51 protein-coding genes are annotated in these 57152 nt (G+C 63.2%); 17 read left to right on the top strand and 34 right to left on the bottom strand.

The window, feature by feature from the left end:
• Window positions 1–166: 166 nt before the first annotated feature.
• The 10 genes from AC26AR_RS04940 to AC26AR_RS04895 form a co-directional block, all read right to left on the bottom strand.
• Complete coding sequence (locus AC26AR_RS04940; RefSeq protein WP_077372333.1) at window positions 167–1555, bottom strand: NAD(P)(+) transhydrogenase (Re/Si-specific) subunit beta; 1389 nt, start codon at window positions 1553–1555, stop codon at window positions 167–169.
• The gene (locus AC26AR_RS04935) at window positions 1555–1887 is read right to left on the bottom strand and encodes an NAD(P) transhydrogenase subunit alpha part 2 (RefSeq protein ID WP_077372330.1); all 333 of its coding nucleotides are present in this window, start codon (window positions 1885–1887) and stop codon (window positions 1555–1557) included. The genes AC26AR_RS04940 and AC26AR_RS04935 overlap by 1 nt, the downstream gene beginning before the upstream one ends.
• Complete coding sequence (locus tag AC26AR_RS04930) at window positions 1884–3116, bottom strand: NAD(P) transhydrogenase subunit alpha (protein ID WP_488107655.1); 1233 nt, start codon at window positions 3114–3116, stop codon at window positions 1884–1886. The genes AC26AR_RS04935 and AC26AR_RS04930 overlap by 4 nt, the downstream gene beginning before the upstream one ends.
• 606 nt (window positions 3117–3722) lie before the next feature.
• A complete protein-coding gene (locus tag AC26AR_RS04925) occupies window positions 3723–5411 on the bottom strand; it encodes a protein adenylyltransferase SelO (RefSeq protein ID WP_488107654.1) in 1689 nt (562 codons plus the stop codon).
• On the bottom strand, window positions 5404–7497 hold the full coding sequence (locus tag AC26AR_RS04920) for an AAA family ATPase (RefSeq protein WP_488107653.1): 2094 nt from the start codon (window positions 7495–7497) through the stop codon (window positions 5404–5406). Before AC26AR_RS04920 ends, AC26AR_RS04925 begins: the two co-directional genes overlap by 8 nt.
• A 69-nt stretch (window positions 7498–7566) precedes the next feature.
• Window positions 7567–8481: a glucosaminidase domain-containing protein gene (locus AC26AR_RS04915; RefSeq protein ID WP_488107652.1), complete on the bottom strand. Its 915-nt coding sequence runs from the start codon at window positions 8479–8481 to the stop codon at window positions 7567–7569.
• A 310-nt stretch (window positions 8482–8791) separates the two neighbouring features.
• The gene (htpG, locus tag AC26AR_RS04910; RefSeq protein ID WP_488107651.1) at window positions 8792–10675 is read right to left on the bottom strand and encodes a molecular chaperone HtpG; all 1884 of its coding nucleotides are present in this window, start codon (window positions 10673–10675) and stop codon (window positions 8792–8794) included.
• 286 nt (window positions 10676–10961) lie between these two features.
• Window positions 10962–12143 (bottom strand): PaaI family thioesterase, encoded by a 1182-nt coding sequence (locus AC26AR_RS04905; RefSeq protein ID WP_488107650.1) that lies wholly within the window; start codon window positions 12141–12143, stop codon window positions 10962–10964.
• Window positions 12144–12145: 2 nt separating this feature from the next.
• Window positions 12146–12532 carry an MAPEG family protein gene (locus AC26AR_RS04900; protein ID WP_077372316.1) on the bottom strand — a complete coding sequence of 129 codons (387 nt, stop codon included), beginning with the start codon at window positions 12530–12532 and terminating at the stop codon, window positions 12146–12148.
• A 180-nt stretch (window positions 12533–12712) separates the two neighbouring features.
• On the bottom strand, window positions 12713–13051 hold the full coding sequence (locus tag AC26AR_RS04895) for a YkvA family protein (protein WP_404624693.1): 339 nt from the start codon (window positions 13049–13051) through the stop codon (window positions 12713–12715).
• 221 nt (window positions 13052–13272) lie between these two features.
• On the opposite strand from AC26AR_RS04895, the gene AC26AR_RS04890 reads away from it, so the two are divergent.
• Complete coding sequence (locus AC26AR_RS04890) at window positions 13273–15267, top strand: transglycosylase SLT domain-containing protein (protein WP_488107649.1); 1995 nt, start codon at window positions 13273–13275, stop codon at window positions 15265–15267.
• 110 nt (window positions 15268–15377) lie between these two features.
• On the opposite strand, the gene AC26AR_RS04885 is transcribed toward AC26AR_RS04890, so the two are convergent.
• The 8 genes from AC26AR_RS04885 to AC26AR_RS04850 form a co-directional block, all read right to left on the bottom strand.
• On the bottom strand, window positions 15378–16325 hold the full coding sequence (locus AC26AR_RS04885) for a hypothetical protein (RefSeq protein WP_488107648.1): 948 nt from the start codon (window positions 16323–16325) through the stop codon (window positions 15378–15380).
• 154 nt (window positions 16326–16479) lie between these two features.
• Entirely contained in the window at window positions 16480–17016 is a 537-nt protein-coding gene (locus tag AC26AR_RS04880; protein WP_077372307.1) for a hypothetical protein, read from the bottom strand.
• Between the two features lie 96 nt (window positions 17017–17112).
• Window positions 17113–17757 (bottom strand): LysE family translocator, encoded by a 645-nt coding sequence (locus AC26AR_RS04875; RefSeq protein WP_077372304.1) that lies wholly within the window; start codon window positions 17755–17757, stop codon window positions 17113–17115.
• Window positions 17758–17990: 233 nt separating this feature from the next.
• Window positions 17991–18575 (bottom strand): exopolysaccharide biosynthesis protein, encoded by a 585-nt coding sequence (locus AC26AR_RS04870; protein WP_084209094.1) that lies wholly within the window; start codon window positions 18573–18575, stop codon window positions 17991–17993.
• A 97-nt stretch (window positions 18576–18672) separates the two neighbouring features.
• On the bottom strand, window positions 18673–19389 hold the full coding sequence (locus AC26AR_RS04865; protein ID WP_240499571.1) for a ZIP family metal transporter: 717 nt from the start codon (window positions 19387–19389) through the stop codon (window positions 18673–18675).
• Window positions 19386–19811: a hypothetical protein gene (locus AC26AR_RS04860; RefSeq protein ID WP_488107647.1), complete on the bottom strand. Its 426-nt coding sequence runs from the start codon at window positions 19809–19811 to the stop codon at window positions 19386–19388. Before AC26AR_RS04860 ends, AC26AR_RS04865 begins: the two co-directional genes overlap by 4 nt.
• Before the next feature lie 109 nt (window positions 19812–19920).
• Complete coding sequence (locus AC26AR_RS04855; RefSeq protein WP_077372295.1) at window positions 19921–20325, bottom strand: NINE protein; 405 nt, start codon at window positions 20323–20325, stop codon at window positions 19921–19923.
• 169 nt (window positions 20326–20494) lie between these two features.
• Window positions 20495–21334 (bottom strand): isopenicillin N synthase family dioxygenase, encoded by an 840-nt coding sequence (locus tag AC26AR_RS04850; protein WP_077372292.1) that lies wholly within the window; start codon window positions 21332–21334, stop codon window positions 20495–20497.
• Between the two features lie 248 nt (window positions 21335–21582).
• Here AC26AR_RS04850 and AC26AR_RS04845 point away from each other — a divergent pair, with 248 nt between their 5' ends.
• Window positions 21583–21786, top strand: coding sequence for a cold-shock protein (locus AC26AR_RS04845; protein WP_043335501.1), 204 nt, complete (start codon window positions 21583–21585; stop codon window positions 21784–21786).
• Between the two features lie 228 nt (window positions 21787–22014).
• Here the strand turns inward: AC26AR_RS04845 and AC26AR_RS04840 are convergent, their stop codons facing one another.
• The 6 genes from AC26AR_RS04840 to AC26AR_RS04815 all read right to left on the bottom strand — a co-directional run bounded on the left by AC26AR_RS04840 (window position 22015) and on the right by AC26AR_RS04815 (window position 27295).
• The gene (locus AC26AR_RS04840; protein ID WP_065392582.1) at window positions 22015–22563 is read right to left on the bottom strand and encodes a hypothetical protein; all 549 of its coding nucleotides are present in this window, start codon (window positions 22561–22563) and stop codon (window positions 22015–22017) included.
• A gap of 212 nt (window positions 22564–22775) precedes the next feature.
• Entirely contained in the window at window positions 22776–23234 is a 459-nt protein-coding gene (locus tag AC26AR_RS04835; RefSeq protein ID WP_077372290.1) for a nucleoside deaminase, read from the bottom strand.
• Window positions 23235–23352: 118 nt separating this feature from the next.
• Window positions 23353–24378 carry an SPFH domain-containing protein gene (locus AC26AR_RS04830; RefSeq protein WP_077372286.1) on the bottom strand — a complete coding sequence of 342 codons (1026 nt, stop codon included), beginning with the start codon at window positions 24376–24378 and terminating at the stop codon, window positions 23353–23355.
• Window positions 24379–24481: 103 nt separating this feature from the next.
• The gene (locus AC26AR_RS04825) at window positions 24482–24919 is read right to left on the bottom strand and encodes an NfeD family protein (RefSeq protein WP_488107646.1); all 438 of its coding nucleotides are present in this window, start codon (window positions 24917–24919) and stop codon (window positions 24482–24484) included.
• Between the two features lie 142 nt (window positions 24920–25061).
• Window positions 25062–25973 (bottom strand): lipid kinase YegS, encoded by a 912-nt coding sequence (gene yegS, locus AC26AR_RS04820; protein WP_077372280.1) that lies wholly within the window; start codon window positions 25971–25973, stop codon window positions 25062–25064.
• A gap of 89 nt (window positions 25974–26062) precedes the next feature.
• Window positions 26063–27295, bottom strand: coding sequence for a multidrug effflux MFS transporter (locus AC26AR_RS04815; RefSeq protein WP_176502746.1), 1233 nt, complete (start codon window positions 27293–27295; stop codon window positions 26063–26065).
• A 132-nt stretch (window positions 27296–27427) separates the two neighbouring features.
• Between AC26AR_RS04815 and AC26AR_RS04810 the strand changes: the two genes are divergently transcribed.
• On the top strand, window positions 27428–28447 hold the full coding sequence (locus tag AC26AR_RS04810; RefSeq protein ID WP_289862989.1) for a LysR family transcriptional regulator: 1020 nt from the start codon (window positions 27428–27430) through the stop codon (window positions 28445–28447).
• Window positions 28448–28631: 184 nt separating this feature from the next.
• A complete protein-coding gene (locus AC26AR_RS04805; protein ID WP_488107645.1) occupies window positions 28632–29027 on the top strand; it encodes a glutaredoxin family protein in 396 nt (131 codons plus the stop codon).
• Between the two features lie 107 nt (window positions 29028–29134).
• Here the strand turns inward: AC26AR_RS04805 and AC26AR_RS04800 are convergent, their stop codons facing one another.
• The 3 genes from AC26AR_RS04800 to AC26AR_RS04790 form a co-directional block, all read right to left on the bottom strand.
• Entirely contained in the window at window positions 29135–30337 is a 1203-nt protein-coding gene (locus AC26AR_RS04800) for a COX15/CtaA family protein (protein WP_488107885.1), read from the bottom strand.
• Window positions 30338–30640: 303 nt separating this feature from the next.
• A complete protein-coding gene (locus tag AC26AR_RS04795) occupies window positions 30641–31237 on the bottom strand; it encodes a hypothetical protein (RefSeq protein WP_176492975.1) in 597 nt (198 codons plus the stop codon).
• Window positions 31238–31272: 35 nt separating this feature from the next.
• Window positions 31273–32100: an SURF1 family protein gene (locus tag AC26AR_RS04790; RefSeq protein WP_488107644.1), complete on the bottom strand. Its 828-nt coding sequence runs from the start codon at window positions 32098–32100 to the stop codon at window positions 31273–31275.
• On the opposite strand from AC26AR_RS04790, the gene AC26AR_RS04785 reads away from it, so the two are divergent.
• The gene (locus tag AC26AR_RS04785) at window positions 32099–32290 is read left to right on the top strand and encodes a DUF2909 domain-containing protein (RefSeq protein WP_077372262.1); all 192 of its coding nucleotides are present in this window, start codon (window positions 32099–32101) and stop codon (window positions 32288–32290) included. The two genes, AC26AR_RS04790 and AC26AR_RS04785, sit on opposite strands and share 2 nt — an antisense overlap.
• Window positions 32291–32317: 27 nt before the next feature.
• On the opposite strand, the gene AC26AR_RS04780 is transcribed toward AC26AR_RS04785, so the two are convergent.
• From AC26AR_RS04780 to coxB, 4 genes are read right to left on the bottom strand one after another with little or no spacing between them, the layout of a single operon-like run.
• Entirely contained in the window at window positions 32318–33178 is an 861-nt protein-coding gene (locus AC26AR_RS04780) for a cytochrome c oxidase subunit 3 (RefSeq protein ID WP_488107643.1), read from the bottom strand.
• Window positions 33175–33768: a cytochrome c oxidase assembly protein gene (locus tag AC26AR_RS04775; RefSeq protein WP_077372256.1), complete on the bottom strand. Its 594-nt coding sequence runs from the start codon at window positions 33766–33768 to the stop codon at window positions 33175–33177. The genes AC26AR_RS04780 and AC26AR_RS04775 overlap by 4 nt, the downstream gene beginning before the upstream one ends.
• Window positions 33769–33795: 27 nt before the next feature.
• The gene (gene ctaD, locus AC26AR_RS04770; protein ID WP_488107642.1) at window positions 33796–35460 is read right to left on the bottom strand and encodes a cytochrome c oxidase subunit I; all 1665 of its coding nucleotides are present in this window, start codon (window positions 35458–35460) and stop codon (window positions 33796–33798) included.
• Between the two features lie 30 nt (window positions 35461–35490).
• The gene (gene coxB, locus AC26AR_RS04765) at window positions 35491–36651 is read right to left on the bottom strand and encodes a cytochrome c oxidase subunit II (RefSeq protein WP_488107641.1); all 1161 of its coding nucleotides are present in this window, start codon (window positions 36649–36651) and stop codon (window positions 35491–35493) included.
• 397 nt (window positions 36652–37048) lie between these two features.
• Here coxB and AC26AR_RS04760 point away from each other — a divergent pair, with 397 nt between their 5' ends.
• The 8 genes from AC26AR_RS04760 (at window position 37049) to AC26AR_RS04725 (ending at window position 49318) form a co-directional block, all read left to right on the top strand.
• Window positions 37049–38797, top strand: coding sequence for a carbon starvation CstA family protein (locus tag AC26AR_RS04760; protein ID WP_077372250.1), 1749 nt, complete (start codon window positions 37049–37051; stop codon window positions 38795–38797).
• Window positions 38787–39107: a cory-CC-star protein gene (locus tag AC26AR_RS04755; protein WP_205700460.1), complete on the top strand. Its 321-nt coding sequence runs from the start codon at window positions 38787–38789 to the stop codon at window positions 39105–39107. Before AC26AR_RS04760 ends, AC26AR_RS04755 begins: the two co-directional genes overlap by 11 nt.
• A complete protein-coding gene (locus AC26AR_RS04750; protein ID WP_488107640.1) occupies window positions 39098–40282 on the top strand; it encodes an ArsA family ATPase in 1185 nt (394 codons plus the stop codon). Before AC26AR_RS04755 ends, AC26AR_RS04750 begins: the two co-directional genes overlap by 10 nt.
• 430 nt (window positions 40283–40712) lie before the next feature.
• Window positions 40713–42008 carry an efflux RND transporter periplasmic adaptor subunit gene (locus AC26AR_RS04745; RefSeq protein WP_176492972.1) on the top strand — a complete coding sequence of 432 codons (1296 nt, stop codon included), beginning with the start codon at window positions 40713–40715 and terminating at the stop codon, window positions 42006–42008.
• Window positions 42009–42111: 103 nt separating this feature from the next.
• Complete coding sequence (locus AC26AR_RS04740) at window positions 42112–45243, top strand: efflux RND transporter permease subunit (RefSeq protein ID WP_417331559.1); 3132 nt, start codon at window positions 42112–42114, stop codon at window positions 45241–45243.
• Between the two features lie 309 nt (window positions 45244–45552).
• Window positions 45553–46980 (top strand): paraquat-inducible protein A, encoded by a 1428-nt coding sequence (locus AC26AR_RS04735; protein ID WP_084209107.1) that lies wholly within the window; start codon window positions 45553–45555, stop codon window positions 46978–46980.
• On the top strand, window positions 46977–48611 hold the full coding sequence (gene pqiB / locus AC26AR_RS04730) for an intermembrane transport protein PqiB (protein ID WP_488107639.1): 1635 nt from the start codon (window positions 46977–46979) through the stop codon (window positions 48609–48611). Before AC26AR_RS04735 ends, pqiB begins: the two co-directional genes overlap by 4 nt.
• A gap of 125 nt (window positions 48612–48736) precedes the next feature.
• Entirely contained in the window at window positions 48737–49318 is a 582-nt protein-coding gene (locus AC26AR_RS04725; RefSeq protein ID WP_205632708.1) for a PqiC family protein, read from the top strand.
• A gap of 191 nt (window positions 49319–49509) precedes the next feature.
• Here AC26AR_RS04725 and AC26AR_RS04720 read toward each other — a convergent pair whose 3' ends face one another.
• The 3 genes from AC26AR_RS04720 to AC26AR_RS04710 form a co-directional block, all read right to left on the bottom strand.
• Window positions 49510–50049: a glycine zipper 2TM domain-containing protein gene (locus AC26AR_RS04720; protein ID WP_488107638.1), complete on the bottom strand. Its 540-nt coding sequence runs from the start codon at window positions 50047–50049 to the stop codon at window positions 49510–49512.
• A gap of 308 nt (window positions 50050–50357) precedes the next feature.
• A complete protein-coding gene (locus AC26AR_RS04715; protein WP_488107637.1) occupies window positions 50358–50966 on the bottom strand; it encodes a hypothetical protein in 609 nt (202 codons plus the stop codon).
• Window positions 50967–51063: 97 nt separating this feature from the next.
• Window positions 51064–52368: a GGDEF domain-containing protein gene (locus AC26AR_RS04710; protein ID WP_169477169.1), complete on the bottom strand. Its 1305-nt coding sequence runs from the start codon at window positions 52366–52368 to the stop codon at window positions 51064–51066.
• A 686-nt stretch (window positions 52369–53054) separates the two neighbouring features.
• Here AC26AR_RS04710 and AC26AR_RS04705 point away from each other — a divergent pair.
• The 4 genes from AC26AR_RS04705 to AC26AR_RS04690 all read left to right on the top strand — a co-directional run bounded on the left by AC26AR_RS04705 (window position 53055) and on the right by AC26AR_RS04690 (window position 56948).
• Window positions 53055–53555, top strand: a complete 501-nt coding sequence (locus AC26AR_RS04705; protein ID WP_077372220.1) for a hypothetical protein — start codon at window positions 53055–53057, stop codon at window positions 53553–53555.
• Between the two features lie 475 nt (window positions 53556–54030).
• Window positions 54031–54645 carry a CBS domain-containing protein gene (locus tag AC26AR_RS04700; RefSeq protein WP_065392490.1) on the top strand — a complete coding sequence of 205 codons (615 nt, stop codon included), beginning with the start codon at window positions 54031–54033 and terminating at the stop codon, window positions 54643–54645.
• Between the two features lie 219 nt (window positions 54646–54864).
• Window positions 54865–55485, top strand: coding sequence for a hypothetical protein (locus AC26AR_RS04695; RefSeq protein WP_488107636.1), 621 nt, complete (start codon window positions 54865–54867; stop codon window positions 55483–55485).
• A 263-nt stretch (window positions 55486–55748) separates the two neighbouring features.
• Window positions 55749–56948, top strand: coding sequence for an MFS transporter (locus AC26AR_RS04690; protein ID WP_176492966.1), 1200 nt, complete (start codon window positions 55749–55751; stop codon window positions 56946–56948).
• Window positions 56949–57152 lie beyond the last annotated feature (204 nt).

Raw genomic sequence — 57152 nt, 5'->3', positions numbered from 1 at the left:
ACAGTGGTGGCGATGACGTCATATTCAACTCTCCTTGATGAGGGATGGCGAACACGAAAACGCCGGCAACTCTCAAGGCAGGAGCCCCGGAAGTTGCCGGCGTCGTCACGAAGGCCGATGGCCATCGCGTCTTGCATCAGGCAGCGATCACCGCCCGGCAGTCAGTTCAGAGTGTCTTGAGCGCCGTGATCATGTCGCCCACCACCTTCTGACCATCGCCATAGACCATGCGCGTGTGGTCCAGATAGAACAGGTGATTCTCGACACCCGAGAAGCCTGCTCCCTGGCCACGCTTGATCACCAGCACGTTGCGTGACTGATCGGCATTGAGGATCGGCATGCCGTACAGCGGGCTAGAGGGATCGTTCTTGGCGACCGGATTGACCACGTCATTGGCGCCGATGACCAGCGTCACGTCGGTGTTCTCGAAGTCGTTGTTGATCTCGTCCAGGTCCGCGATCATGTCGTAGGGCACCCCGGCTTCCGCCAGCAGCACGTTCATGTGGCCCGGCATGCGACCGGCGACCGGGTGGATCGCGAAGCGCACTTCCACTCCACGCTCGCCCAGCAGCTCGACCATTTCCCAGACCTTATGCTGCGCCTGGGCCACCGCCAGACCATAGCCCGGCACGATGATGACGCGCTCGGCGAAGGCCAGCTGCACGGCAGCGTCCATCGGATCAGAAGCCTTCATGCTGCCTTCGATCTCGCCCTGCTCCGCGCCGCTTGCGCCACCGAACTGCTTGAACAGCACGTTGCGAATCGGTCGGTTCATCGCCTTGGCCATCAGCTGGGTCAGCAGCGTACCCGCCGCCCCGACCACGGTACCGGCGATGATCATCGCGGCATTGCCCAGCACGAAACCTTCCATTGCCACCGCAAGGCCCGTCAGCGCATTGAACAGCGAGATGATCACCGGCATGTCCGCGCCGCCGATGGGCAGTGCCAGCATGGCGCCGAACAGCAGTGCCAGCACGAAGAACACGATCACCAGCGAGCTTGACGGCTCCACCGCCGCGATCACCACCCCGAGATAGATCGCCAGGCCCAGCACGATCATGTTGATCAGCTGCTGATTCTGGAAATGGACAGCCTTCTTGATGCGCCCGTCCAGCTTGGCCCAGGCGATGATGGAACCGGAGAAGGCCACCGCACCGATCAAGGCGCCGAGCACGCCCAGCCACAGGGCCAGCGAGCCGTGCTGCTCGATCAGTCCCGGGTTGTCGCTCATGCGCATCAGCTCGACCGCGGCGATCGCCGCCGCCGCGCCGCCGCCCATGCCGTTGTAGATGGCGATCATCTGCGGCATGTCGGTCATCGCGACCTTCTTGCCCGAGTACCAGGCAATGCCGCCACCGATCACGATGGCCAGCAGCATCAGCCCGTAGCGCCCGTCAATCTGCGGGTGCAGGAAGGTCAGCAGCGTGGCCACGACCATCGCGATCCCGGCCCAGTGGATGCCGCTGCGCGCCGTGGTGGGGTGCGACATGCGCTTGAGGCCCAGAATGAAGACCACCGCCGCGGCGAAATATCCTGTTTCGACCAGCCAGTTCATCAGCGAGCCTCCTTGTCGTTGATGGCGTTGGCCGCGTCAGCGCCCTTGCTGCGATCACTGGCCTTGAACATTTCCAGCATGCGCTCGGTGACGACGTAGCCGCCCACCGCGTTCCCCGCACCCAGCAGCACGGCGATGAAGCCGATGAACTGCTGCATGCCGGTCTCGGCCTGGCCGAGGGCGATCATCGCCCCGACCAGCACGATGCCATGGATGAAGTTGGAACCGGACATCAGCGGCGTATGCAGGATCACCGGTACCCGGGAGATGACCTCGTAGCCGACGAAGGCCGCCAGCATCAGGATGTATATGGCTGAGAGTCCTTCGATCATGCGGCGTCCTCCGCGCGAGCGCGTACGTCATCGTGGGTGATGCGACCCGCTTCGGTCAGGCGCATCGGGCCGAGTACCGCATCCTCGAAGTCCAGCGACAGTTCGCCATCCTTCATGAAGGGTGTCAGCAGGTTGAAGAGATTCTTGGCGTACATCTCGCTGGCATTGACCGACAGGCTGGAGGCCATGTCCAGCGGGCCGAGTACCGTGACGCCGCCATGTTCGACCCGGGCACCGGGCTGGGTCAGCTCACAGTTGCCGCCCCCTTCCGCCGCCAGATCCACCAGCACGGCGCCGGGCTTCATGCCCTCGACCATCTCGCGGTTGATGATGCGCGGCGACGGACGCCCCGGAATCGCCGCGGTGGAGATCACCACATGGGCATCGCCCATGTGACGCGCCAGTGCCTCGGCCTGCTGGGCGCGCTCCTCATCGGTCAGCTCACGGGCGTAACCACCCTCACCGGAGGCATCGACGCCGGTATCGATCATCTTGGCCCCCAGCGACTCGACCTGCTCACGGGCGGCTGCGCGAATGTCATAGGCCCAGACCTGCGCGCCGAGACGCTTGGCGGTGGCGATGGCCTGCAGCCCCGCGACACCGGCCCCGACCACCACGACACGTGCCGGACGCACGGTGCCGGCAGCGGTGGTCAGCATCGGGAAGAATACCGAGGACTCGTTGGCCGCCAGCAGTGCGGCATGATAGCCGGCCACGGCGGCCTGGGAGGACAGGGCATCCATGCTCTGGGCACGCGAGATGCGCGGCACGAACTCCATGCACAGGCTGGTCAGCCCGCGCTGGGCAAGCGTCTGGATCAATTGCGGATTCTGATACGGCGTCATCAGGGCAACGATGACCGCACCCTCACGGAAGTCGTTGATCTGGGACTCGCTGGGCGTGCGCACGCAGAGGATGAGGTCCGCCGCGGCACGTGCCGCCGGGATGTCCTGCTCGGCGACGATGGCGACTCCGGCCTGCTCGGCATAGGCGGCATCATCGAAGTGCGCATGGCGCCCGGCGCCGCTCTCCACGTGCACGATGGCGTCGCCGGAGTCAGCGATGGCGCTGTCCAGATGACGCGCCAGCTTGCCGGCCGTCACCGGGTCCAGCGCGACACGACATTCTCCGCGCGCCAGGGTGGGGTCTGCGCTGCCCTGCTGTCCGTCTGCGGCCTGCGAGACAGTATCGGGCGCACGCATTTCACGCACGACAAGAATATTCAGCATCGCGCACCTCGTTTCACATCCATGTTCATGCCAGAGGCTGCCAGCCTTGAAAGGTTCATGGCGTCGTTCCTGTTGAGCGCTGATTCGCGTCATCCCTGCCTGCCCGATGCGCTTTCAGCGACGTTATTGTCTGTCACAGGTGAGGCGTGCCGGAATCGCAAGCCGCGGGTCACGCACGGCCAAGAGGCCTGACATCCCCTGTGACACGATGAGTGTCCAGTATCAGTCTTTTCTCGTCGGTGTATCAGGGTCAAGCGCTGCATTGCAAAAAAGGCAATAAAATCAATCATAAAGCTAACGTTATGCGCGACATAACAGTGAGCTTATGCCTGAACGACACTCCACATCTCGCCAAGCGACTGATTTCCAATGAGTTTGTGAATCAGGCCCTTCCAAGAATAGCTCAGCTTTGTGTTATGCATCGCATAATCTCGAGCTTATGGCTGTTACCGACATTGCCACGGAAAAGGGATGCCGCCGAAGCAGCCTCCCCTCGTGATGGTGCCGACGTGAGTACCAGTGCGTGATCCCGGCATTGCGCCCAGCGGATGCTCGGCCAGCGCTTGCACTGTCAGAAAGCGGTCCAGCCCTCTCGCCAGGCGCGGCTCAGGAAGAGCAGCTCATGCAGATCGGCGCGGCATTCGCCGCCGGCGGGCGTGTCCAGTCATCGGCGAGTTCCGCCTCGACACCCTGCGCCTGACCGAGTGCCTGCGCCGCCTCGAGACTGCCTTCTTCAAGACGATGGAACGGAGCACTCAGGCGCTCACGGAACGCTTCGAGCGTCGTGTCATCGCCCTGCTCGACCCGCGCGATCACTTCCAGCAACAGATGCGTGCGCGGCACGTAGAGCGGGTTCACACCCAGCATGGCGAGGCGCCGCTGGCGCTCATCATCGGCGGAGAGCCCGATGGCCATGACACGTGTCTGATAGCGTGCAAGCCAGGCCGAGGCTTCATCGCGCGCCTGTGCCGAGTTGCCGTGCGGCCCACGCTCGCCCGCTAGGCGCACGACCAGCGCTTCCGGCGCGGCCTGCGTGACATCCCAATGGCTGAGCAGACGATAGGCGTGGGTGTGATCCACCTTGCCGGCCGCCAGCAGCTCACGCCATTGCTGCACCAGTGTCATGTCCTCATCCCGGGAATCCTGCAGCCCGAGACGCGCGCGCATCAGGCGAGCATATTCGCGCTGCAACTCGCCTTCATAGGCGCCCAGCGCGGCGGAGAGCGCTTCCACATCGATCAGCGGCGACAGCGCAATCCCGAGGCGCTCCAGATTCCAGAGCCCGATGCCCGGCTGCTGGGCAAACCCATAGCGCCCGGCCTGGTCGGTATGGTTGGGAATCAGATTCTCTTCGTAGCCATCGAGGAAGGCATAGGGGCCATAATCGAAGGTCAGTCCCAGCAGCGACATGTTGTCGGTGTTCATCACGGCATGCACGAAGCCATACGCCTGCCAGGCCGCGATCAGCTTCGCGGTGCGAGTGATCACTGTCTCGAACATCAAAAGCGCGGCGGCGATGCGCGTCTCATCCGCCAGCGGCGCGCTGGGCGCTTCACCTGCGCGCGATGCCCCTTTCTCCGTGTCGGGCAGACACTCAGGGAAGTGCTCCCGCAGGGCGTGGTCGATCAACGTCTTGAGGTCGGCGTGACGGCCGGAGTGCGCCAGCCACTCGAAATGTCCGAAGCGCAGATGACTCTCGCAGACCCGCAGCACGGTGGCACCGGGCTCGAGCGTCTCGCGCTGGACCTGCTCGGCATTCACCGCCAATGCCAGCGCGCGACTGGTCGGGATGCCCAGCGCCGCCATGTACTCACTGGCCAGATACTCGCGCACGCTGGAGCGCACCACCGCCTGCCCATCACCGAAGCGGGAATATGGCGTACGCCCGGCTCCCTTGAGATGCAGGTCGAAGACGCTGCCGTTCTCGGTCTGAAGCTCACCGAGCAGCATGCCGCGCCCATCGCCCAGCTGCGGGTTGTAATGACCGAACTGGTGCCCGGTGTACTTCTGGGCCAGCGCGTCCATGCCCGGCAGCAGGCGCTCCCCTGCCATCAGCAGGCGAAGTGACTCGCGATCCTCCCGGCTTGACGCCATTTCCGCCACCAGCGAGTCCAGGCCCAGCAGGCGGGCGCAGTCAGGACTCACATCGGCCAGGCGAGTGCCTTGACGTGGCTGCGGCGCAACACGACTGAAGAAGTGCTCCGGCAGACGGGCGTAGCGGTTGTTGAAGCTCAATGACATCAGATCTGGCACGTTATCTCCGACAGCCGGGCTGTCTTCGCTGGATTCATTCATCGGAAAGCGGGTCGCGCGGCCGCGGGGGCGTGACGGCGCCATCCGGGGATTCACGGGAGCCACGCTCCTCGTCACGGCCAGTCCCTGGGGCTGTCGCGGGAGGCGTTTCAGGGGTCAACAGGCTACGCAGCCCCCCTGGCGGACGCCCCGGCGGCAACTGGCTGGCCATGTCATACAGCTTGCGCGCCGTGCTGTCCCTGTGCGCCTGACGCTCCAGCGCCTGGAGGCCGTCGTCGTGACGAGGCCGGGTCTGCACGTCGGGGGCCAGCTCGGCACCGGTCTGTCGGTGCTCGGCGACGGCCCGAGTCGGTCGCACTGGTTCGTCGACGGCCTGATGAGCCCGCTTGAGCATCAGACGCTTGCGGGGCGTCAAGGCCAGCTCGGCCAGCCGCGCACGCCCCCACCAGGGGTGAGGGGCACGGCTGCCATGGGCAGCCCCCGCCGCCTGCCCCCCCGCGGCCGGACGCCACATCGCCAGCATCTCGGCGGATAGTTCCTGGATCAGAGGGAAGCGCTCACTCTCGGCCTGCGCCTGCCACCAGTGGCTCAGCCGTTCGTTGAGCACCAGCAGCTGTCGTGCCCGCGTGGCTGCGGTGTAGGTCAGATTGGTGACCAGCACCTGATTGGCAAGCTGCTGTCGTTCACCGGGCAACATCAGGTCATCCGCCAGCACGACGCAATCGAACTCCAGGCCCTTGGCGCGGAAGACGGTCCCGAGCATGACGCAAGGCAGCGTGACGGTCTGGTCGGCCAGGATGGCGGCCTGCAGATCACCATCCTGCCTGCGCAGCTCACCGATCCATTGGTCCAGCGGCGCCTGCGCGTACCAGGAGGCCAGCTCGTGCAGGCTGCGCGCCTGATGATCATCGAGACGCGCGAGAGCCCCCAGCACCTGTGCCGGGGTCTGGCCAAGCCGCGTCAGTGTTGGCGGCAACTGACGCCACCATTGCTGCTGCTCGTGCCTGTCGCCCTGCTCCGCCAGCTGGTGGCAGCGCCACAGGCGCCAGTGGTCCAGCAGACCCGCCAGTGGATAGCCTTCGATGCCGTCCAGCCATGCCACCGCGATGCCACGCTGATGCAGTGCCAGCGCTTCACCCAGCGCCGCGATGGGCCCGGCACTGATCACGGCATGTCGCGCGCCGGCGGTCAGCAAGGCCTCACGCACACCCGGTGCCGCCAGACGCGTGGCAGGCCCGAGACCGCTCATGGCCTGCTCACGCGAGGTCGGGGAACAGGCCGCCAGACGCGTTCCCAGCGCGGCCAGTGACGGCCCGAATCGCCAGGCCCCCGGCAGGGAGTAGACGGTGGCATCGCCAAGCAGCGGCGAATCCAGCGAGCTCAGTCCCTCGGCCTGGCGTGCCAGACTCTGGTGTGGGTCGCCGATCAGCAGCAGATCACAGCGCTGACGTCTCAGCATGGCCAGCAGCGCCGGCGTGGCGTCCTGGGCCTCATCCAGCATGACCAGATCGGCATCGAGCGACTGACCATGCTGGGACCACAGCTTGAGCAAGGCATTGAAGGACAGCGCCTGCTGATGGTCCGCCGGGTCCAGCAGGCACTCCCACACCAGTCGCATGCTCTCGACCAGCTGGCGCAGCTCATTGGCGCTCAAGCGGTCGGCGCAGCCCTCCGGCAGATGCTCCGGCATGGGCACGGCATCACTCAGCGTGAAGAAGGTATTGAGTCCCTGGGCGATCAGGCTGCGCGACTGACTGGACAGGCTGCCCAGCCAGTTGAGGCTCTGGGGCGACAGTCTGCGCGTGATGTCCGGCTGCCGCTTGAGCTTGTCGCCGTACTCTTCCTGCAGCGCCTGACGCGCCAGCTGGTGCAACGACAGGGACTGGACATTGGCCGGCAGCTGGCTGGCCGTACGTCCCGCGACCGCCGGGTTGAGTGAGGTATAGATGAGGATCTCATCGGCATAGGTCCGCGCCAGCTCCACCATCAGGACGGTCTTGCCGCTGCCGGCACAGGCTCGCACCACCACGCAATCGCTGTTCTCGGCACTGGTGGCCGGCGTGCGATCGCGCAGTCGCGAGGGAAAGGGGTGGGCGAGAATCCGCCGTTGATCATTGCTCAGATGCATCGGGGCATGATCCCTTCTGTCAGACCGTGGGACAAGCGATTCACGCAGGACGATATCCAGCACCAGGGCTCACGACAAGACACCATTGGCCGCCAGGCGCTCACGCACGGTACGGATCAGGCCGCGATTCCAGCGCAACAGCTCATTGAGCGTCGCGAAGTAGGCCTCGCCCCGGGTCGAATAGGCGCCCAGCATCGGGATGAGATCCTCGGCGCGCACCCGTTCACCGGCATTGCGCAGGCGGGCCCGCAGCTGGCGCATCCTGGCATAACGCGGGTTGGCATTGAGGTTCTGGTAATAGGCCGCCAGCCCCGCCTCCAGGCTCTCGAAGCGCTGATATTCACGCCCCGCCCGGCCGGTACCGCAGCCGGAGGTGAAGCAGCGCATGCCGAACAGATTGTTGGCGTTGCGGGCGTGACCGGACGTCCCCCAGCCGGACTCCTCGATGGCCTGCACCATCACCAAGTCCAGTGGCAGGGTATCGATGCTCGCCAGCAGGTCGTCCCAGGGAATGCCGATGTCCGCGGCGCTGACGCTGCAGCGCTGCTGCGCCTGCTCGCACAGGGCATTCAATCGCTCCTGCTCACGCTCGCTGTAGTCTCTGCCGGCCTCGCCTGCTCGCCGACGCATCGCCTGCAGCCAGTCACGCTGCTCCGAAAGACGCTGATTCTGGGCCACCACCAGCGGGATCATCAGCTCGAAGAAGGCGACCTTGCGTGGATTGCCGGCAGCAAGGACACGCAGGTCCGGCATCTGATGGGTGGTGTCCCTGACCAGCAGCTCGTCATCCAGGCGTGCCGCCTCGGCGACCGAGCACACGGCCATCACCACCATCAAAAGGCAGAGGCCGGATCGACGTTGCATGCGTGACCTGGCAAAACGGCGCAGGAGTCGCTCACCGGCGGCCAGCAGGCCACGAGCCATCGCGAGATGCTGCAGGGACTGACGGCGGTTCGGGAGTCGGCAGGAAAGCAGGTAGGTCATGCGCGGCGCTCATGTGATGAGACATGTGATGAGAATGGACACATCCAAGACGCATAATCACTGGCAGCGTATCTCATGAGGCTGCATGAAACCCCAAAAATGCCGTCTGGAGAAGCCCATCTCATCGCCAGCGACACGAAAGACTGACAGGCACGGTTGCTGAAATACACGATGCCTGAAACGCACGATGCCCCCGCAGCCGGGGCTGCGGGGGCATCACGTCAAGCATGGCCGGTCACGAATGACCTGTCACGAATGACCTGTCACGACGGGCACTCGAGCCTCCACGTGACGTGTTCGGTCAGTCGTCTCAGGCGCTGAGCATGCCGTTCAGGCGACGCACGTAGGCGGCCGGGTCTTCCAGCGCGCCACCTTCGGCGATGATGGCCTGATCGAGCAGCACGTGAGCGAGGTCGGTGAAGTAGTCGCCTTCGCCGCCTTCCAGACGCGAGACCAGGGCGTGCTCCGGGTTCAGCTCGAGAATCGGCTTCACTTCCGGCAGCGGCTGGCCAGCGGCTTCCATCATCTTGCGCATCTGGTAGCCCATCTCGTGCTCCGGCAGCACCACGCAGGCCGGGGAATCAGTCAGGCGGTGCGTGATACGCACTTCCTGAACGCTATCAGACAGCGCTTCCTTGACACGCTTGACCAGATCTTCCTTGGCCTTGGCAGTCTCTTCCTGGGCCTTCTTCTCTTCCTCGTTCTCGACATCGCCGAGATCGAGATCGCCCTTGGCGACGTCGGCGAAGGACTTGCCGTCGAACTCGGTGAGGTGGCTCATCAGCCACTCATCGATACGGTCGGTCAGCAGCAGAACCTCGATGCCCTTCTTGCGGAAGATCTCGAGATGCGGGCTGGACTTGGCGGCGTTGAAGCTGTCGGCGACAAGATAGTAGATCTTGCTCTGACCTTCCTTCATGCGCTCGACGTACTGGGCCAGCGACTGATCCTGAGTGGCGCTGTCGGTATGCGTGGTGGAGAAGCGCAGCAGCTCGGCGACCTTCTCGCGGTTGGCGTAGTCTTCCGCCGGGCCTTCCTTGAGCACGGAGCCGAACTGGTTCCAGAAGGTCTGGTACTGCTCGGGGTCCTTGGCCAGCTTCTTGAGCATGTCCAGGCCACGCTTGGTCAGCGCGGACTTGAGCTTGTCGACCTGCGGGTCCTGCTGCAGCAGCTCACGCGAGACGTTCAAGGACAGATCATTGGTGTCCAGCACGCCCTTGATGAAGCGCAGGTACAGCGGCAGGAACTGTTCGGCGTCGTCCATGATGAAGACGCGCTGCACGTAGAGCTTCAGGCCACGCGCGGCATCACGCTGGTAGAGGTCGAACGGCGCACGACCCGGCACGAACAGCAGGCTGGTGTACTCGAGCTTGCCCTCGACCTTGTTGTGGCTCCAGCTGAGCGGGTCGGAGAAGTCGTGAGAGACGTGCTTGTAGAAGTTCTTGTACTCCTCGTCACTGACCTCGGACTTGGAGCGCACCCACAGCGCAGTGGCGGAGTTGGCGGTTTCCCAGTGGATCTGCTCGTTGCCTTCCTCGTCCTTCTCGACACGCTGCATGCGCACCGGCAGTTCGATGTGATCGGAATACTTGGTGACCAGGTTGCGCAGGCGATGTTCATCGGCGAACTCGAGGGCATCGTCCTTGAGGTGCAGCACGATCTCGGTACCGCGCTCGGCGCGCTCGATGTCCGCCACGCTGAACTCGCCCTCGCCACGGGACTTCCACTCGACACCCTGGTCGGCATCGAGGTCGGCGCGACGGGTGCGCACGGTGATCTCGTCGGCGACGATGAAGCCGGAATAGAAGCCGACACCGAACTGACCGATCAGACGCGAATCCTTCTGCTGGTCACCTGACAGGTTCTTCATGAACTCGGCGGTACCGGAGCGCGCGATGGTGCCCAGATTGGCCACCACGTCATCGCGGCTCATGCCGATGCCGTTGTCACGCAGGGTGATGGTCTTCGCGTCGGCATCGTGCTCGATCTCGATGCGCAGCTCGCTGTCGTTGCCGTAGAGGGCATCGTTGTCCAGCGCCTGGTAGCGCAACTTGTCGCAGGCATCCGCGGCATTGGAGACCAGCTCGCGCAGGAAGATCTCGCGGTTGGAGTACAGCGAGTGGATCATGAGGTGAAGCAGCTGCTTCACTTCTGTCTGGAAGCCATGCGTTTCGGTGTGGGTGGCGGTGGTCATCGTGAAGGACCCCTCTATGTCTGTGCCTGATGTGGAAACCGGCGGCAACCTGCGTCACCGCTGCAAGGTGGTGGCGAAGGCTCGCCCGTCATTCTCGGGGACGGGTCGAGTCACGCTCTCGTGGACCAGATATGGGGCAAGGATGAACGATTTCAAGGCACTAGAGGCAGCATATTGCGCTCGGCGTCGCGCTGATTCCTTCAGCAGGTTCCGTCAGGCCAGGCGTGAGACGACAGGGCACCCGCGCGGGGTGCCCTGAGGTGTCGCTGACGAAGGTGGCTGAGGATCAGGCCTCTTCTTCTCTTGCCAGAGGTTCCAGCACGAAATGCATGCGCGCACTGGCGACCGGCCGTTGACTGGATTGCTGCCAGGCACTGACGCGCACGTTGGCCATGCGCCGCCCCTCGCGCAGCACCTCACAATCGATGCGCGTGACACTGTCACCCCGCGCCGTGGCCAGATAATCGATGGAGAAATCGATCAACTTGGGCAGACGCGCCTGACGCCCTCCACAGCCATTCAAGCGCAGCACCTCGAGCGTGGCGGCCGTCTCCATCGCGGCCGCCAGCACGCCTCCATGCACGGCGGGCAACATGGGGTTGCCGACGTTCTCGGGCATGGCGGCCATCGCATAGCGAAGCGGGGTGGTCGGCAGCGGGTCATCCTCTGCCAACGAGGAGGGCGCCAGGGAGCACAGGCCCAGTCCGATGGCTCTGGCGTAGGGCAGGCTTGCCAGCAGGTCTGCAAGATCCCCTCGGGTACGCTGGCCTTCGACGAAACGCCGGGCATGCTGCAGCCCGTCCCCCGGACGGCTGACGACCGGCTGCGACACGGCAGGGAGCGCCTCGTCGTCAGCGGTCTTCTGCGGGTCATCGATGACAGAGCCGGCCGCCCCGGCCGATGGGTGTCCCTGCGCGGCGGCCATCAGCGCCTCGCCAAACCCTGGAGGCGTATTGCGCGCCCCCAGGCGAACGAAGTTGCCGATGGCGCGACACAGAAGCTTGCCCGGCTGCTGCCAGATCTGCGCTTCGGTGAAGACCATCGACTCGGTGACACGCAGGACGCGTGCCTCGCCGATCAACGCCATGCCTTCCACCCCGGGACGATAATGATCGAGACGCAGATCCAGCGTCGGGCAGACTTCCGGACGCTCAAGGCCCGTCAGGACGGCACTGCCGCACAGGGTGTCGGCGAACATGGTCAGCACGCCGCCGTGCACCAGGTGGCGGTGCGGATCGCCGATCAAGGCCGGTTGCCACGGCAGCTGCATGCGAATGGCCGGCGCGGCGACCTCCTCGACACTGACCTGCAATCTCGCGGTATGCGGAATGAAGCTCACGAACCCCGTCAGCGCCCTCACCCAGCTGGCGTCATCCAGCCCTCCTCCCGCCGCCGGCACGTCAGCGCGATTGACGGCCAGCCCCAGCAGACTGTGCGGTCCGTCTTCCGTCGCCTCCGACGCCGTCACCGTCACATCCATAGCGGCATCGCGATCAGCGCGAGGGAGACCAGATAGCCGACGCCCCACAGCAGGGAGCGCAAGAGCGCGATATTCGCCAGATAGCAGCCCCAGTACCCCAGACGCGCCAGCACGAAGATCACCGCCAGAGTGGTGGCGATCGGCGCGCCGGGTGCGACGATGACACTCACCAGCACCCCGGCGGCAAACAGCGGGAACGCCTCGTTGCTGTTCTGATGCGCGGCGAGCGCACGCGCCCCGAAGCCCGTGAGTTCGCGCTGCTGCGCGCGGGGGTCATGGTTGTCATAGCGTCCGGTACGTTGCTGGGCCCAGGCGACGGGCGCCTTGGTCAGCACCAGCATCAGCGCCGCGAACAGCAGGCAGGCATAGATCAGCATGCAGGATTTCCTCGAGACTCGTCATGAAAGGCATCGTCCGCCAGGGCGCGTGTGCATGTCACCGGCACGACGCGGTTCAAACTGGTGTTTGATGATCCCTCACGAGCATGACAGGTGATCCTCATCGCCGCCATGCGGCCAATGGGCAGTGCCCTGCCACCGCATGACCCGCCAGCGCCGTCAGGGCGCCGAGGGATCGGAAGGCTCGGAGTCGGGGGCCTCGCCACGCCACAGGCGATAGTCGGCCAGCGCATCATCGAGCTTGCCGAGCAACCAGGTCACGATCACCAGATCATCCAGAATCCCCAGCCCCACCAGCATGTCGGGGATCAGGTCCAGTGGCGAGACCAGATAGAGCAACGCACCTGCGGCCAGTCCCAGCGCCTTCCACGGCACCGGGCGATAACGTCCACTGATCACGTCACGGCACAGCGGAACGAGTGTACGCAATGCCGCTCCGGCCTTGCCCAATACGTGTCGGCGACCAAACAGGCGGGTCAACCACATTGCCTTGCCCATGGGAACACTCCTCGTACATTGCCTGTATCGCAGGTATTGCATGTATTGTGACTGTCAGCATCCATCGACACTGTCATTCCTCGTCATCGGCTGCCACGATAGCCCTCAATGGGTGCTATCTCTGCAACCCCTGATACACGACATCGGGGCACTGGGGCGTCTACGCAAGATGCGGGCGACGCCTCAGCCCTCTTCACCTCGTTCATCGCAGGAGTCTCCAGGTGACACTAGGCAAGTTCGTTTCCCCACCGGGCCGCGGCGCCCGCGCCATGCGCCGCTTCACATCGTTGCGCCATTTGACAAGCCTGGGTCTGCTGCTGGGCCTCAGCCTGCCGCTGCAAGCGGCCACTCCCAGTGATCAGAGCTTCCGCGCTGCGCTGGAGGATGCCCGAGCCAAGCGCTTCCAGGATATCCAGCAGGTCGCCGTCAATGGCCATGTGCTGGAAGGCTATATCGAATATCACCAGCTCAAGGCACGCCTGCCCTACGCAACGCCGGCGGAAGTCCTGTCCTTCATGGAGCGTCACGCCGATTCCCCCTTGGCGGAGTGGATGCGCGGCCAGGCCATCTCGGCCTACGGACGCACCGGACGCCATGACGCTCTGCTCGAGGTCAGCGATGGCGTGCCGGCCGGCGCCAGCCGTCAGTGCCATTACTACACGGCACAGCTGAGCAATGATTTCGCCAGCGCCTCGCAAGGCGGCCTGAAACTCTGGCATGTCTCGGGCTCGCAGGATTCCGCCTGTGACCCGCTGTTCTCGACGCTGCGCGAACGTGGCGTGATCGATGATCAGGCCGTCTGGGAACGCATGATGCTCGCCTGGGCCGCCGGTCAGGGCAGCATGGTCAGCTACCTGGAACGCCAGCTGTCGGGCAACTGGCAGCAGGCCATCGCCGCACGTGAGCAGCTGGACGGCAACTTTGCCGCCATTACCCGGATTCCGACCGATCTGGGTCACGGTGGGCATGCCTTTGCCGCGCTCAGTGTCGCTGCCATGCATGGCTTCGTGCGCGCGGATACCGAGGCAGCCCTGGAGGCCTGGCGCAAGGTCAGCCCGCACATGCCGCTGAGCGATGAGCAGCGTCATGAGGTCGAGCGTGATCTGGCCTGGTATTCCCTGGTGCGTGACATTCCCAACAACCAGGGCTGGGTGGATGAGCGCCTGGCCATGCTCGATGATGAGGAGCTGTTCGACCTGCGCATGCGCAATGCCATTCGCGATGGCGCCTGGGGCGAGGTACGCGAATGGGTCCTCAAGATGCCGGAACGCTTCAGTGGCGAAGCCCGTTATCAGTACTGGCTGGGCCGTGCGGATGACAGCCTGGGACGCCGGGATGAGGCACGTGCCGCCTGGGCACGCGCCAGTGGCGAACGCAACTTCTATGGTTTCCTCGCCTCGGACCGGATCGGCAAGGCCTATTCGCTCAATCGCGATGACCAGACCTTCGATGATGCGCAACTGGCAGAGATTGCCCGCACCCCGGCCGTCAGGCGTGTCAGGGCGCTGATGGAGATCGATGAGATCGGTCTGGCGCGTTCGGAATGGTTCAATGCCGTGAGCCAGGCCGATGACGCCGGCGCGCGTCGCCTGGCGGCTTACGCCCTCAAGCAGCAGTGGTATGACCTGACCGTGTTCGCGACCATTCGCGGCAAGCTGTGGGATGGCCTGTCCTGGCGCTTCCCGCCCGCCTGGCAGCAGGACTTCCAGCGCTATGGGGCCAACGCCGGCGTGGACCCCTGGATGCTGATGGCACTGGCGCGTCGCGAGAGTGCCTTCAATCCTACCGCCACCTCGCCTGTGGGTGCCCGTGGGCTGATGCAGCTGATGCCGGGCACGGCGGCCAAGGTCAGTCGTGACCTGGGGCTTGCCACGCCCAGCCATGCCGCGCTCGGTGACCCGGACACCAACATCCGCCTCGGCAGCACCTATATCCGCGAGATGCTGGACCGCTACTCCGGCAATCGCCTTGCGGCAGCGGCGGCCTACAACGCAGGCCCGGGCCGCGTGGATCGCTGGCTGGCCGATACCCCGCGCGAATATGACCGCTTCGTCGAGCGCATTCCCTTCAAGGAAACCCGTGAGTACGTCAAGGCAGTACTGGCGTATCGCGTCATCTTCGAGTCGCTGGCCAAGGGCACGAGCGACGGCGTCAGAGTGGTCAGTGAGCGCGAGGTCAATCAGCCCTACACCACCGCGCTGGTGGACCGCCGCTGAAGAGAATCATGCCGAACGTCCAGCGCACGCGCTGACAGACCAATCGTGACGTCACACACGACAACGCCAGCCTCAGGGCTGGCGTTGTCGTCGTGCGTCTCCGCTACGGCTCAATCATCGCGTCGGGCATGGATTCCCGATAGCGGTGGCGTCTGGCCGTCGCCCTGTCGGGGAGCTTCCTCATGCTGGGGAGCGTAGCGATTCAGCGCCTCGGCATAGCTCAGCGGACGCCCATCACCGCTGTCGCGCTGACTGCCCTTCCAGTTCTCGTCCTTGCGGGCGAGAGAGGGATTCGCGGGAAATGTCGAGGGCGAGGTCTCATGGGGTATCTGGCGAGCCCCATCCGAGTGACGAGCCGAATGGCTGACGCGAGGGCGGCACCACAGGCGCCAGGCCAGTATCAGCCCCCCTGCCCAGCTGACGCTCCCCAGCAGCCCGTAGGCGATCATGCTCCAGACATTGCCGGGACGATGGCCCGCATTGATGATGATCACCCGCGACAGGTCGATGTCCGGCCAGCGTTCACTCAACAGGGCGCGCTCGTCTCCGGGGAGGTCGGTCTCGGCATGCAGCACGGTACCGAACAGGCCATCCGGGAACTCGATGAGCGGCGGGACGTTCTTCAGGCTCTGGACGGAATCGGTACGCACCAGCACGCCCATGCGCTCGATGCGCGGCCACTCGTCCGAGGGAATGCCATCGATGCCACCGAAGGCGCGTGACAATCCTGCCAGCTCCAGCAGATAGGGGTTCATGTCCGAGATCACCGGGTAATAGAGCGTCTCGATTCGCTGCCCACCTTCGGCAGCCGCATCCAGACGAAAGGTCTCGGCATGTTCGCGATAGACCGCCCAGTGATCGCGTAGCGACACGAACTGATTGACCGGTAGATTGCCCTGTTCGACGGCTTCCAGGTTCAAGGTCTCAGGCCGGGACGTGACACGGCCCACCCAGCGTCCCTCTTCGAAGGCAAACAGCCAGGCCGCCAGCCCCACGAGCAGCAAGACGACGATACCCGCCCCGGCCAGCCGGCGACGCAAGGTGTAGGAAGGACTCATTGGTTAGCATTCCCTGCTTCTGCCAGCCTGACGTGCGGCCGGTCTTGATGTAATGACGACACGAACCATCGTGATCTTCACGACAGCATACCTCATCCACTCACGCGGCCTTTCCACACTCGGCCGGCCACGCGACAGCGGTGAGCGTCCGGACTCAAGGGCCCTTGAGTCGCGAGGACAGACGCTCACTTTCACGACAGTAGCGCTGACGCAGACGCAGCACCTCAAGTGAGTTGCTCGACAGCGCATCCAGCACATAACGATTGCAGGCGCGTTCTGCACGTTTCTGGGCAGCTTCCAGCGCCTTGCGCGCCTCACGCTGGGCAGGTGTCATCCCGGCATAGGGGTCGCGCAGGGGCTTGTAGGTGGCGGCCGCCTTGCAATACATGGTGCGAGTGTCGAGATGGGCAGCACGCCCCCTCTGCTGCAGGGCGTGACAGGTCTCGACGAACAGACGGCTGGCCATGCGTGAGCAATCACGTTGCTCCGCCGCGCTGCCGGTCTTGCTCAGCCGAGCACACACCGACTCCTCCTGGATACGCCACAACTGATGACGGAAGTCGACGGTGTAGCCGTGATAGAGCACCTGTACCTGCTGGACACGCGAATCGTAGACATCGCTGATATCACGAGACTCAAGATGGGTCACGATCTTGAGGAAGGAGGCAAGGGTCAGCGTAGCAGGATCCATGTGGCGTGAGGGATAAGGCGTTCATCCCCGGCTTCTCCGTCGCAGTGAGTGCTCTCGTGCCCGCAAAGGGCCGCGTGCAGATGTCAGACGCCGCCGTCAGCGGCTCAGGGCCAGGCGCGCGCCGAGTGCCACCATCACGGTGCCGGTGATGCCTTCCATCCAGCTGGCGACACGTGGTCGAGCCAGCCAGCGCCCGGCACCGCCCACCATCACCGCCACACCGATCTGCCACAGGTTGGCGATCACGAAGTGGACACCTGCCAACCACAGCGACTTGAGAATGGCCGGGTCGGTCGGTGCGATGAACTGCGGCAGGAACGCCATGTAGAAGACGACGGTCTTGGGGTTGAGCACGTTGGAGAGGAAGCCTTCGCGCAACGGTTGCCAGAGAGAGACTCGCTGACGCGCGACATCGGCCTGGATATCCAGCCCGCGAGTGCGGCGCGCGCTGAGCAGACTCTTGATCCCCAGCCATACGAGATAGGCAGCACCGACCAGCTTGAGTGCCGAGAAGGCCCAGGCGGATTGCAGAAGAATCAGCGAGATCCCCGCCGACGACACCAGGGCATGCACGAAGAGTCCGGCACAGATGGCAACACTGGTGAGCACCCCGTCGCGCAGGCCGCCACGCAGGGTGTTGCGAATCACCAGCAGGGTGTCCACTCCGGGGGTCACGGTGAGCAGCGTGATGGCCACCACGAATGACCAGAACGCGGTATCGAACTGAATGAAGTCAAACATGCCGCATATCCTTGTGACGGACTTCTCCACGCCCTGCGGCATGAACGGATGTCCAGTCTAAGCGAGGGATGCGAGCCTGAAAAGTCATCGCTGACAACCTTCAGACCGCCAGCCCATCCTCATCGCTCAACTGCCGCCCTCGCCCCCACCTCGGCGTGACCCCTTCCACTGAGACTCACTCATGCCTTCGAGGGAGCCGCCCCTGGCGCCGAGGCGCCGCAGAGGCAGTACCTTCAACCGACCAGCCACAATCCCGCCACCACATCGGCAAGCAGCACCGCCAATGCCAGCAGAATGACGACGCCATCCTCACCGATCAGCCCCAGCCCGAGCAGCAACAGCGTCGCGGCGGGCAGTGCCGAGGCAAACGGCACCAGCTCCAGCGGCACCATGGTGGCCGCCAGCAGAATGGCCAGTGCAGCGATCAGACGATAGGCGATGCCACGTGTCATGAAACCGAGCCGCGGCTTGAGCAATCGGTCGATGCGCCGTGTCCAGGGACGCGCTCGCTGCACGCCATGAGTGAGGCGCTCATGCTCGAAACTGAAGCTGGCCAGCCGTCTGGGCAACCAGGGAGTGCGATGGCCCAGCAACAGCTGGAAGGCGATCAGCCCGATGAACAGCGCACAGGTGGTCGGCACGCCCGGAATGGCCCCGGTCGGCAGCAGAACCAGCAGCGCCGGCAACACCAGCAAGGGGCCGAAGCCGCGTGAATTGAAATGTTCCAGTATGGCACCCAGCGAGATGTCGCCTTCTATCTCGCGGTCCAGCTCTTCCAGCAATGCGGTGAGACCGCTGTCCTTGGCGTGTTCGCTCATTAGATATCCGTGGTGAGACGTGACAGGGAAGAAAGAGCAGACACATGGCAATACCGATGTCGGTCAGTCCTGCTGTCGGCAAGCGGATCGCCTGCCATCAGCCGACCAGACGTTCACCGAGCATGCCGATCATGAATCCCAGCGTGGCCCCCAGCGGTGGAGACCAGTGATGCACCACTCGCGCCTGGGGGGCGATGTCCTGAAAGATCAGATACAGGATGCCTCCCGCCGCGAAGGCCATCAGCCCGCCCAGCAGCCGGGGGGCATCCGCCAACCACAGATGGCCGGAGAAGGCCGCCAGCGGACCGAGCAATGACAGCAGCAGGAAGGCGCCCAGTCCCTGTCGCGCGGTGAGGCCAGCGCCTTCCAGCTCCCGATAGGCATTGAAACCTTCTGGCAGGTTCTGCACGGCGATGAACAGCGCCATCAGCATGGCCGCCGCAGGTGAGGCGGATGCCAGGGCCCCGAGAGCGATCGCCTCGGGGATGAAGTCCATCAACATCGCCAGCAGCTGTCCCCTGGCGTCGCCGCTGCGGGCCAGCCAGCGATCCAGCTGCATGAAGACGAGCGCCCCGAGCAGAAACAGCCCGAGCAGAGGCAGGACGGACAGGGATTCCATGGCGCGAGGCACCAACACCAACGCGACCGCTGCCAGCAGGATGCCTCCCCCCAGCGCCGTGATGCCAGCCAACCAGCTGCGCTTGACGTGGGTTTCGTGGCTACGCTCCAGTTGCGCGATCACCCCACCCAGCGGGATGCACAACCCGGCCGCCCAGGCCATCGCCAACATTTCCCAGGGGAGGTCTGCCATCATGCTGCCGGGCGGCCACCAGGGGCCGGACGTTCACCCAGCACGCGCATCAGCAGGCTGGTACCGAGCCCCCAGGCACCATTGAGAATCAGCCCGCCGATGATCATCATCGGCACCACGGCGATGCCCTTGAGCGGGAAGACGACCAGCATGGCCACTGCCGTCGGACCGACGGCACCGAATGCCAGACTGATCAGCCAGTGGCTCATGCCGGTGCTGCGGCGTACCAGCGCCCATAGCGGCAGTCCCCATAGCCCGCCCCAGAAGGCCAGCGAGAGCACTGACGGAACGCCCAGCGGCCTGGCAGGGGTCATGTTGTAGGGCGCCTTGGGCAGGATATCGGCCAGATAGAAGAGCCCGAACAGCCCCTGATGGAAGATCAGGGTCGCCAGAAAAGCCGCCACGAAAGCCTTGAGCCAGATCATGTGAACATCCTTGTGATTGAGGCCGCCTGCACTGAAGGTCGGCGGCGTCCGGACAGTCCCGGAGCTACCTCCCGGGACCGATGCGGCACTGACGCTTGCCGAAGGTGGATCAGCGGGCCTGTTCCTGGGAGATCTGCTCGTTGAGCGTCCAGAAATCATAGAGCACGCCGATGAAGAACAGCCCACCGGTACACAGATAGATCAGCCCGGTCAGCCACTTGCCCATGTACATGCGGTGGACGCCGAATACGCCCAGGAAGGTGAGCAGAATCCAGCTCAGCGAGTAGTTGATTGGCCCTTCACGAAAGCGGAAATCCGCCTCGCGGTCCATGGCGGGAATCAGGAACAGGTCGATCAGCCAGCCGATCCCCAGCAGGCCGAAGGTGAACAGCCAGATGGTGCCGGTGACCGGTTTGCCATAGTAGAAACGATGGGCGCCGAGGAAACCGAAGATCCACAGCAGATAGCCCATGGTCTTGGAGTGCGTGTCCTGTACGACGGGCGATGCGGTCATCTGTAAAGCCTTAGCCGTGAAACGGCAGATCATGATTGCGAATACAGTCAATGCGGTCTTGGCGGGCGGGAATCAAGCCTCTCGTGCCCGCAAGCCCTGTCCTGACGCGACAACGCCACCCACGCAGCCGCGCGGGTGGCGTTGAAGACTGTCGTGTCGTCACCGAAGCCTAGATCACGCCCAGTTCGCGCAGACGTTCCTTGAGATAGGAATCCGCGGTGTGCTTGTCAGACAGCACCACTTGTGGACGCGGATGCAGGAAAAGCGGCAGGGACAGACGCGACTGACTGCACCCTTCCCCCGTCGGATTGATCACGCGATGCGTGGTGGACGGGAAATAGCCGCCACTGGCTTCCTGGAGCATGTCGCCGACATTGATGACCAGCTGACCCGGATCACAGGGCACGTCCATCCATTCACCATCGACATCCATCACCTGCAGCCCCGGCTCATTGGCGGCAGGCAGCACGGTCAGCAGGTTGATGTCCTCATGGGCAGCGGCACGCACGGCACCCGGCTCTTCCGAACCGGTCATCGGCGGATAGTGCAGGACGCGCAAGAGCGTCTGCCCACTGTCCTTGATCATGTTGGAGAGCGGCTCACGATAGAGCTCGGCCACTTCAGCGGGCGAATGCGCTTCCACCCAGCTCAAGAGCTCCGCGGCGAAGGCTTCTGCCTGACGGTAGTACTCCATGGCATTCTCGCGCAGGCTGTCCGGAATCTTTCCCCACGGATAGATGTGGTAGTACTCCTTGAGGTCCCGCGCCGTATGCCCCTTGGCGGTCTCGGAGACATCCGCCGGGAAGAGACCATCCTGGGTCTTCGGGTCGTAGCGCCACTCCAGCTTGTCGGCACTCGCGAAGAATTCCGCCCATTCAGCGTAGATCTTCTCGACCAATTCATGAGAAATCGGATGATTGCGAATCACGCCGAAGCCTGTCGTGCGCAGGGATTCGACAAATTTTTCGGCAGCATCGGCCGAGCGGTAATCTACGTTCTGGACCTTCATGGCATTTCCATCTATGTTGGCTCTGTGTACGCATCCTACTTGAGCAGGCAGACGTCGCCAATACGTCGACTGACTATTCGGTCAAGATGCGAACATGTGCAGTTTCTACTGCAGGCGTAGGTCAAGCAGGAAAGGATGTCGTCGCAGGACGTAACGCGTCTCTCTGGTGGAATTCCCCCTAGCCGCACCAACGCAATCCGGTCTGATGGGCAGACCACCAACATCATCACGTAAGCAAGGAAAGAATCATGGCAACTGGCACAGTCAAGTGGTTTAACGACACCAAAGGTTTCGGCTTCATTTCTCCGGACGACGGCGGCGACGACCTGTTCGCGCACTTCTCTGAAATTCAGGCAGAAGGCTTCAAGTCCCTGCAGGACGGCCAGAAGGTTTCCTTCGACGTCACCCAGGGCAAGAAAGGCCTTCAGGCCGCAAACATCAAGCCGGTCTGATCATCTGATCACTCCGGTCAGTCCACCCTCATCGGTGGCCTGATGATGGCAAGACACAGAAACGCCCGCCTATTGGCGGGCGTTTCTGTGTCCGCTGCCTCCGCCAGAGCGATGGCTCTACATCGCTTCAGGACGGCATGAGAGCAAGACGCACAACGCCGCAGCACGGGGCCGCGGCGTTGCAGGCAGGACATTCACTCACGTGAGTGATGGCATTGCCTCAAACGATCACTGCTGAGCGTCATCAACGGATTCGTTGGCCGCCTTCTGAGCTTCATTGATCTCGGCGTTGGCTTCTGCCGCAGCGTCATCACCCTGCTGTTCAGCGGAGTTGGTCAGTTCAGCAGCCTGCTCCTTGGTGGAGTCGTAGGCGTTCTTGGCAGCATCGGCGGTGGCGTCAGCGGCATCGTTCACACCCTGCTTGGCGGACTCGTAAGTCTCGCTGGCGGCGTTCTTGGTCGCATCGAGGGCATCATCGCTCTCGGCGGCAGCTTCGTCACCCATGGCGTCAGCGGACTGCGCTGCGTCATCGGCCATGTTGTCAGCCTTGTCAGCCGCGTCGTCCATTTCAGCAGCAGCTTCATCTGCAGCCTGGTCCATCTCGGCAGCAGCGGCTTCAGCAGCCTGATCGGCACTCTGCTCAGCCTGCTCTGCGCTTTGCTCTGCAGACGTCTCGGCTTGCTGGGCGGCCTTGTCAGTATCGCCATTGTCACAACCGGCGATGGCCAGGGACAGGCCAGCGGCCAGTGCGGGAATCATCCATTGCTTGAGCTTCATCGTCTTCTCCTTGATAGGTGGGGAGTCATCAGCCCCTTGTTTCCTGCGCAAAGCATTGCAACAAAGGTCGAGTATTCATGCAAGCGAAAGCGTGTTCAAACGCTTGGATGACTTCAACATGGTGCTCGCTTGGCAGCTTTTCAAGCAAATCGCCCTTTCAGTAGCATGAAAATGTTAACGAACACCATTTCTTTTCTCTGACGACTCTCTGATCACTCTCCGATATCTTCGTTCCATACTTCCGGCTGTTCGCGGATGAATGTCTCCATCAGCTCCCGACAACGCGCATTGTCCACGACGTCCACCTTGACGCCTTGAGCGCGCAGATGGTCTTCCGCGCCCATGAAGGTCCTGTTCTCACCCACGACGACATGGGGAATCCCGTAGAGCTGGATGGCGCCACTGCACATCGGGCACGGTGACAAGGTAGTGTAGAGCACGCACTCGCGATAGACCTTCGCCGGCAGACGTCCGGCATTCTCCAGCGCATCCATCTCACCGTGCAGTACCGTGCTGCCCTTCTGCTGACGCTGGTTGTGGCCACGCCCGATGATCTTGCCATCGTGGACCAGTACCGAGCCGATCGGTACGCCACCTGCGGCATGGCCCTTCTCGGCCTCCTCGATGGCCGCTTGCAGGAAACCTTCGTGATCCTGAGTCTGCGCTGACATGGTCTTGCTCCTGAATATTCAGTAAGGGGGTTCAGTCATGAAACATCGGCGATGACGACATGGGGAGGCCACCCTGCAGGCACGCCCCTGTGAGCGAACCTGGCGTGAACGGCGAGCATCACCCGAGTCCCGCTTCCCCTGTCATCATCTGACGGGCTCGTCTCAGCCCTTCATTGCCGGCATTGGTGGGCTCACCGACTTCATTGGCAAGCTCGCGGAAGCTGCCCATCGCACCGAGCAGCGCCGAGGCTTCATAGGGGATGAAGACTCGATCACCGTCACGGGCCATGTCCGGCAGCATCTGCAGGTATTTCTGTCCCAGCATGTAGCCCACCACCAGCTGCGGATCTTCCGCCCCGATGGCATCACGCAGCTGGTAGATGGCCTGGCGCTCACCTTCGGCACGCAGGATGGAGGCCTGCTTGTCGCCCTCGGCGCGCAACACCGCGGACTGCTTCTCACCTTCCGCCGTGGCGATGGCCGCCTCGCGCTGACCATTGGCCTCGGTGACGGTGGCACGACGCCGGCGCTCGGCCGCCATCTGCAGACGCATCGCATCCTCGACTTCATCGGGCATGCTGATGTCCTGGATCTCGACTCGGGTGACCTTGACGCCCCACTTGTCACCGACCTCATCCATGGTGACCTGCAAGGCATCATTCACTTCCTTGCGACTCTCGAACAGCTTGTCGAGCTCCATTCGTCCGATCTCGGAACGCAGGCTGGTCTTGGCGAGCACCTCGATGGCCTGGGTGAAGTTCTCCACTTCATAGACCGCACGCTTGGGGTCGACGATCTGGAAATAGAGGGCGCCATTGACGGTCACCGTCACGTTGTCCGTCGTCACCACGCTTTGTCCCGGAAAGTCCATCACCGTCTCACGACGGTCGATGCGCGTCTCCTCGACCACCAGCGGCAGGTTGTCGCCCTTGATCTGGCGATAGCGGCGAATGGTAATCGAGCGCGGCTTGTCGATGAAAGGCACGACCAGATTGATACCGGATTCCAGAGTACGGCTGTAGCTGCCGAGCCGTTCTATCACGACGGCTTCGGACTGCTGGACGATCATCAATCCCTTGGCCAGCAGAATGACGACAAGCGCCACGATGAAGAGAATGATGATGAGACCCGGACTGATGATCATGTTGCTCAACTCCCTTGAACTGGGCAGCTTCCTGCCGCCCGAATGAATGGTGATATCACCACTTGCCCGACCGCCAGGACGGCGAGGCGGACCTTGAGACAGATTACTCGACGCGCTCCACGCAGAGCGTGATGCCATCGACGCTGAGGATCCTGACCGTGTCCCCCGCTGCCGGCTTCGTCTCCCCCTCCCAGCGTAGCGGATACTCATTGCCTGACACGCGCACGGCAAGTTTGCCGCCGTTGCCGATGATCACCTTGGCCAGCTGCCCGGTCTCCGCGCCACTGCCCAGGGTACCGTAGGGCGTCTTGGGCAACAGATAGGGATGGATCTTGCGGACGAACAACGGCACGACCACCAGCGCCGTGATCGCGACGCTGATCAGCTGGACGTTGAGCCCCGCCCCGAGAACGGATGCCAGAGCGCCACTCAGCGCACTGACCCCCAACGCCAGCAGCACGAATTGCGCCCCCAGCAACTCAAGCCCCGCCAGAATCAACCCGAGAATGACCCAGAGATGCCACGCTGCCACACCTGTCATGCCATCGTTCTCCCAAGCGTTTCTCTCGTCCATTGCGGCCAAGAGACTGAAGAAATCTCGTGCTGAAAATGCCACGAGCGCAGCCCGAGTAAACCTCAGACTGCGCTCGTGTACCAGACTGGCATCGATGATGAGAGGAGCGCTAGCGCTTCGCCTGCAACAGCTCGGTATCCGCCGGCACCACCAGTTGCAGAGCCTGTGGCGCGATACTGAACTCGCTGTCCTCGATCAGATGACTCTCGCCGTCCAGATTGACCGGCAGCGGCTCCCCCCGATAGCGCAGCGTATCGGTACGCACATAACGCACGAAATGACCGTTCTCAGGCAGGGATTCCAACTCTTCCACCACCTCACCGATGCGCGCGATGGGGAAATCACGAATCACCAGCACATCGAAACCGGCATCATCGAGCAAGGCCCGTGGCGCCAGCTCCTGCCCGCCACCGGCCTGCCGACCATTGCCGATGGCCAGCACGAACAGCGCAAGCTCTTCCTCGACCCCATCGAGCGTGAGACGTCCTCGATAGGGACGGAAATCCCACGCCTTGAGCACGCCCATCAGCGAATAGGCCCCACCCCCGAACAGCTTCTTGAGTCCGGCCGGGGTCGAGCGGGTCACCTCCGCTCCGAAACCGGCCGAAGCGACATTGAGGAAGTAGGCATCATCGAGCTGCACCAGATCCACCGCTCGTGATTGCCCTTCACAGGCCAGTGCCAGAGCCTCGGAGATACCGGGCGGTATCCCGAGCGAGGTCGCCAGGTCATTGGCCGTCCCCAGCGGAAGAATGGCCAGTTCCGGACGTTGAGCCCGTGGATGCGTCATCAGCGCATTGGCCAGCAGGTTGAGCGTGCCATCCCCGCCCCCGGCAATCAGGCGTGTGACGCCTTCCGCGATCGCTTCATCCACCAACCTCGCGACATCCTGTGCTTCGAAGGTCAGACGTATCTCCAACCCCTGGGTGCGCTCACGCTGGGCGAACAAGGCATCACGCAGCTCAGGCTGCTGTGCCTTCTCACCGTTGAGTATCACGCGCACACGCGCCGCTGATTCCATGTGGTGTCTCCTTGGCGACATGCGGATCGAGCGACAAGCATACTCCCGTCAGGCCTCAGGAATGAACCACCCACGCGAGCCCACATCGGTTAGCTGCCCTGAGGTGTCTCATCGACGCCAAGCCCCGGCTGACGGCGCGCGCCCAGCAACAGCAAGGGAAGAATCATCACCACGCTGATCAGGAGCAATCCCTGTTGCGGCGCCAGCGGGGTACTGAGCAGCGCGGTGGCCACGATGGCCGAGCCCCCCAGCTGAATGCTGCCCAACAGCGCCGCCGCCGTACCGGCACGCTCACCGAAGGCTTCCAGCGCCAGACTGGAAGCGGCGCCTAGGGCCAGCGAGAAACCGACTGACAGCACTCCCACCGGCACCATGAAGGCTGCCGCCGACAACGGCAGCCAGGCCATGGCAGCCCCTTGCATCAGCCCGGAGACCAGGATGATCGCCAGTCCCAGCCGAACCGTCGGCTGGCGTCCCAGCCGGGTGATCACGCGCGGTGCGAAGAAGAACGTCAGGATATTGATCACGGCGTTGCCCCCAAACATCGCGCTGAAGGCAAGCTCGGAATGGCCGAGCGTTTCCACCAGCAACTCGGAAGAGGAGGAGACATACAGCAGGATCGCACTCATCGCCGACATGGCCACCAGCGCCTGATACAGGAAGCGCCAGCTGGTCAGCACCGGACGATACCGCGCCCAATTGTAGAGCGGACGCTCCACCACCGTGTTGGCGGGGCGCGTCTCGGCGAACAGCCGCCAGGCGGCTGACCCGACGCATAGCGCGAAGAACCCCATGAACAGGAAGTTGGAACGCCACCCGAACTGCACCGCCAGCAGGCCGCCCAGAACCGGCGCCAACGCCGGAATGATGCACAACGCGCCGTTGAGGTAGCTGTACATCCTGGCACCCTGCTCCGGCGTATAGCAGTCACGCACCGCCGCGAAGGCCACCGTGACGGTGGCACAGGCACCCAGCCCCTGCAGGATGCGCCCGACATACAACATGCCGATGTCCTGGGCCAGCGTCGCGACCACGGCACCTGCCAGGTAGACCAGCGCGCCGCCCAGCAAGGCGGGACGACGACCATAGAGGTCCGTCAGCGGCCCGACCAGAATCTGGCCGACCCCCACCGCACCGAGAAACAGGGTCACCGTCATCTGCATCACGTCGGTGGGCTGCGCAAACTCGCGCGCCATCGCCGGCAGCGATGGGAGATAGATATCGATCGCCAGCGGCGAGAACATCACGCAGCCGACCAATAGCAGCAGCAGTTGTCGGGCACTCGGCAGGGGCCGTGCGGTAGCGGAGGAAGACGCGGACATGGAGTCTCTCATGGAGTCGGAAGGCAGCTCAACGGCGAGTGGCGAGCGAGTCGGAAGCTGCAGAGACTAGCGCCTGTGACTTATGCTGCAAAATGATATTATTTCAGCCCTGATATTCCACTGGCGAAATTCATGACCTCGACTTCCCGCCATGCTCCCTCCAATGCTGGCATCCGGTCACCCGGCCTCCTCAATCCGCGCCTGGACCTCAATCTCCTGCAGGTATTGCAGGTGCTTCTGGAAGAATGCAGCGTCACGCGGGCCGCGGGCCGTCTGCACCTTTCCCAGTCGGCCGTCAGCAAGAGCCTGGCTCGCCTGAGAGCGATGTTCGATGACCCCCTCTTCATTCGAGAGCGTCATGGCCTGCGGCCCACGCCACGTGCGCTCGGGCTCAGGGGTGAGCTTGCCGAGCTGCTCTCGCGTCTCGAGCATCTCAGCGCACCGCCGACCTTCACGCCCGCCACCAGTCGCCGACGCTTCCAGCTGGCCGTACTGGAGAGCGCCTGGGCGACGCTGATGCCCTCCTGTACCCGCGCCCTCACCCAGGCCCTCCCGCTCGGCAGTCTCGAGATCAGTCGCTGGCAGGCCGACTGTCTCAATCTGATGGAAAGAGGCCTGCTGGATATCGGCCTCGGGGCACACGACCATCCGACCGACACGCCAAGCGAGCCCCCGGCGCTACCGAGAGGCTTCCACTCGCACACCCTGTGGCGCGATGATCACGTGATGTTGCTGCGCGACGGCCATCCACTGCTCGAGCGTTCGGTGCCGCTGACTCTCGAGGAGTTCGCCACGCTCGATCATGTCCAGGCCACCTGCGAGGGCCGCTCTCGCTGGTCGCTGGATGAGCGGCTCGAACGGCATGGTGCTCCGCGTCGCATCAAGGTACTGGTGCCGGACTTCCGGGATGCCTTGAGCATCGTCGCGCACAGTGAGCTCATCTTCTGCGCACCCAGAAGCTTCGCCCAGGCCAGCCGCCAGCAACACGGACTGGTCATTCGCGAACTGCCGCTGAAACTGCCGGCCCTGAGTTATCGCCTCATCTGGCATGCCAGCCACGAGCAGGACCCGGGCCATCGCTGGCTGCGTCAATCGCTGATGACCCACATTCGCAACGCCCATGGGGCAGACGCAGCCGCCGACGAACACTAGAATGGCCGCACACTCTGCAACCCACCGCTTTTGCGAGCGCTGACCGAGGGTGCTGATCGAGAGCCCTGATCGAGAGCACTGATCGCAAGCGCAGTGCAAGCGTCGTCCAGCCCTCCACCAGGGCTTGGCCCGACGCGCAAGCACTCACCTCATATCACCATCCGCCTGTACACGAGGTATTTCCATGCGCCCCATCATCCGCCTGTTCTTCCGCACTCTGCGACTGGTACTGGCCCCCTTCATGCTGATCAGCGAAAAGCTGACCCGTGGCAGCGCGCTCGAGCGTAGCCCCGCCCAGCAGGCCGAGGTGGACGCCGAGACCGCCAGGCTGGCGCTGTATCAATTCTCGACCTGCCCGTTCTGCATCAAGGTGCGCAAACGCATGCATCAGCTGAACCTGAACATCGAGCAGCGCGACACCCAGCACAACGCCACTCACCGCCAGGCCCTCGAACAGGGTGGCGGTCGCGTCAAGGTGCCGTGCCTGCTGATCACCCATGACGATGGCCACGAGGAATGGATGTACGAATCCGACACCATCAATGCCTATCTGCAGGAACGCTTCAGTCGCGCCGCCTGAGACTCTCGCAAGCCTCGAGTCCGCCCGAGGTGCGCCTTGGCAAACAAAACGACGCCGCTCTCATGAGCGGCGTCGTTGCGTCAGCGGGACAGTCATCAGCATGCCGTTCAGGCCAGCGTCTGACACATTCCCGTCCGCTTAGCCCGGTGAGCCTGGCTCATCCGATCCATCGCCCACACCATCGCCAATGTCAGCATGACGGCCCCCAGGGTGTGCGCCAGCGCCAGATCCAGTGGCAGCCACCACAGCACATTGGCGATCCCCAGCCCAGCCTGCAGGCCCCAGGCTGCCAGCGCCCAGCCCCAGGGGTTGAGCGTCCCCGTGGTCATGAAGCGCCTATCGCCCGCCAGCCTCGCCAGCGGGCGTGCCAGTGAAGAGGAAGGTCGCGATGGAATGACGGCCTCGGGATGCCCGGATTGCACATGACGCCGCTGGCGCCAGTAGAGCATCAGCAGCACTGCGCCCAGCAACACCGCTCCACCGCGATGCGCCAGATGGATGGCGGTACGCGCCTCCCCATGCAGCTGTCCGTGCAGATAGCTCGGGCCGACATCCTGAGACAGATGGAAGCCCTCTCCCCAATCCATCGCCGGCCATAGCGAGCCATTGCAGGTGGGGAAACCCTCGCAGGCGAGTCCGGCATAATTGCTCGAGGTCCAGCCTCCCAATGCCAGCTGTCCAAGCAACAGTGCCGCTGCCAGCGTGGCCAGCCACGGCTGACGCAAGACACGATGCCCGTGATCGTCCGCCGCCTTGGGCAGCGTTGCTCTCGCGTCACGCGCCGCCAGTCGTCGCGTCAGTGACAACCACAGCAACAGCAGCAGACTCGCCACGCCCAGGCCGCCCAACAGATGCAACGTCACCACCTGTGGCCAGAGCTTCAGCGTGACGGTAAAGGCGCCGAAGGCACCTTGTATCAGCAATGCCGCCAGCAACAGCCAGCACCCTGCCAGCGGGAAACAGGTAGCCATGTCCAGCGCCCGATGACGCATGCCTGCCGCCGACCGGGCGAGCCGCAGACGGCGCTCACGCCGCCGGACACGCCAGCCCAGCACGAGCAATGCCAGTGACGCCAGGCCGAGCAGGCTCGCCGCATAGCGGTGAATCATCTCTGCCCATGCCTTGTAGCCCTCCAGCGGGTGGTGAGGACTATGCAAGCTTGCCGTGTGCGCATCCGGCACCACCAGGGCGCCATAACAGCCAGGCCAATCGGGGCATCCCAGGCCGGCATCCACCAGGCGCGTCCAGGCCCCGAGGCCGATCACGAGAATGACCAGTCCCAGCATGCCGGCGACCAGATGCCGAGCCATCCGCCACACACGCAGGAGGTCTGTCTGACTGACTGCCTGCCGGGTCATCGAGTCATCAGCAGCGGTCAGCGGTGTGATTCCCGGCACACTCCCAGGCAAAGGATGCCCTGTCAGCGAAGTGGCAGAGGCTGAGGGACGCAGGAACGGTGGCGGGGGTATCAGCGCGGCACCGCGCTGACGGGCGCGCGCGCTGACACGGGGACGCAGAGGGTAGCGCGGGTGCGAGACAAGGCGAGACATGGCGTATCTCCCTGCTGGAGAGAGCTAGGGGCGAGCGAGTGATCGACGCATCACACGCTCAGCTCAGCGCGGCGCAGCCGGATTGCGCTTGAGCAATCGGCGCACATCCTTCATGACGGCCTGCGGTGTGATCTCGGGGCCATATGCCACCACGACTCGCCCCTGTGGGTCGATCAAGCGCAACGGCTGTGGCGAGGCCCCGGCACCATTCGCCGAGGGCCAATGGCCCAGCGCACGCTGCTCCCCCGGTACTTGGGGATGCTGAAAGGACTGCTCGGCCACCACCAGACGCCCCAGCCGCGGCGCCTCCTTGCCAAGGGCGCGGTGCAGACGCCACCAACGTTCGGCCTGCGCCGTGGCCAGCTCCGACCGACTCGGCTCCGGCCAGCTGAGCCAGAAGCGCTGCTCATCCGCGCCCTGAGCGGCTCTGGGCGGCATGCCACTGTCATCCCCGGACTGTCGCGGGGCTGATGCACTCACGAGATACTCCAGTGACCAGTCCTGCAGCGGCATCACGTCCGGCAGCAAGGCGCCGTTCGCCACCCGCCCTTCGGGTATCCCCACCTGCACACTCAGCATGGCCCACGCCAATGGCAACGGGGCAGACAGCAGCCCCAGCAATGCCACGAGTTTCAGACGCTGTCGCATCACGTGTGTCATACCACCTCCTCCAGAGCAAGACGTCCCTTGACTCGCTAGACCTGGCGCTGACGCAGCGCGGCCTGTCGTTGGCGGCGCGCGCCCACGATCATCACCACCGCCGCACCGAGACTGAGCCCTAGCCACTGCAGGGCATAGGCATAATGGCGCTCAGGCGTCATGTTGCTCGGCTGCCACCAGGGCAAGAACCTTCCCGCACCGCCGGTCTGATGCACGATGCCGGCAAACGCCGGAGCGCCAAGCACCTTCCAGGCACTCAGATCCACCTGCTGCAACCGCTGCCCCTCCCGGTTGGGGCCGAACAGTGGCCCACCGCTGGTCCCCTGGCCGTTCAACCACTGCCAGCGACCCCTGATCACCAGAGAGCCTTCAGGGGTGGTGAACTCCGGGTCCGCACGTGGCGCTGGCGATGCCACGAAGCCCCGCTCCACCAGCCACCAGCGGCCATCCCCGGACCTGAAAGGCGTGAGCACCGCCACGCCATGGCGCTTGTCCAACGTCCGGTTATCCAGCAACAGGCTGTGCTCCGCGAGCCACTCGCCCTGCAGCTCGATCAGGCTGGCACTCGCTGGCGGTGCCGTCGGCATCACCAGTTCCGGCGCACTGGCCGTATCTTCCAGATGCTGGGCTCGCGCCTGGCCTCGCATCACCTGCCAGCTGCACAGACACAGGCCCAGCACGATCAGGCATCCCCAGAACAGCCACCAGCCACGCCCGACACATCGCTCCTGCGGCGCCTCCGGTGACGCCAGCGCTGTCATCGCCGACTTGCGCTTGTCTGCCGGATGGGCTCGACTGTCAGATACGGGGCGAGCGAGAGCCTTGCCCTCGCCTAGCAACGTCTGCGCCCCGGGAGGTGACATGCTGCTCAAATCGCTGATCGCGCTGGTCTTCGTCGGCATGCTGGCAAGTCTCATCGCCGGAGCCGGCTTTCTGTTGCACGACGGCAGCCGCAGTCGGCGCCTGCTGACGTCTCTCAAGTGGCGAGTGGGCCTGGCGGTCTGTCTGGTGATTCTGCTGGTCATGGGCTTCTCCACCGGAATGCTGAACTGACTCGCGCTCGACGCTCTTCGGCCTGCCTCAGAACACGTAGACGAACAGAAACAGGCCGATCCACACCGCATCGACGAAGTGCCAATACCAGGCTGCCGCCTCGAAGGCGAAATGGCGCTCGCGGGAAAAATGACCGCGAATCACCCGAACCAGCATCACGATCAGGATCACGGTGCCGATGGTGACATGCAGGCCATGAAAGCCGGTCAGCAGGAAGAAGGTACCGCCATAGACACCGGCTTGAAGCGTCAGCCCCAGGTGATGCCAGGCCTCGTAATATTCGAGCCCCTGCAACAGCAGGAAGCACACCCCAAGCGCCACGGTACCCGCCAGCCAGTTGCGCGCCGTGCGGCGATATCCCATCTTCAGCGCCTCATGGGCCACCGTCAGGGTGACACTGGAACTGACCAGCAGCAGCGTATTGGCCAGCGGCAACTGCCAGGGGGACAGCACCTCCTTCGGTCCGGCAATGCTGGCATCCGGCGGATTCATCAAGGGCCAGCTGGCCGTGAAATCAGGCCACAACAGCGCCGTCACGCCCTTGGCACCCTCACCATCCAGCCATGGCAACGCGAAAGTTCGTACGTAGAACAACGCGCCGAAGAAGGCAGCGAAGAACATCAGTTCAGAGAAGATGAACCACGCCATGCCCCAACGAAACGAGCGGTCCATCTGATCGTCGTAAAGGCCGCCCATCGACTCGCGAACGACATCGCGAAACCATCCTGCCATCACCAGCACCACGGCCAGCATGCCGATGCCTGACAACCAGGCGGCGCTGCCATGCACCATCCAGATTCCCGTGCCGATCATCATCCCACCCACGGCCAGCACACCGAGGATGGGCCAGGCACTGTGTGCCGGAACGTAATAGCTGCCACCGCTCATCGTTCACCTCCTGCAGAGTTCTCTGCCAGGTCGCCCGCCGGCATCGACGGCATCGTGACCGGGTAAAGGGTATAGGCCAGCGTCAGGTCGCGAATGCCCTCGGGGAGATCCGGGTCCACCTGGAAGACCAGCGGCAACTCGCGCCGCTCTCCCGCCGCCAGCGTCTGTTCCTGAAAGCAGAAACACATGATCTTGCGCAGATGCAGCGAGCCCTCGGCAGGACTGACGCTGGGGACCGCACGACCACGCACCGGATGATCGGCGTGATTGGTGAACACGAAGCGCGCGCGGTACTGGCCGCCGGGATGAATGCGGAACTGCTCATCCAGCGCCTCGAGTGTCCAGGGCAGACCCTGTCCCTGCTGGGTGATGAAGCGCACCGAGACCCAACGGCTTTCGTCGATCTCCATGGCCACCGCAGCCCTGGCCTGACTGGCGGCCTTGCCATTGAGGCCCGTGAGATTGCAGAAGACGTCATAGAGCGGCACCAGCGCGAAGGCGAAGCCCAGCATCCCGACCAGCGCCAGCAGCGTGCGCCGCACGGTACGTGCCACCGCCTGTTGCTGTGCTGCGTGATCGCGTGAGGACATGTCACTCTCCTGGCCACTGGCTATCGCTCAGCGGATGATCTGACCATCGCGGGTCTGCGGCGGTATCTCGAAGGTATGCAGCGGTGCCGGGCTTGGCACGCTCCACTCAAGATCCACCGCCCCTTCCCAGGCCTTGGCTGGCGCCCTGACACCGCCGCGCGCGCACTTGATGATCACGACCAGGAACAGCAGCTGCGAGATACCGAACAGGAAGGCCCCGATACTGGACAGCATGTTGAAGTCGGCGAATTGCAGCGCGTAATCCGGAATGCGCCGTGGCATGCCGGCCAGCCCCGAGAAGTGCATCGGGAAGAAGGTGAGATTGACGCCGATGACCGACATCCAGAAATGCCATTTCGAGAGCCCCTCGTGGGGATAGAAGCCGGTCCACTTGGGTAGCCAGTAATAGGCCCCGGCGAGAATCGCGAACAACGCGCCGGGCACCAGCACGTAATGGAAATGGGCCACCACGAAATAGGTGTCGTGATACTGGAAATCCGCTGGCGCGATGGCCAGCATCAACCCCGAGAAGCCGCCGATGGTGAACTGGACGATGAAGGCGATGGCAAACAGCATCGGGGGCTCGAAGCTTAAGGAGCCACGGAACATGGTGGCGATCCAGTTGAAGACCTTCACGCCGGTCGGCACCGCGATCAGCATCGTCGTGTACATGAAGAACAGTTCCGCCACCAATGGCAGGCCGACGGCGAACATGTGATGCGCCCAGACCAGGAAGGACATGATGGCGATGGAGCCGGTGGCGTAGACCATCGAGGCGTAGCCGAACAATCGCTTGCGCGAGAAGGTCGGCACGATGGCGGACACGATCCCGAAGGCCGGCAGGATCATGATGTAGACCTCGGGATGGCCGAAGAACCAGAACAGATGCTGGAACAGCACCGGGTCTCCCCCGCCTGCGGCATTGAAGTAGCTGGTGCCGAAGTTGATGTCGAACAGCATCATGGTGATGGCACCCGCCAGCACCGGCATCACCGCGATCAGCAGGAAAGCGGTGATCAGCCAGGTCCAGACGAACAGCGGCATGTCCATCAGGCGCATGCCCGGCGCACGCAGATTGAGGATGGTGGCGATGATGTTGATGGCGCCGAGAATCGAGCTGATGCCGGCGATGTGTAGCGAGAAGATGAAGAAGCTGGTCGAGGGCGGCGCATAGGTGGTGGAAAGCGGTGCGTAGAAGGTCCAGCCGAAGTTGGGCCCCCCGCCCTCCATCAACAGGGTGGAAAGCAGCAGCAGGAAGGCGACCGGCAACAGCCAGAAGCTGAAGTTGTTGAGACGCGGAAGCGCCATGTCAGGGGCGCCGATCTGCAGCGGAATCATCCAGTTGGCCAGTCCCGTGAAGGCCGGCATGATGGCACCGAACACCATGATCAGCCCATGCATGGTGGTCATCTGGTTGAAGAACTCCGGCTGCACCATCTGCAGGCCGGGCTGAAAGAGCTCGGTACGGATCACCAGTGCCATGATGCCGCCGATGAACAGCATGCTCAGCGAGAAGATCAGATAGAGCGTGCCGATATCCTTGTGGTTGGTGGTCAATAGCCAGCGCAGCATGCCGCGCGGCGCGGTGCCATGGCCTCCTCCCGCATGGGAGCCGCCTGCGGAATAGCCGCCGGCGGTCCCCTCGCTCTCGCTGGCCTGAAGTACCGCCTTGCGTGGCTGTTCACTGGCCATGACACGCCTCCTGAATGCGTCGCTTGCACGCTATTGAGACAGCTGTTCCTTGATGACGGCTGGCTGTACCAGCTCGCCGGTATCGTTGCCCCAGGCATTGCGCTCATAGGTGATGACAGCCGCCAGCTCGACCGGACTGAGCACATCGGCGAAGGCCGCCATGGGCGTGCCTGCCTTGCCGTTCACCACGATATCGATGTGCGCCTGCATGTCCTGCGTGACGATGGCACTCCCCACCAATGAGGGGAATGCCGGGGGCATGCCCTGGCCGTCCGGCTGGTGACAGGCGGAGCAGATGGTGGCGTAGGTCTTCTCGCCCTTCTCCATCAACTCCTCGAGACTCCAGTCGCGTCCGGCATCATTGCGTGACGCTTCGGCCTCGGCCTTGCGTGCGATCAGCCACTCGTCGAATTCGGCCTCCGGCAGCGCCTCGACCACCACCGGCATGAAACCGTGGTCCTTGCCGCACAGCTCGGTGCATTGGCCGCGATAGGTGCCGGGTGTCTCGATGCGGGTCCAGGCCTCGTTGATGAAGCCGGGGATGGCGTCCTTCTTGACGCCGAAGTCCGGCACCCACCAGGAGTGGATGACATCGGAGGACGTCGTCAGGAAGCGCACCTTGCGATTGATGGGCAGCACCAGCGGATTGTCGACTTCCAGCAGGTAATGCTCGCCCTTGGCGGCGGTGTTGTTGATCTGCTCGCGCGGGGTCGCGAGACTTGAGGTGAAGGCGACATCCTCGCCCAGATACTCATATTGCCAGCGCCATTGGTGCCCGGTGATCTTCACGTCAAGCGCCGATTCGGAGGCGTCGTACATGTCCTTGAGGGTGGCGGTGGCGGGAACTGCCATCACCACCAGGATCAGCAACGGGATGGCGGTCCATAGAATCTCGATGCGGGTGTTCTCGTGGAAGCTGGCCGCGACCGCACCACGCGACTTGCGATGCTTGACCATCGCGTACCCCATCACACCGAACACCACGATCCCGATGACCACACAGATCCAGAAGATGATCATGTGCAGGGAGTGGATCTCGCGACTGACGGCCGTGACGCCGACCGGCATGTTGTATTCGACTCCCCATGCCGCGGGAACGAGCCCCATCAGTGACACCGCCGTCATCGGGCGCCACAAGCGCCGCCACCGGAGTGCGGTGACACGGGAAAGGCATTCCGCGATCCACGACATCGGCGCCTCCTTGTCATTGTTATCGAGAGCCTCATCCGGATGACGGCAATGAGCGACTCCCTGTGCTCCGACTTGCTTGGAGTATAGAAGAGCTGGGCGGAACACAAGGTCGCGTGGATCAACCCACTGATACTCCTTGGTCGCAAGGCGAGGAAGTGCAACAGCGGCTACGCGGTTCCACCAGACAAGCGCCGGCAGGGCCCCGGGCGACTTCCGCGATGTCTCCACGCACCGCGCGCATTCCACCTGCTTGCCTGCGCTTGCAGACAGGGTCCACGTCGGGTCAGCCCGGGGCGACCAATGGCGAAGTTATATGCGCAAATATAGATGTTAGCGTCACGCCGATGACACGCCATGCACTGCCGTCGCCCCACTCACACGCCTACTGGAACGCCCCATGAACGCCATCTGGCTCGCCCTGTTCGGCTGTCTCGCCTTTGCCATCGGTTATCGCTTCTACTCGCGCTTTCTGGCGGAACGCATCTTCCGTCTCGACCCCGATTACGTGACTCCTGCCCATGCACTGCGCGATGACACCGACTACCTGCCGACCAATCGCTGGATACTCTGGGGCCACCACTTCACCTCGGTCGCCGGTGCAGCGCCCATCGTCGGGCCGGCGATCGCCGTCTACTGGGGCTGGCTGCCGGCGGTGCTGTGGGTCGTGCTGGGCAGCCTGTTTGCCGCAGGAGTCCATGACTTCGGCACCTTGACGCTATCGGCGCGTCACCGAGGCCAGTCCATCGGCACGCTGGCGGACAAGCTGATCGGCAAGCGCGCCAAGCTGTTGTTCCTGTTCATCATCCTGATTCTGGTGCTGATGCTGAACGCGGTGTTCGCCTGGGTAATCGCCAACCTGTTCATCAACTTCCCGGCCAGCGTGCTGTCAGTGCTCATCCAGATTCCGCTGGCGGTCTGGATCGGCCATCGTGTCTATCGGCGTGGCGGCAAGATGCTGTTGCCCTCGATACTGGCGCTGCTGGTGATGTATGCCGCTGCCCTGCTGGCCGGCCAGTACGAATTCTTGCAGATTGATCTGGCCGGCACCTTCACCGCCATGGCAGGCGGCGAGGATGGCACCTTGCTGTTCGGCCTCTCACCGATCTCCAGTGCCTTCCTGGTGTGGATCGTCGTGCTGATGGCCTATGTCTACATCGCCTCGGTGCTGCCGGTGTGGAAGCTGCTGCAACCGCGCGACACCATCAATTCCCATCAGCTGGTGGTCGGGCTGGTGCTGCTGTATCTGGGGCTCGCCGTGGGCGGCCCACATCTCACGGCGCCGGCCTACAACACCGAAGCCGAGATGTCCTTCTATCCGCTGCTGTTCATCACCATCGCCTGCGGCGCGATCTCGGGCTTCCATGGACTGGTCGCCTCGGGGACCACCTCCAAGCAGCTTGCCCATGAGCCGGATGCACGCATGATCGGCTACACCGGCGCACTGGGCGAAGGCATGCTGGCGCTGATTTCCATCATCGCGGTAGCGACCCTCTTCGGGACCCAGGCCGATTTCACCGCCACCTATTCAAGCTTCGCCGCCGCCGGTGCCAACGGGCTCTCCAGCTTCGTGGAGGGTGCAGGACAGCTGATCTCGCACCTTGGCCTGCCGGCCAGCATCGGCAGTACCCTGGTGGCGGTCATCGTGGTGAGTTTCGCGGCCACCACACTGGATTCCGCGGTACGTCTGATGCGCTACATCATCGCGGAGCTGGGCAGCGAGTACGGCATGCCGGCACTCAGCCACAAGCACGTCGCGACCAGCATCGCGGTCATCTCCAGCGCCGCGCTGGTCATCCTGCCGCAGGGGCCCAAGGGCTTCGGTTCCGGCGGCTATCTGCTGTGGCCGCTGTTCGGGACCAGCAACCAGCTGCTGGCAGGGATCTCGCTGATGCTGATCTCGGTCTGGCTCAAGCGTCAGGGACGCCCGGTGATCTACACCCTGGCTCCGATGGTCTTCCTGATGATCATGACCCTGTGGGCGATGGTGCAGCAGGTAGTCCTGGACTGGTCCGGCATGGGCAGCAACGACCCGCAATGGCTGCTGTTCACCTTCGGCAGCCTGATCATGGTATTCGCGCTGTGGATTCTGCTGGAGGCCAGCCGCAGCCTGAAAGCCCCCGCCCAGGTGAGCGCCCATGAGAGCTGATGACGACTCCCGCATGGCGCGCTCGCCACGACACCCCGGACTGACGAGGCGCCTGCTGACAGGTGCCGCAGGGCTGCGGGATGGCTGGGAGGCCATGCTGCGCGTCAATCAGCAACGTGACCTGGCGCAGCTCGCCCGCGAGGAGGAAGACATCTTCATGATGATGAGCTTCGCCGAGCTGATGGGTATCCCCAATCCGGCACCCGCCGTCTCACTGGAAATGCTGCCGCTGATGCTGGAGCGCATGCACGACTGGCACCTGCGCCAGGGGCTTGAGCATTCACCGCTGGAAGGGATCAAATGCTGCTGAACTGGCTCAGGCGGCGTCGCCGACAGGATGGGACCCGACGCACGCATGCAGCCGAAGGCCGCTCCGACCCCGGCAGGGTGCGTGATACCCAAGAGGAAGGCGCCGCCCCCCGCCCCGAGATCTGGTTCTTCGGTGGCAAGGGCGGTGTCGGCAAGACCAGCTGCGCGGCGGCGCAGGCATTGGCGCTGGCAGAGAAAGGCGAGCCGACACTGCTGGTGTCGACGGACCCGGCGCACAATCTGGGCGATCTGTTCGAAGATCTGGGAGGCAGACCGCGCGCCATCGCGGCGTGCCTGGATGTGATGGAGCTGGACCCCGAACAGGAGTGCGAGCGCTATCTCGAGGAGGTACGCCAACGCATCGCGCCACTGGTCAGCGGAGAGCGCAGCGCCACGGTGATGCGCCAGCTGGCACTCGCACGCCATGCACCGGGCACCAGTGAAGCGGCGCTCTTCGATGCGCTGGTCGAGATCATCCTTACCCCGCCGGCCCCACTGGCACCGGACAGCTCATCGTATCGACACATCCTGTTCGATACGGCTCCCAGCGGGCATACCATCCGACTGCTGAGCTTGCCGGAGGTGCTGGGCGGCTGGCTGGAAGGCATGCTGGGCCAGCGCCGGCGAGCCGTCGCGGAGCGCAGCCTGTGGCTGGACAGCCAGCAGACAGCCACCGCCAGCGAGACCGGATCTTCTGCCCCCGAAGACCCGATCAGCGAAGCGCTGGAGCAACGTCGTACCCGCTACAAAGCGCTGCGTCGGTGCCTGACGGATGCCAGCCGGGCGCGCGTCATCCTGGTCAGTACGCCAGAGAAGCTGCCCTGTCTGGAGACGCTCCGTACGCGCGAGGCACTGGAAAGCCATGGGCTCTGCGTCGGCGGCCTGATCATCAACCAATGCCTGCCGGATGCCCCGTCAGAGGTGTCGGGCGCAAGCTCGCCCTCCTCCGGGGAAGCACAGGCCGACTGGATCACGAGCTGGCGTGAGCAGCAGTTCCAGTGGGCGGCCAGACTGGAGAACGCCTTCGCTGATCGCCCCTGCCTGCGCCTGTCACGTCAGTCACGCCTGCCGGAAGACAGGGAGAGCCTCGGTCCCCTGATCACGGCACTCTCGTCGTTCCGCCCGTGGTCTCACAACTCCTCATCGACACCTTCCTGGCACTGCCTCCCTGAATGAGATGCTCGATCACCGCGCCACGCCCTTCGGGCAAAATTTCTTCCCGGTGCGCAGTGATTCAGCATTCATACACCTCTATCTGCTAACTTATGCACCATTGACGCATAGGATGGGCTGTCACCGCCTCATGTCTCACGAAGCTAGAGTGGGGCAATGCATGAGAACGATCCACATGATGGCAAGAGAAAGGTATTGCCAGGATCATGCAAGCCTGAACATAAGGTGCTGATCACCTGGCAACAATCTGTTGCAGCACGATGCGCAATAACTGCACAAAACAACCATACAGCCGCCTCGCCATTCCGATAGAATAGCTGGCTAAATATTTTTCTCATCATGACACCATTGCCTTGGCGTGCCGCACCCGCGGCGGGCCAGGGTGTGACGATTGAAACGCACCTCAGCCCCTGAACTTCGTAAAGGACGCTCCATGGCCCCGACTTCCCTCCGTCTACCCCGCCTGCAGAGACAACCCTTGGCCGTCAATGCCCGCCGCCTTGGCTTGCTTCCGGCAAGCCTGCTGCTGATCGGTGCCCTGTTGGCCGGTTGTAGCGGCGACAAGGAAGAGGCTGCCCAAGGCCCCTCCGCAGGTGCAAGCCAGGCCGCTCAGGTCGATGTCATTACCGTCACCACGCAGGATGTGCCTATCACCACCGAGCTGCCGGGCCGCACGCGCGCCTATCAGATCGCTGAAGTACGTCCGCAGGTGGGAGGCATCATCGAATCGCGTGACTTCACCGAAGGCAGTGACGTCAAGGAGGGGCAGGCGCTTTATCACATTGATTCACGCACCTATCGCGCCGATGTCGAGAGCGCCAAGGCGAGTCTGGCGCGTGCCGAGGCGAGCCTCAACACCTCCAGCCTCAAGGCCAAGCGCTTCAAGAACCTCGTGGCACGCAAGATGGTCAGCCAACAGGATTATGATGATGCCGTGGCGACCGTCGGCGAGGATCGCGCCGATGTCGCCTCTGCCAAGGCTGCCCTAACCAGCGCCCAGATCAATCTGGATTACAGCGTGGTGAAGGCCCCCATCAGCGGTCGTATCGGCAAGTCGAGCGTCACCAAGGGCGCATTGGTCACGGCAAGCCAGGACACCAGCCTGGCAACGGTCCAGCGGCTCGACCCCATCTATGTTGACGTGACCCAGTCCGCTACCGAAGTTCTGCGCCTCAAGCGTGAATTGGCCGAGAATCGCGATGCCGCCGCAGCACCGGCTCAAGCATCGGTGGAACTGGTAATGGAAGATGGCAGCGTATACGGCACTCAGGGCAAGTTGCAGTTTGCGGATATCACCGTCGATGAAGGTACCGGCATGGTCACGCTGCGCGCTCTGTTCCCCAACGAGGACGAGCTGTTGTTGCCCGGCATGTTCGTGCGTGCCCGCCTGACGGAGACGGTGGCCAGGGATGCCATTCTGGTTCCGCAGAAAGCCGTGAGTCGTGACAGCAAAGGCAATGCGAGCGTGATGACGGTCAATGCTGACAACAAGGTCGAAGCCAAGCAGGTAGTGATCGGTCAGGCCATCGACAATCAGTGGCTGGTGACCAATGGCCTCGACAACAATGACAAGGTCATTGTCAGCGGACTGCAGAAGATCAAGCCGGGTGCCACGGTCGAGATCGCTGCCAACGAGACGAGCACTGACCAGAATGGCTCGGCTCAGTCCGAGACTGCGGTCAGCGACTCCTCGGAAAGTGAACCGGCCGGGACTGGCAATCGCCAGTAAGCCTGCCGCCTCTTTTCGCGCCACTGTCGCCAGTCACTGAGCTATGCGTATCACGCCTGACTGGCGGCACGTCCCGAACGACGTTCCAGGAGCCTCAAACGTCATGGTCAGATTCTTCATCGATCGCCCTATCTTCGCCTGGGTGCTCGCCATCATCGTGATGCTGGGGGGTATCTTCAGTATCCTCAAGCTGCCGATCGAGCAATATCCCTCGCTGGCCCCGACCAGCATTACCATTCAGGCCACCTACTCCGGCGCTTCAGCCCAGACGGTAGAAGATACGGTGACTCAGGTCATCGAGCAGCAGATGAACGGCATCGACAATCTGCTGTACATGAGTTCGAGTTCAGACTCCCAGGGCAATGCCAGCATCGAGCTGAGCTTTGACACTGGCACCGATCCCGACATCGCTCAGGTGCAGGTGCAGAACAAGCTGCAGCTGGCTACCCCGCGCCTGCCGCAATCCGTCCAGAACCAGGGTGTCTCGGTCACCAAATCGTCCGGTAGCTTTCTGATGGTGGCAGCTTTCGTCTCTGACGATGGCAGCATGACCAAACAGCAATTGACCGACTATGTCGCCTCCGATATTCAGGACGAGGTAGCTCGCGTTCAGGGCGTGGGCGAAACTCAACTGTTCGGCGCACCGGGGGCCATGCGCGTCTGGCTTGACCCGCAGAAGCTCAACAACTTCAAGCTGACCACCAGCGATGTCACCACGGCCATCAGCACGCAGAACAACCAGATCGCCTCGGGCCAGCTTGGCAACCTGCCGGCAGTGAAGGGTCAGCAGCTCAACGCTACCATCGTGGCTCAGACACTCTTCGAGACACCGGAACAGTTCGGCAACATTCTGCTCAAGACACAGGAAGATGGCTCTCAGGTCTATCTGCGCGATGTCGGCCGTGTCGAGAAAGGGGCGGAAAGCTACAGCACCGTCAGCCGCTACAATGGCAAGCCTGCTGCAGGGCTGGGCATCAAGCTCGCCTCGGGTGCCAACGCACTGGACACCGTACAAGCCGTCAAGGATCGTCTCGGTGAGCTGTCCGACTACTTCCCCCCGGGCATGAGCTTCAAGGTACCTTACGACACCTCGCCCTTCGTCAAGATTTCCATTGAAGAAGTGGTGATGACGCTGCTGGAAGCCGTGGCGCTGGTCTTCCTGGTAATGCTTCTGTTCCTGCAGAACTTCCGTGCCACGCTTATCCCCACCATCGCCGTCCCGGTCGTTCTGCTGGGCACCTTCGGGGTGCTGGAAGTGATGGGCTTCTCCATCAATACCCTGACGATGTTCGCCATGGTGTTGGCGATCGGGCTGCTGGTCGACGATGCGATCGTGGTGGTGGAGAACGTCGAGCGCGTGATGCATGAGGAAAAGCTCTCGCCGCTCGAGGCGACGCGCAAGTCAATGGGACAGATCACCGGCGCTCTGGTCGGCATCGGTCTCGTGCTGTCTTCCGTGTTCATCCCGATGGCCTTCTTCCCCGGCACCACAGGGGCAATCTTCCGTCAATTCTCGGTGACCATCGTCTCGGCCATGACGTTGTCCGTGCTGGTGGCGTTGATCCTGACACCGGCCCTGTGCGCCACGTTGCTGAAGCCGACCAAGGAGAAGACCACCGGCTTCTTCGGGCTGTTCAACCGGGTCTTCGACCGCTCCAACGCGCGCTACCAGAAAGGCGTCAGTGGCATGCTCAAGCGCACTGGCCGTTCCATGCTGGTCTACGCCTTGATCGTGGTCGGCTGCGGGGTACTGTTCACTCGCATCTCCACGGGCTTCCTGCCCGATGAAGACCAGGGCTATCTGTTCAATCAGGTCATCCTGCCGGTGGGCTCCACTCAGGAACAGACGCTCGAGACGCTGGAAAAGGTCGAGCATCACTTCCTCGTCGACCAGGAAGATGCCGTTCAGGAAATGTTCGACGTCGCCGGCTTCAGTTTCGCCGGCCAAGGCCAGAACATGGGCCTGGCGTTCATCAACCTCAAACCCTGGGATGAACGTACTCGTGACTCCTTCAGCGTGGTCGGACAAGCTCAGAACTACTTCAACACCTTGAAGGAAGCCGTGGTCTTCGCCATCAACCCGCCACCGATCATGGAACTGGGCAACGCCAGCGGTTTCGACATGATGCTGGTGGACCGAGGGGGTATCGGCCATGAAGCGCTGACCAATGCACGCAATCAACTGCTGGGAATGGCAGCTCAGAATCCAGCCGTGACCGGCCTGCGTCCCAATGGTCTGGAGGACAGCCCGCAGTTCACGCTCAACATCGACGAGCTCAAGGCGACAGCGATGGGTGTCTCGTTGTCAGAGGTCTACTCGACTCTCTCCACGGCGTGGGGCTCGAGCTATGTCAATGACTTCCTCGACAACGGCCGCACCAAGAAGGTCTACGTGCAGGCAGAAGCCAGCGCACGCATGCAGCCGGAAGATCTCAAGAAGTGGTACGTCCGCAACACCTCTGGTGAGATGGTGCCACTGAACGCCTTCATCCACGGTGAGTGGACCTATGGGTCTCCGCAGCTGGAACGCTACAATGGCGTCTCCTCGATGGAACTGTTGGGTCAGGCGGCACCGGGTTACTCCACCGGTCAGGCCATGCAGGCCATGGAAGACATGGTCGGCCAGCTCGATAATGGCGTCGCGCTGGAATGGACGGGCATTTCACTGCAGGAATCCCAGAGTGGCGGCATGGCTCCTTATCTGTATGCCATCTCGCTGGTCTTCGTCTTCCTGTGTCTGGCCGCGCTCTACGAGAGCTGGAGCATTCCGTTCTCCGTCATGCTGGTCGTCCCGCTGGGGGTCCTCGGCGCCCTGCTCGCCACCTGGCTGCGTGGCCTGGATAATGACGTCTACTTCCAGGTCGGCCTGGTGACCACCATCGGGCTCTCGGCGAAGAATGCGATCCTGATCGTCGAATTCGCCAAGGACCTCGAGGTCCAGGGCCGCTCACTGATCGACGCCACCATGGAAGCGGTACGCATGCGTCTGCGCCCGATCCTGATGACCTCCATGGCCTTCACCCTGGGGGCCGTGCCACTGGCCATCTCGACCGGTGCCGGTGCGGCCAGCCGTCATGCCATCGGCAACGGCGTGATCGGCGGGATGATCTCGGCCACGGTACTGGCGATCTTCCTGGTGCCGGTCTGCTATGTGGTGGTTCGCCGCGTGTTCGGGGAGCCGAAAGAGCTCAAGCGGGCCCATGAAGCCGCAAGCCAGGAAGACGATCTTGTCTGAGCATTGATCGCACGCTTCCTCATTGCCGTCACCTCGCGTGATGGCCCTGCACGCCGCCTTCTCCGGGCGGCGTGTCGGTTCATGCGTCCGGTGGATCGATGACGGCACGGGTGCCCGTGATGTCTCGTGAGCGATGCTTCGCATTGGCGGGCATTGAGTGCGAGGCGAGTTTTGCGGCATCATGCAGGTATCGAACAGTGTTTGCCTGCCGCCGGGGCAGGCGCCAGTCACCCGGACTTCGCCCTCGTCATTCTCGCCACTCGCCTTCATCCGGCATGGCGCCAACGCGCCCCTTCATTCAGGAGAGACATGCCTCGTCCTCTAGCTGCCTTGCGTCGTCTTGCGCGCCATACCCTGGAAAGACGTGACCCGCCGACACTGTTCGCGCCTGTCACGCGCAGCGTCTCACGGCGGCGACTTCGCGCATGCGAATGCTGTGACCTGGTCGTGGCCCTTCCGGCGCTCAAGACCGGCGAGCGGGCGCGCTGCCCACGCTGTGATCATCTCTTCGCCCAACGCCACGCCCATTCCGTCCAGCGCACCCTGGCACTGGCGACGGCGTGCCTGGTGATGCTGGGGCTGACGCTGCCCTTCGAGTTCATCGCCTTTGCCACCCGCGGCATCTCCGCCAGCCTCAGTCTGGTGGACACGCCAGCGGCGCTGACGGCAGAGTCGTATCCGTCGCTGGCGGTGCTGCTGATTCTGACCATCGTGCTGCTGCCGGCGCTCTACCTGATCGGGGTGATCTACACCCACACGGCCATCGGCCTGAAGGTGGCGTTGCCCGGCATTCGCGGCATTGCCAGAACGCTCAGCCATCTGCGCCCCTGGATGATGGCCGATGTCTTCCTTGTGGGCGTGATGGTGAGTCTGGTCAAGATCGCCGGCATGGCCGATATCAGCTTCGGCCCGTCGTTCTGGGCCTTCTGTGCCTTCGCCCTGCTGATGACCAAGACCCTGGCCAGCATCGACGGTGATCGCATGTGGTTCGCTCTGGCGGGCGAGCCGCCGGCCCCGGAGACAGCCAGACCGGGGCTGGGGGCCGCGCTGCAGGGGCTGGGCAGCTGTCACAGCTGCGGGTTGATCAATGAATGCACGCAGGACCAGCACGTCAACTGCCGGCGCTGCGGCGACCCGGTCCATCAGCGCAAGACACATAGTCTGCAACGCACCTGGGCGTGGTTGATCGCGGCGCTGATACTGTATCTGCCGGCCAACCTCTTCCCGATCATGAGTACCGTGAGTCTGGGCGAGAGCGACCCGCAGACCATCGCCGGCGGTATCGTGGTGCTGTGGTCCCACGGAGACTGGCCCATCGCGATGGTCATCTTCATTGCCAGCATCCTGGTGCCGGCCTCCAAGATGATCGCCATCGCCTGGCTGTGTCTCAGTGCGCAACGCCCGCAGGTCCAGCATGCCCGCGCGCGCGTCACGCTCTATCGCATCACCGAGTACATCGGCCGCTGGTCGATGGTCGACGTCTTCGTGGTGGCGCTGCTGGCGGCATTGATCCAGCTGGGCGCCCTGATGTCAGTGCACCCGGGGCCGGCAGCGCTGTCCTTTGCCAGCGTGGTGGTGCTCACGATGCTGTCCGCCCAGAGCTTTGATCCACGTCTTGTCTGGGATACGCCACAGGAGGCGCGAGTCGCGACCAGCGGCCTTCTCCAGGCAAGCAAGGAACGTGAGGTCTCCCCCGCTTCCTCCCCTATCGATTCACCGTCACAGGATGACCTATGAGTGATGACTCTCGTGCGCGTCGTGAAAGCCGACGCCGTCTTTCGCCGATCTGGATCGTCCCGATCGTGGCATTGCTGATCGGTGCCTGGATGGTGTGGCACAACATCGCCAGCCGTGGCCCGCAGATCACCATCGAGATGGAGACGGCAGAAGGCATCGAGGCCGGCAAGACACTGATCAAGACCCGTAACGTCGAGGTCGGCAAGGTCGAATCCGTACGCCTGTCGGACAACCTCGACAAGACCATCGTCACGGCACGCATGTCCAAGGACAGCGAGCGCATGCTCAATGAGGACACGCGTCTGTGGGTGGTCAAGCCGCGTATCGGACGCGAAGGCATCAGCGGTCTGAATACCGTACTGTCAGGCGCCTACATCCAGCTGCAGCCCGGCGACAGTCGCGAGGAAGCCGACCACTTCGTGGCGCTGGAGCAACCTCCGGTCACGACCCAGGACGCCAAGGGGCTGCGCATCGACCTGACCAGCAATGATGGCAGCGTGCTGTCCGATGGCGACCCCGTGACCTACGAGGGCTTCGTCGTGGGGCGCGTGGAATCCAGCGAGTTCCGCCCCAGCGAGAAGGAAATGCATTACACCCTGTACATCGACTCGCCCTACAACGAGCTGGTGACCTCGACCACGCGCTTCTGGTCCACCAGCGGTGTCAGCCTGCGCCTGGACTCCCAGGGGCTTCAGGTGGACGTGGGGTCACTGGAAAGCGTGCTGAGCGGCGGGGTCGCCTTCGGCATTCCCGAGGACCTGCCGCGTGGCCGCCCTGTGGTGGAGAACACCTCCTTCACCCTGTATTCCGATCAGGAAGAGGCCCGTGAAGGCAGCTTCCATCAGGCCATCGACTACGTGATCATGGTCGACGACACCGTGCGCGGCCTGTCGCGTGGCGCACCGGTAGAATTCCGCGGCGTGCGACTGGGCACGGTGGTCAGCGTGCCCTACCGCCTGACCCATCAGCGGGTACGCACGCTCTCCAGCTTCGAGATTCCCGTGCTGATTCGCATCGAACCGGAACGCCTCGAGGGTCAGGTCGATGATGAAGGCGTCAAGCAGTGGGAGAAGCGACTGGAGCGACTGTTCAAGCGTGGTCTGCGCGCGACGCTCAAGTCCGGCAACCTGCTGACCGGTGCCTTGTTCGTCGACCTGGACTTCTATGACAATCCACCGCCGTACAAGACCGATACCTTCGATGACATCGAGGTCATGCCCAGCGTGTCAGGCGGCCTCGCGCAGATGGAAGCCAAGCTCAATGCGCTGCTCGACAAGCTCAATGGCCTGGACATCGAGCCGGTACTGGGCAGTCTCAACAAGACCCTGTCAGCCTCCGAGAGCCTGGTGAAGCGTCTCGACAAGACCGCCGGCCATGTCGATGCCCTGCTGGGTTCCGATGAGGTACAGAAGCTGCCGAGCGACATCAGCACCAGCCTCGACAACCTCAATCGCACCCTGGATGGCCTGACACCGGAGTCTTCTGCCTATCGCAAGCTGGAGGGAGACCTCGAGCGCCTGGACCGCGTGCTCAAGAAGGCCGAGCCGCTGCTCGACACGCTGGAGAAGAATCCCTCAAGCCTGATCTTCGACAAACCGACGACCCGTGATCCGATTCCGAGGGCCCAATGATGACAACAGCCATGAGTCTCTCGACCCGCACGGCAGCCATGCCGCAAGCGTGCAGCGCGTCTGCCTCACCGCGCACTTCAACGTCGCACAAGGGCCGCTTCGGCGGCCTGATGGCAGGTTTGTTGATGCTCGGCACACTGGCGGGTTGCACGACCGCCGCCACTGGTGGCGCTTACCTGCTGCCACAGACGACACAGACCGCTGCCCAGCGCAGCGTTGCCGCCGATGCACCCCTGCTGGAAGTGATGCCGGTGCAACTGGCCAGCTATCTGGAAGGCGGCAGTCTGGTCTATCAGACGGACGACATCACCCTGGTACAGGCCAGCCAGAACCTGTGGGCCGATGACCTGCAGGACATGCTGACCCGCCAGCTGCTGAACCAGCTGAAAGCCAGCCCCGCCCAGCCGCTGAGCCAGTACCGTATCGCGGATACCAGCCTGAGCGGATTGAAGGGTGCCCGCCTGAGCGTCAGCCTGGATCGCTTCATCGGTCGCCATGATGGCCAGTCCGTCATCACCGGTCGCTGGCGCCTGCGCGGCGTGGATGGCAGCGTGCTGGAGGAAGGCGACATCCAGACGCTGACTCCACTGACGGATGACGGCTATCCGGCACTGGTCAACAGCCTGGGCGAAGGCTGGCGTGTGACCGGCGAGCAGTTGGCACGTGAGATCGCCAAGGCATTGCCGGCCACGGCAGGTGCCAGCTGACGGTCTGACAGGCTGACAGAACGGGGCACGGTATGATGCCCAGAAACCAGAAGACCCCCGACGGATTCCGTCGGGGGTCTTCTGGTCTGGCGACTATTGCGCAGAGCGATCGAGGGAAACGTTTGAGAGAACTCATCGAGCCGCGCCTGTCGACGCTCTTCGTCTACGCCTGACCGCTCGGCTATCTGGCCTCAGCCCTGCTGTGGCAGTACCAGCTCACCGTCACGAATCTCGAAGCGCTCCACGTCCGGCTTGTCTTCAAGACGCACGGTGCGAGTCTCGTCGCCCATGTCGACCTTGACGTCATAACCCACCACCTTGTCGCTGGCATCCTGCACTGTCTCGCAGCGCTGCTCGGTCGTGGTGTAGGTATCGCCCTTCTTCATCTGTCCCTGGATCTGGTTGCCGGCATAGCCCCCCCCCACGGCTCCAGCGGCGGTCAATACCTTCTTGCCGTTGCCACCGCCGAATTGATTGCCCACCACGCCTCCGACGATCGCACCGACGGCCGTGCCGACGACATTGTGGGTATCCTTGCTGGGCGCCTGATGGGTCACGGTCTCGTTGTGGCATACCTGACGCGGGGTGGTCACGGTTTCCGTCACCGCATCCACCGCCACGATATCGGCGTATTCAGGGCCTGAGTTGCTGGCCGTATAGCTGCCGATCGCCACTCCACCACCAATGCCCAGTGCAGCAACGATCGCGCCAATCAGGATGGACTTGTTCATGCGTGTTCTCCTCACCGAATAGTGTTGCAGCCTGGCTCGTCGGCCAGTCAGCCATGCCCCTGGATAACACTTGAGGGGCGTGCCGCTGCGTTCGGAGAGTAATCTAACACTGTTCGATAAACTCGGTAATGTGGCAACTTCACCACCCGGCTGTCTCAAGAAAGCAACAACCAGCCCGATAACGGCGCATCGACGCTAGAAGATGCCGCTATTATGCAGATATTCTAAACAACTGAATATCCGGACCCGATTCGAATGACGCAAGCGGCCAGGCATGCTCAGCCCCCTTCCAGCAGGGATTCAGGTCGTCAGTCCCGCTGCGTCGCGGTGATGGAGACAGCTTCGTCATTGCAGAACTGGACACGAACATCTCCCCACCAGCTGAGCAGGCGGCATGACTGATTGTCGGCGATGGTCTCGCTGACATCACTGGGCTTGCCCAGCAAGGACACCGCCTGAGACTCACTCATGCCTTCCACCAGATAGCCATCATCGATGGCCGAGCGAATCCGGTATTGGCGCTGACTCTCCTGACGGGCCGCCAGAGTCCGCTGCTTTTCGCGCTCGAGACGCTCCGCGGTGGCGTCTTCCTCCAGATCTGCCGGCCCGCCTTGCGCAGCGGGTACCACCGTCAGGGAGTCATCCAGCGCCACCGGCGCATCCCCTTGATGACAGGGCTGCTGCTGCCAGGTGGGGACACCGTCGAGCATGCAGCGATAGATGCTGTTGCCGGCCTTGGCAGCCGTTGGCAGGGCCGGCGCCACAGCTGGCGCGGCGGCACTGGCCTGGCCGGCATTCACATCACCGTCCTGCGTCGTTGTAGGAGCCGCCAGTGTCATCTCTGCCGTCAACAAGGCTGCGGTCATGAACAGGCACTGCCAGAGACGCCCCGCGCGTCCACCACTCGTATCGATCATCAATCTCAATCTCCGGAATACGCAGAAAGGGTCTTGCCACCGGGCTGCCCGGGCACGGCCATGGAAGTGGCGCGACCGTCATCGGGAGCGGTGCGATTCAAGGACGTTTGTAGCCATAGCATCCAGTCCCAGCGACATGGGAGCTACCTTCGCCGTGAGTGTCCTGCTGTCGCGTCTCGCGCTGGGAGCCCTCCACACAGAGACGCATCTCTGACGAGGATGACGCAGGACTCGGCATCGGGGCGGTGGCTTGTGCTGTCGCCGGGATATCGGCCGCGTCGGTCTGGCTGCGGGGTTCATCCAGCATGTCCCAGGCCGTCACCACCCGATTGCGACCGGTACGCTTGGCGCGATACATCGCCTGGTCCGCACGACGGATCAGCTCCGGCAGCAAGGACTCGGCTGCCGTGGCCGGCCCTCCCTGGGCCACGCCGATACTGACCGTGACCCGCAGCAGCTTGCCATTGTTCAATACGAAGGCGCGTCCGTTGATGGACTGCAGCAGCCGGTCGGCCGCGTGTCGCAACCCTTGGCGATCATTGCTGGGGCACAATGCCACGAACTCCTCGCCCCCCTGGCGACAGAGCAGATCACTGCCGCGCAGGTGATGACTCAGACGGCGTGTCAGCTCCACCAGCACATCGTCACCGCTGGCGTGCCCATGCGTGTCATTGATCGTCTTGAAGTGATCCACGTCGATCATCAACACCCCCAGCCCGTCCTCCTGAAGCATGCGTGCGCCCTCCTCCCTGAGCGCAAGCCGCGAGAGGGCCCCCGTCAGCTGATCATGGCGCAATTCCCGCAGATAGCGCTTCTCGCGCCGCTCGGATTCCCACCCCATCTCGATGGCCACCAGGCCGATGAAGGTGACACAGATCACGAGATTGACGATGCTGGCCGTGGCCATGAACTCATAGGAGCCGATGTAGACAGGCCCCGGCAGGGATTGGGCGATCAGATAGAAGATCAGCAGGCCGCCACTGGTCAGGAGACGCGTGATCCGCGCCATCGGCGCGATGCAGATGAAGAAGATCGACAGGATGTGGTAGTACTCGAATCCCGCACCCACGCCGAACTGGTGCTCCCACCATGACGCCTTGAGCGATACCGGCACGACCAGCAGCAGCAACGCGGTCTGCAGGTGTCCCCTGCGATGCAGGATGATGGAAGCCACGGTGAGCAAGGTCCCGACCACCTGGGCGACGACGGGCTGCGGGTAGGGCTGCATGCTGAGCAGGGCGAAATAGCCGATGTGGCAACCCAGCGCACTGATGTAGCACCACATGAACAATTGATAGAGCCCGGCATGCCGCTCAGCCAGCCCTCCTGGAGCCGGCCAACGCCACTTCACCCCAGCCAGACCGGTCCTCTCCCCGGCCCGACGGCGATCAGGTTTCGCCATGATTCCTTCCTCTTTGAACTGACACCTTCCATGTGTCCCGTGTGAGAATCTCATACCGTCTGAATGCTCCCAGTCTACCTCACGTTCGAGTGTGAAACGTGATGGCGACAGTCCATGCGCGTCATTCAAGGCATGCAGGAAAGGGGGCATAACGTGACATAACGTCGCCGTTTGACGCGGGAAAGGCATATGGACGTGCCAAGTCTTCGTTGTTGGCGTTTGCGCCAGGGGCCACATCTCGTAGAAGATTTCAGGCAAGAGTGTGAGTGAGGTGCCATCACCTGCAAATGGCAGCCTGATACTCCTGCATGACAGCCAGCCTGATCACGTCTCGCCGACAGGCGCCGCAATCCGATGCCGCCCACCTCAAATGCCATCCCTCTTCCGCACGATGTCCATCCCCCTCGACATGACCTGGCCGCGCATCGAATGCGGCCCATTATCCGGTGAGGCTGCATGGCGCATCAACCACGGTGGATGCCACGGGGCCGCGCAATGCTCGACGCTCATGCGCGGCGACGCTTGCCTTGGCAGCGCCCTTCGGATTAGGGATGATGAGGGCCATCAGTGATACGCCTGACTGCCGGGCCGGAGCAGCACGACCACAAGGTCCTGCCTCCCGCCACCATCCTTGCCCGTTTCCCCCGCCAGGGGGCAACGGCCTTCATGCAACAAGAGAGTATTCAATGGACGCGACCACTCTGACGCGCGATTTCCACCTGTGGCAGCGTTTCTCCAAGCAGGATCGTCTCGAGCGCGAACACCGTGCTGCCCGTCGCAAGATTGCCGAAGCCGGCACCATGGCGACCCGCATGATTCAGGCCTACCAGAGCATGGCGGCCAAGGGTGCCTCGGAAAACGCCTGCTACCGCACGATCTACAAGCACAAGGATGCCCAGGGGGATGTCCTGGTGCGCGAAGGTTGGCTGAAAGTCCGCCGTATCGTCGCCGAAGGCGGCACTACCCGTCTGCGTGGCACGCTGATCACCACCTTCAGTCTGGCAGATGGCGAGCGGGAGCCTGCCGATGCCGAGGTGGAGAAGCTGACGCTGGAGGTCTATGACGAGATCGTGGCTGGGACTCGCATGAAGCTCGCCTGCAAGGTCGATCGCTGCGATGGTGAGGGTCAGACGGACTTCATCACCTTCCTGGACTCGGTGCGCGGCGACTTGAAAGAGTGGCTGTGATGCCGTGAGCATGCTGGCATCAGGGCTCTGACATGAGGGCTTGGCATAAGGGCTTCGACATGAGGGCTCTGAAACGGAGCCAGCGGCGCATTGTTGCCAATCCGGAACAACAGCTGGGCCTGCTGACACGGTGATGAGCTCACTGCCCTCTGCATGAACAAGGCACGACGTGATTCCTGATCCGGGAGGACGCCGTGCCTTGTCACATCCGGCTGTCATTCAGCGCAGGATCTTTCACACCCCCGCCCCATCAGGCTTTCTCGCCAGTCACTTCGCCTCTGCCCCATCCTGCCGGTCTGCTGCCAGACAGGCGTCTTTCCGCGCGCCAGTCACACGCCCGCCTCTCGAGCGGGGCCTTGCATCAGTGGTTGCGACAACAGCAACAAGCCGTTACTCCCGGTGCAGGAAACTCCCTTGATCAGCGTGACTCTCATCTTGCAGACGCTCATCGTTCATCAAGTATCGGAGTCATTCCATGAATGCCATCGCCCCATCTGCCTATCACACCCTCGAAGTGAAACCGCTTGAACAGGTCACCACCTCACGCCTGCCTCTCCAGCCTCTGGGCGACATCAACATGGACAGCCCCGCCAGCGAACTGCTGACCGATTTCTCGGTGACCGCGGGTCGCAGCATCCAGGGAAGCGCCTCCATCGGTCAGGCGCTGGCGACCATGAAACAGGCAGGCGTGCGTCTTCTGCTGGTGCATGATCACGACGGCACCTTCACCGGCGTCGTCACCTCCCGCGAGCTGCAGGGCGGGCGCGTGGTGATGCGGGCCATGACACGCTTCGATGTGCAGCGTGATGAAGTCACCGTCGACATGGTGCAGGTGCCACGCGCCGAGCTGCACGGCATTGCCCTGTCAGTGCTCAAGCGCGCCAGGGTGGGCGATCTGGTCGAGACCCTGCGTCAGAGCGGAGAATCCCACCTGCTGGTCACGGAAGAGGACAGCGATGGCCACCCCTGCATCCGTGGTTTGATCGCGGCATCTCGTGTCGGGCAGGCCCTCGGGCTCCACCTTGAGCATCCCCCGGAAGCCCGCAGCTTTGCCGACATCTGCCGGGCGGTACTTGGCAAGTACGAATGACATGAGCACTTGGCACCAGACGCCTCAGCCCTTGTCATCAAAGACGCCCATGAATCCAGCGACAGGTTGCATAGATCACTGCGCCAGGGCGCTGGATTCAGGAAATCCTCGACAGGACGGCGTATGATATAGTCGACAGATATCGCTTCAACGCCATCCAACCCGTCTGGCGACCCGCCACTGAAAAGAGGCCAGAAGCTGCCAGAGAGGATTCCCGCCATGCCCTTGAGCTCATTGCGTAATCAACTGTTCAAGCAACGCCACGTCGAGGTGCTTGTCATCAAGCAGATCGACGGCGAACTGTTGCACGTCTGTGGCGTGGGTGTCCTGGAAGGGTCTGGCAGCGTCAACCACAAGCGACGTGAACTGTCCCGCGACAACCACGCCTTCCCGGTGCGCATGCATGAAGGCAACCAGGTCCTTCACCCCCAGGACTTCAATCGTCTGGTGTTGCTGGAAGAGGTACAGCTTCACCCTCGAGGCTGCCGTCCCAGGGAAGCCGTATCGCTGGAGGTGGAGGGCCACCGCTACCGCGTCGCCCATACCCCGATGCGCTGCTGGCACTTCAAGGGCCTGTTGAAGATCGAGCGTACCCAGCAGGGCCTGCTGCTGAGTACCGAGGACATGTCCCTGATTCGTGCCAAGGCGCTGCGTCGTCCCGCTGCCTCGTCGACCAGCAGCGTCTCGCCTGATCGCACGTCGCCGCTTTCCTCATGGCGCAACGGTGACACCAGGTCACGTACCGGGCAGCAAGGGCAGGGAACTGGCACCACGCCACGCAAGACACCGCTTGAGCTCTACCCCGGGGCTCGCGAGCTGGAGCTCGAGCCGAAATACTGAGCCCCTCTCTGCAACCCGCCTTATCTCGCAAGACGCCCAGCCCCTGCTGGGCGTCTTGCGTCGTGGATGCCAGATCGTGAATGGCAGGTCGTTCATTGCAAGGCGTGCCTTGTATCATGGGTATTGCATATTGGTCGGAACCCGCAAGACAGTGCCGGAGGATGACGGTATTCTCGCAGAACTGTCCAAGCGTTCAGGAGGTTCACTGCCCCTGTCCGCCCGCGTATTCATGACTCTCCTTCACTTCAGGATAGGCCTGCCTCATGCGCCGAATGTCCGTCCCGCTGTTTCTGCTCATCCTGATACTGGTCGCCCTCAATCTACGACCGGCGCTGTCCTCGCTGGCTCCCCTGCTGGATCGCATCACGCAGGACCTTGGCCTGAGCACACTGGCCGCCGGCCTGCTGACGACTCTGCCGGTGATATGCCTGGGACTGTTCGCGCCACTGGCACCACGCCTGGCGGGGCGACTGGGGGCGGAGCGTACCTTGAGCCTGGCGCTTGTCACCCTGGGAATCGCCTTGTGGCTGCGTGCCAGCGACCTGACCCTCCTTCTCTATCTGGGGACCTTGCTGTGCGGCGGCAGTATCGGTATCGCGGGCACCCTGTTGCCCGCCATCGTCAAGCGCGAACATCCCGAGCGCGCTGACCTGTTCACCGGTGTCTACACCATGGCGCTATGCCTTGGCGCCGCCCTTGCCGCAGGGCTCAGTGTGCCGCTGGCCAACTGGCTGGACAGCTGGCAGGCCTCTTTGAGCTGCTGGGCATTGCTGGTGGTGATCGCCCTACCGGTCTGGCGTCTGAGCATGCCGCACCCCTGGCCTCGGCGCCTGCCGGCCGGCCAACATGACGCGCCACGCCTGTGGCACCTGCCACTGGCACGACAGATCACCTTCTTCATGGGCTGCCAGTCATCACTGGCGTATATCGTCTTCGGCTGGCTTCCGTTTCTGTTGCAACAACGTGGCTTGAGCGATGTCGAGGCCGGCTGGCTGATGGCCGCCTCGGTGATGGCCCAGGTACTCACTGCCCTGCTGGCGCCGGTGATCGGGCGCATGGGACGGGATCAGCGTCCCGCCATCCTGCTGCTGCTTGCCTGTTCGGCGGTCGGCTTGCTCGGCCTGATGGTCGGCCCGCTGTCACTGCGCTGGCTGTTCGCCGTACTGCTGGGCTTTGGTCAAGGAGGCAGCTTCTCGATGGCGCTGACCTTGCTGGTACTGCGCAGCAACGACGCTCGCCTGGCCGGGGCGCTGTCGGGAATGGCGCAAGGCACCGGCTACATGCTGGCGGCGCTCGGCCCGCTGGCGGTGGGCATACTGCTTGAATTCACCAATGACCTTGACGTGATCGCCTCGCTGTTCGCGCTGATTCTCATCGCCGCCGCAGCGCTGGGTCTCAAGGTCGGGAGACGTCAGCGCATCTGTCTGCGCGATGATGGAAGCCCTGAGGTCATCGACGGCTGAGTCCTCTGCTGCGCATTCTTCATCTCTTCCCTGCCCCGCCGTTTTGCCCAAGCGGTTGCTCGCTCTGGCGTGATGTTCGAGCGTGCGCCCGGCGGGGCCTGTTGACGCGAGCGTCCCGCTCCGGCATTCACACGCTGACGTGCTGATGTCTGCCTGATATCGACCAGACCTGTCATGCACCTCCAAGTGATAGATTCTATCGAT

It is taken from the genome of Cobetia sp. PS-4MA (genome assembly GCF_057670765.1).
Note: the sequence above shows the minus strand (reverse complement) of the source record. Positions and strands in the feature narration are given on the sequence as shown.

Excerpts from the sequence above, each read along its gene's own strand:
- AC26AR_RS04930 (WP_488107655.1), bottom strand. The coding sequence starts at position 3,116 with ATGCTGAATATTCTTGTCGTGCGTGAAATGCGTGCGCCCGATACTGTC.
- AC26AR_RS04700 (WP_065392490.1), top strand. The coding sequence starts at position 54,031 with ATGAATGCCATCGCCCCATCTGCCTATCACACCCTCGAAGTGAAACCG.
- AC26AR_RS04900 (WP_077372316.1), bottom strand. The coding sequence starts at position 12,532 with ATGCTGATCTATGCCTGCCTGCTGTTCGCGGCGCTGATGCTGGTGCTG.
- AC26AR_RS04920 (WP_488107653.1), bottom strand. The coding sequence starts at position 7,497 with ATGCATCTGAGCAATGATCAACGGCGGATTCTCGCCCACCCCTTTCCC.
- AC26AR_RS04745 (WP_176492972.1), top strand. The coding sequence starts at position 40,713 with ATGGCCCCGACTTCCCTCCGTCTACCCCGCCTGCAGAGACAACCCTTG.
- AC26AR_RS04785 (WP_077372262.1), top strand. The coding sequence starts at position 32,099 with ATGCTGCTCAAATCGCTGATCGCGCTGGTCTTCGTCGGCATGCTGGCA.
- AC26AR_RS04880 (WP_077372307.1), bottom strand. The coding sequence starts at position 17,016 with ATGGATCCTGCTACGCTGACCCTTGCCTCCTTCCTCAAGATCGTGACC.
- AC26AR_RS04925 (WP_488107654.1), bottom strand. The coding sequence starts at position 5,411 with ATGAATGAATCCAGCGAAGACAGCCCGGCTGTCGGAGATAACGTGCCA.
- AC26AR_RS04855 (WP_077372295.1), bottom strand. The coding sequence starts at position 20,325 with ATGACCGCATCGCCCGTCGTACAGGACACGCACTCCAAGACCATGGGC.
- AC26AR_RS04830 (WP_077372286.1), bottom strand. The coding sequence starts at position 24,378 with ATGATCATCAGTCCGGGTCTCATCATCATTCTCTTCATCGTGGCGCTT.
- AC26AR_RS04885 (WP_488107648.1), bottom strand. The coding sequence starts at position 16,325 with ATGAGTCCTTCCTACACCTTGCGTCGCCGGCTGGCCGGGGCGGGTATC.
- AC26AR_RS04695 (WP_488107636.1), top strand. The coding sequence starts at position 54,865 with ATGCCCTTGAGCTCATTGCGTAATCAACTGTTCAAGCAACGCCACGTC.
- AC26AR_RS04760 (WP_077372250.1), top strand. The coding sequence starts at position 37,049 with ATGAACGCCATCTGGCTCGCCCTGTTCGGCTGTCTCGCCTTTGCCATC.
- coxB (WP_488107641.1), bottom strand. The coding sequence starts at position 36,651 with ATGTCGTGGATCGCGGAATGCCTTTCCCGTGTCACCGCACTCCGGTGG.
- AC26AR_RS04865 (WP_240499571.1), bottom strand. The coding sequence starts at position 19,389 with ATGATGGCAGACCTCCCCTGGGAAATGTTGGCGATGGCCTGGGCGGCC.
- AC26AR_RS04705 (WP_077372220.1), top strand. The coding sequence starts at position 53,055 with ATGGACGCGACCACTCTGACGCGCGATTTCCACCTGTGGCAGCGTTTC.
- AC26AR_RS04815 (WP_176502746.1), bottom strand. The coding sequence starts at position 27,295 with ATGTCCGCGTCTTCCTCCGCTACCGCACGGCCCCTGCCGAGTGCCCGA.
- AC26AR_RS04810 (WP_289862989.1), top strand. The coding sequence starts at position 27,428 with ATGACCTCGACTTCCCGCCATGCTCCCTCCAATGCTGGCATCCGGTCA.
- AC26AR_RS04895 (WP_404624693.1), bottom strand. The coding sequence starts at position 13,051 with ATGGGCAAGGCAATGTGGTTGACCCGCCTGTTTGGTCGCCGACACGTA.
- AC26AR_RS04915 (WP_488107652.1), bottom strand. The coding sequence starts at position 8,481 with ATGACCTACCTGCTTTCCTGCCGACTCCCGAACCGCCGTCAGTCCCTG.
- AC26AR_RS04725 (WP_205632708.1), top strand. The coding sequence starts at position 48,737 with ATGCTCGGCACACTGGCGGGTTGCACGACCGCCGCCACTGGTGGCGCT.
- yegS (WP_077372280.1), bottom strand. The coding sequence starts at position 25,973 with ATGGAATCAGCGGCGCGTGTGCGCGTGATACTCAACGGTGAGAAGGCA.
- AC26AR_RS04740 (WP_417331559.1), top strand. The coding sequence starts at position 42,112 with ATGGTCAGATTCTTCATCGATCGCCCTATCTTCGCCTGGGTGCTCGCC.
- AC26AR_RS04860 (WP_488107647.1), bottom strand. The coding sequence starts at position 19,811 with ATGATCTGGCTCAAGGCTTTCGTGGCGGCTTTTCTGGCGACCCTGATC.
- AC26AR_RS04735 (WP_084209107.1), top strand. The coding sequence starts at position 45,553 with ATGCCTCGTCCTCTAGCTGCCTTGCGTCGTCTTGCGCGCCATACCCTG.
- AC26AR_RS04940 (WP_077372333.1), bottom strand. The coding sequence starts at position 1,555 with ATGAACTGGCTGGTCGAAACAGGATATTTCGCCGCGGCGGTGGTCTTC.
- AC26AR_RS04800 (WP_488107885.1), bottom strand. The coding sequence starts at position 30,337 with ATGGCTCGGCATCTGGTCGCCGGCATGCTGGGACTGGTCATTCTCGTG.
- AC26AR_RS04790 (WP_488107644.1), bottom strand. The coding sequence starts at position 32,100 with ATGTCACCTCCCGGGGCGCAGACGTTGCTAGGCGAGGGCAAGGCTCTC.
- AC26AR_RS04780 (WP_488107643.1), bottom strand. The coding sequence starts at position 33,178 with ATGAGCGGTGGCAGCTATTACGTTCCGGCACACAGTGCCTGGCCCATC.
- AC26AR_RS04850 (WP_077372292.1), bottom strand. The coding sequence starts at position 21,334 with ATGAAGGTCCAGAACGTAGATTACCGCTCGGCCGATGCTGCCGAAAAA.
- AC26AR_RS04875 (WP_077372304.1), bottom strand. The coding sequence starts at position 17,757 with ATGTTTGACTTCATTCAGTTCGATACCGCGTTCTGGTCATTCGTGGTG.
- AC26AR_RS04755 (WP_205700460.1), top strand. The coding sequence starts at position 38,787 with ATGAGAGCTGATGACGACTCCCGCATGGCGCGCTCGCCACGACACCCC.
- AC26AR_RS04710 (WP_169477169.1), bottom strand. The coding sequence starts at position 52,368 with ATGGCGAAACCTGATCGCCGTCGGGCCGGGGAGAGGACCGGTCTGGCT.
- AC26AR_RS04720 (WP_488107638.1), bottom strand. The coding sequence starts at position 50,049 with ATGAACAAGTCCATCCTGATTGGCGCGATCGTTGCTGCACTGGGCATT.
- AC26AR_RS04835 (WP_077372290.1), bottom strand. The coding sequence starts at position 23,234 with ATGTCAGCGCAGACTCAGGATCACGAAGGTTTCCTGCAAGCGGCCATC.
- AC26AR_RS04715 (WP_488107637.1), bottom strand. The coding sequence starts at position 50,966 with ATGATCGATACGAGTGGTGGACGCGCGGGGCGTCTCTGGCAGTGCCTG.
- AC26AR_RS04795 (WP_176492975.1), bottom strand. The coding sequence starts at position 31,237 with ATGACACACGTGATGCGACAGCGTCTGAAACTCGTGGCATTGCTGGGG.
- AC26AR_RS04870 (WP_084209094.1), bottom strand. The coding sequence starts at position 18,575 with ATGAGCGAACACGCCAAGGACAGCGGTCTCACCGCATTGCTGGAAGAG.
- htpG (WP_488107651.1), bottom strand. The coding sequence starts at position 10,675 with ATGACCACCGCCACCCACACCGAAACGCATGGCTTCCAGACAGAAGTG.
- AC26AR_RS04775 (WP_077372256.1), bottom strand. The coding sequence starts at position 33,768 with ATGTCCTCACGCGATCACGCAGCACAGCAACAGGCGGTGGCACGTACC.
- ctaD (WP_488107642.1), bottom strand. The coding sequence starts at position 35,460 with ATGGCCAGTGAACAGCCACGCAAGGCGGTACTTCAGGCCAGCGAGAGC.
- pqiB (WP_488107639.1), top strand. The coding sequence starts at position 46,977 with ATGAGTGATGACTCTCGTGCGCGTCGTGAAAGCCGACGCCGTCTTTCG.
- AC26AR_RS04750 (WP_488107640.1), top strand. The coding sequence starts at position 39,098 with ATGCTGCTGAACTGGCTCAGGCGGCGTCGCCGACAGGATGGGACCCGA.
- AC26AR_RS04825 (WP_488107646.1), bottom strand. The coding sequence starts at position 24,919 with ATGACAGGTGTGGCAGCGTGGCATCTCTGGGTCATTCTCGGGTTGATT.
- AC26AR_RS04690 (WP_176492966.1), top strand. The coding sequence starts at position 55,749 with ATGCGCCGAATGTCCGTCCCGCTGTTTCTGCTCATCCTGATACTGGTC.
- AC26AR_RS04845 (WP_043335501.1), top strand. The coding sequence starts at position 21,583 with ATGGCAACTGGCACAGTCAAGTGGTTTAACGACACCAAAGGTTTCGGC.
- AC26AR_RS04805 (WP_488107645.1), top strand. The coding sequence starts at position 28,632 with ATGCGCCCCATCATCCGCCTGTTCTTCCGCACTCTGCGACTGGTACTG.
- AC26AR_RS04935 (WP_077372330.1), bottom strand. The coding sequence starts at position 1,887 with ATGATCGAAGGACTCTCAGCCATATACATCCTGATGCTGGCGGCCTTC.
- AC26AR_RS04840 (WP_065392582.1), bottom strand. The coding sequence starts at position 22,563 with ATGAAGCTCAAGCAATGGATGATTCCCGCACTGGCCGCTGGCCTGTCC.